This window comes from Streptococcus sp. (genome assembly GCF_041802885.1).
Lineage (GTDB): Bacteria > Bacillota > Bacilli > Lactobacillales > Streptococcaceae > Streptococcus.
In genome coordinates this window covers 1-56,921 of the sequence record NZ_JBHCHN010000018.1, presented here as the reverse complement: position 1 = coordinate 56,921, position 56,921 = coordinate 1, and the positions used below count along the sequence as shown (strand labels likewise).

54 protein-coding genes, 2 tRNA genes and 1 pseudogene (1 of these 57 running past the window's edge) are annotated in these 56,921 nt (G+C 45.8%); 21 read left to right on the top strand and 36 right to left on the bottom strand.

The features are described from left to right. On the bottom strand, window positions 1–325 hold the 5' portion of the coding sequence (locus tag ACEYCN_RS02345) for a hypothetical protein (protein ID WP_373712698.1). It extends 110 nt beyond the left edge of the window; only the first 325 of its 435 coding nucleotides appear in the window; it begins with the start codon at window positions 323–325; its stop codon lies beyond the left edge, outside the window. Window positions 326–467: 142 nt separating this feature from the next. After that, the gene (locus ACEYCN_RS02340; RefSeq protein ID WP_373712697.1) at window positions 468–1,184 is read right to left on the bottom strand and encodes a YebC/PmpR family DNA-binding transcriptional regulator; all 717 of its coding nucleotides are present in this window, start codon (window positions 1,182–1,184) and stop codon (window positions 468–470) included. Between the two features lie 153 nt (window positions 1,185–1,337). On the opposite strand from ACEYCN_RS02340, the gene ACEYCN_RS02335 reads away from it, so the two are divergent. The 3 genes from ACEYCN_RS02335 to ACEYCN_RS02325 all read left to right on the top strand — a co-directional run bounded on the left by ACEYCN_RS02335 (window position 1,338) and on the right by ACEYCN_RS02325 (window position 3,014). Beyond that, on the top strand, window positions 1,338–1,649 hold the full coding sequence (locus ACEYCN_RS02335) for a PadR family transcriptional regulator (RefSeq protein WP_373712696.1): 312 nt from the start codon (window positions 1,338–1,340) through the stop codon (window positions 1,647–1,649). A 12-nt stretch (window positions 1,650–1,661) separates the two neighbouring features. Continuing rightward, window positions 1,662–2,279, top strand: a complete 618-nt coding sequence (locus ACEYCN_RS02330) for a DUF2812 domain-containing protein (RefSeq protein WP_373712695.1) — start codon at window positions 1,662–1,664, stop codon at window positions 2,277–2,279. An 81-nt stretch (window positions 2,280–2,360) separates the two neighbouring features. Further along, entirely contained in the window at window positions 2,361–3,014 is a 654-nt protein-coding gene (locus ACEYCN_RS02325) for a lysostaphin resistance A-like protein (protein ID WP_373712694.1), read from the top strand. An 86-nt stretch (window positions 3,015–3,100) separates the two neighbouring features. Here the strand turns inward: ACEYCN_RS02325 and ACEYCN_RS02320 are convergent, their stop codons facing one another. The 3 genes from ACEYCN_RS02320 to malQ are packed head-to-tail and all read right to left on the bottom strand — an operon-like array spanning window position 3,101 to window position 7,600. Then, entirely contained in the window at window positions 3,101–5,269 is a 2,169-nt protein-coding gene (locus tag ACEYCN_RS02320; RefSeq protein WP_373712693.1) for a PTS transporter subunit IIBC, read from the bottom strand. A gap of 10 nt (window positions 5,270–5,279) precedes the next feature. Then, the gene (locus ACEYCN_RS02315) at window positions 5,280–6,071 is read right to left on the bottom strand and encodes an endonuclease/exonuclease/phosphatase family protein (protein WP_373712692.1); all 792 of its coding nucleotides are present in this window, start codon (window positions 6,069–6,071) and stop codon (window positions 5,280–5,282) included. A gap of 20 nt (window positions 6,072–6,091) precedes the next feature. Beyond that, on the bottom strand, window positions 6,092–7,600 hold the full coding sequence (gene malQ / locus ACEYCN_RS02310) for a 4-alpha-glucanotransferase (protein WP_373712691.1): 1,509 nt from the start codon (window positions 7,598–7,600) through the stop codon (window positions 6,092–6,094). A 204-nt stretch (window positions 7,601–7,804) separates the two neighbouring features. Here malQ and ACEYCN_RS02305 point away from each other — a divergent pair, with 204 nt between their 5' ends. Beyond that, window positions 7,805–8,512: a GntR family transcriptional regulator gene (locus tag ACEYCN_RS02305; protein ID WP_373712690.1), complete on the top strand. Its 708-nt coding sequence runs from the start codon at window positions 7,805–7,807 to the stop codon at window positions 8,510–8,512. Between the two features lie 32 nt (window positions 8,513–8,544). Here the strand turns inward: ACEYCN_RS02305 and ACEYCN_RS02300 are convergent, their stop codons facing one another. The 3 genes from ACEYCN_RS02300 to ACEYCN_RS02290 all read right to left on the bottom strand — a co-directional run bounded on the left by ACEYCN_RS02300 (window position 8,545) and on the right by ACEYCN_RS02290 (window position 14,735). Next, complete coding sequence (locus tag ACEYCN_RS02300) at window positions 8,545–8,955, bottom strand: peptide deformylase (protein ID WP_373712689.1); 411 nt, start codon at window positions 8,953–8,955, stop codon at window positions 8,545–8,547. A gap of 12 nt (window positions 8,956–8,967) precedes the next feature. Then, complete coding sequence (locus tag ACEYCN_RS02295; protein WP_373712688.1) at window positions 8,968–12,501, bottom strand: pullulanase; 3,534 nt, start codon at window positions 12,499–12,501, stop codon at window positions 8,968–8,970. A 143-nt stretch (window positions 12,502–12,644) separates the two neighbouring features. Beyond that, complete coding sequence (locus ACEYCN_RS02290; protein ID WP_373712687.1) at window positions 12,645–14,735, bottom strand: AAA family ATPase; 2,091 nt, start codon at window positions 14,733–14,735, stop codon at window positions 12,645–12,647. Window positions 14,736–15,102: 367 nt separating this feature from the next. On the opposite strand from ACEYCN_RS02290, the gene ACEYCN_RS02285 reads away from it, so the two are divergent. After that, window positions 15,103–15,621, top strand: a complete 519-nt coding sequence (locus tag ACEYCN_RS02285) for a hypothetical protein (protein WP_373712686.1) — start codon at window positions 15,103–15,105, stop codon at window positions 15,619–15,621. A 74-nt stretch (window positions 15,622–15,695) separates the two neighbouring features. Further along, complete coding sequence (gene trpB, locus ACEYCN_RS02280) at window positions 15,696–16,883, top strand: tryptophan synthase subunit beta (protein WP_373712685.1); 1,188 nt, start codon at window positions 15,696–15,698, stop codon at window positions 16,881–16,883. Window positions 16,884–17,067: 184 nt separating this feature from the next. On the opposite strand, the gene ACEYCN_RS02275 is transcribed toward trpB, so the two are convergent. From ACEYCN_RS02275 to ACEYCN_RS02245, 7 genes are read right to left on the bottom strand one after another with little or no spacing between them, the layout of a single operon-like run. Further along, window positions 17,068–18,153, bottom strand: coding sequence for a nucleotidyltransferase (locus ACEYCN_RS02275; protein ID WP_373712684.1), 1,086 nt, complete (start codon window positions 18,151–18,153; stop codon window positions 17,068–17,070). A gap of 15 nt (window positions 18,154–18,168) precedes the next feature. Further along, on the bottom strand, window positions 18,169–18,840 hold the full coding sequence (locus tag ACEYCN_RS02270; protein ID WP_373712683.1) for a hypothetical protein: 672 nt from the start codon (window positions 18,838–18,840) through the stop codon (window positions 18,169–18,171). A gap of 13 nt (window positions 18,841–18,853) precedes the next feature. Next, window positions 18,854–19,591: a class I SAM-dependent methyltransferase gene (locus ACEYCN_RS02265; protein ID WP_373712682.1), complete on the bottom strand. Its 738-nt coding sequence runs from the start codon at window positions 19,589–19,591 to the stop codon at window positions 18,854–18,856. A gap of 46 nt (window positions 19,592–19,637) precedes the next feature. Further along, window positions 19,638–19,991, bottom strand: coding sequence for a ribosome silencing factor (gene rsfS, locus ACEYCN_RS02260; RefSeq protein ID WP_373712681.1), 354 nt, complete (start codon window positions 19,989–19,991; stop codon window positions 19,638–19,640). 7 nt (window positions 19,992–19,998) lie between these two features. Then, window positions 19,999–20,502 carry a cysteine hydrolase family protein gene (locus ACEYCN_RS02255; protein WP_373712680.1) on the bottom strand — a complete coding sequence of 168 codons (504 nt, stop codon included), beginning with the start codon at window positions 20,500–20,502 and terminating at the stop codon, window positions 19,999–20,001. Next, window positions 20,499–21,095, bottom strand: a complete 597-nt coding sequence (gene yqeK / locus ACEYCN_RS02250; protein WP_373712679.1) for a bis(5'-nucleosyl)-tetraphosphatase (symmetrical) YqeK — start codon at window positions 21,093–21,095, stop codon at window positions 20,499–20,501. The genes ACEYCN_RS02255 and yqeK overlap by 4 nt, the downstream gene beginning before the upstream one ends. Further along, window positions 21,092–21,724 (bottom strand): nicotinate-nucleotide adenylyltransferase, encoded by a 633-nt coding sequence (locus ACEYCN_RS02245; RefSeq protein WP_373712678.1) that lies wholly within the window; start codon window positions 21,722–21,724, stop codon window positions 21,092–21,094. Before ACEYCN_RS02245 ends, yqeK begins: the two co-directional genes overlap by 4 nt. A gap of 222 nt (window positions 21,725–21,946) precedes the next feature. On the opposite strand from ACEYCN_RS02245, the gene ACEYCN_RS02240 reads away from it, so the two are divergent. The 3 genes from ACEYCN_RS02240 to ACEYCN_RS02230 are packed head-to-tail and all read left to right on the top strand — an operon-like array spanning window position 21,947 to window position 24,052. Next, window positions 21,947–22,420 (top strand): DUF2975 domain-containing protein, encoded by a 474-nt coding sequence (locus ACEYCN_RS02240; RefSeq protein ID WP_373712677.1) that lies wholly within the window; start codon window positions 21,947–21,949, stop codon window positions 22,418–22,420. 10 nt (window positions 22,421–22,430) lie between these two features. Then, the gene (locus ACEYCN_RS02235; RefSeq protein ID WP_373712676.1) at window positions 22,431–22,649 is read left to right on the top strand and encodes a helix-turn-helix domain-containing protein; all 219 of its coding nucleotides are present in this window, start codon (window positions 22,431–22,433) and stop codon (window positions 22,647–22,649) included. 2 nt (window positions 22,650–22,651) lie between these two features. Continuing rightward, window positions 22,652–24,052 (top strand): DUF4153 domain-containing protein, encoded by a 1,401-nt coding sequence (locus tag ACEYCN_RS02230; protein WP_373712675.1) that lies wholly within the window; start codon window positions 22,652–22,654, stop codon window positions 24,050–24,052. 31 nt (window positions 24,053–24,083) lie between these two features. Here the strand turns inward: ACEYCN_RS02230 and yhbY are convergent, their stop codons facing one another. From yhbY to ACEYCN_RS02195, 7 genes are all read right to left on the bottom strand, one after another. After that, window positions 24,084–24,392 (bottom strand): ribosome assembly RNA-binding protein YhbY, encoded by a 309-nt coding sequence (gene yhbY, locus ACEYCN_RS02225; RefSeq protein ID WP_373712674.1) that lies wholly within the window; start codon window positions 24,390–24,392, stop codon window positions 24,084–24,086. Window positions 24,393–24,585: 193 nt separating this feature from the next. Next, complete coding sequence (gene yqeH / locus ACEYCN_RS02220) at window positions 24,586–25,692, bottom strand: ribosome biogenesis GTPase YqeH (protein ID WP_373712673.1); 1,107 nt, start codon at window positions 25,690–25,692, stop codon at window positions 24,586–24,588. Continuing rightward, window positions 25,692–26,219 (bottom strand): YqeG family HAD IIIA-type phosphatase, encoded by a 528-nt coding sequence (locus ACEYCN_RS02215; RefSeq protein ID WP_373712672.1) that lies wholly within the window; start codon window positions 26,217–26,219, stop codon window positions 25,692–25,694. Before ACEYCN_RS02215 ends, yqeH begins: the two co-directional genes overlap by 1 nt. A gap of 179 nt (window positions 26,220–26,398) precedes the next feature. Beyond that, window positions 26,399–27,316 carry a DMT family transporter gene (locus tag ACEYCN_RS02210; RefSeq protein ID WP_373712671.1) on the bottom strand — a complete coding sequence of 306 codons (918 nt, stop codon included), beginning with the start codon at window positions 27,314–27,316 and terminating at the stop codon, window positions 26,399–26,401. A gap of 117 nt (window positions 27,317–27,433) precedes the next feature. Then, window positions 27,434–27,955, bottom strand: a complete 522-nt coding sequence (locus tag ACEYCN_RS02205) for a hypothetical protein (RefSeq protein WP_373712670.1) — start codon at window positions 27,953–27,955, stop codon at window positions 27,434–27,436. A gap of 88 nt (window positions 27,956–28,043) precedes the next feature. Then, the gene (gene galT / locus ACEYCN_RS02200) at window positions 28,044–29,513 is read right to left on the bottom strand and encodes a UDP-glucose--hexose-1-phosphate uridylyltransferase (protein ID WP_373712669.1); all 1,470 of its coding nucleotides are present in this window, start codon (window positions 29,511–29,513) and stop codon (window positions 28,044–28,046) included. Window positions 29,514–29,528: 15 nt separating this feature from the next. Next, on the bottom strand, window positions 29,529–30,701 hold the full coding sequence (locus ACEYCN_RS02195) for a galactokinase (RefSeq protein ID WP_373712668.1): 1,173 nt from the start codon (window positions 30,699–30,701) through the stop codon (window positions 29,529–29,531). A gap of 128 nt (window positions 30,702–30,829) precedes the next feature. Between ACEYCN_RS02195 and ACEYCN_RS02190 the strand changes: the two genes are divergently transcribed. Then, window positions 30,830–31,831 carry a LacI family DNA-binding transcriptional regulator gene (locus ACEYCN_RS02190; protein ID WP_373712667.1) on the top strand — a complete coding sequence of 334 codons (1,002 nt, stop codon included), beginning with the start codon at window positions 30,830–30,832 and terminating at the stop codon, window positions 31,829–31,831. A 44-nt stretch (window positions 31,832–31,875) separates the two neighbouring features. On the opposite strand, the gene ACEYCN_RS02185 is transcribed toward ACEYCN_RS02190, so the two are convergent. Beyond that, complete coding sequence (locus tag ACEYCN_RS02185) at window positions 31,876–32,553, bottom strand: phosphoribosylaminoimidazolesuccinocarboxamide synthase (RefSeq protein WP_373712666.1); 678 nt, start codon at window positions 32,551–32,553, stop codon at window positions 31,876–31,878. Window positions 32,554–32,792: 239 nt separating this feature from the next. On the opposite strand from ACEYCN_RS02185, the gene ACEYCN_RS02180 reads away from it, so the two are divergent. Genes ACEYCN_RS02180 through ACEYCN_RS02150 form a run of 7 tightly spaced genes read left to right on the top strand, consistent with a single transcriptional unit; the run spans window position 32,793 to window position 41,626 of the window. Next, on the top strand, window positions 32,793–33,365 hold the full coding sequence (locus ACEYCN_RS02180) for a CDP-archaeol synthase (RefSeq protein ID WP_373712665.1): 573 nt from the start codon (window positions 32,793–32,795) through the stop codon (window positions 33,363–33,365). Window positions 33,366–33,368: 3 nt separating this feature from the next. Then, window positions 33,369–35,759 (top strand): PEP/pyruvate-binding domain-containing protein, encoded by a 2,391-nt coding sequence (locus ACEYCN_RS02175; RefSeq protein ID WP_373712664.1) that lies wholly within the window; start codon window positions 33,369–33,371, stop codon window positions 35,757–35,759. Next, window positions 35,756–36,370 (top strand): phosphatidylcholine/phosphatidylserine synthase, encoded by a 615-nt coding sequence (locus ACEYCN_RS02170; protein WP_373712663.1) that lies wholly within the window; start codon window positions 35,756–35,758, stop codon window positions 36,368–36,370. Before ACEYCN_RS02175 ends, ACEYCN_RS02170 begins: the two co-directional genes overlap by 4 nt. After that, the gene (locus ACEYCN_RS02165; protein WP_373712662.1) at window positions 36,364–37,224 is read left to right on the top strand and encodes a phosphatidylserine decarboxylase; all 861 of its coding nucleotides are present in this window, start codon (window positions 36,364–36,366) and stop codon (window positions 37,222–37,224) included. The genes ACEYCN_RS02170 and ACEYCN_RS02165 overlap by 7 nt, the downstream gene beginning before the upstream one ends. Further along, on the top strand, window positions 37,217–38,119 hold the full coding sequence (locus ACEYCN_RS02160) for a prenyltransferase (protein ID WP_373712661.1): 903 nt from the start codon (window positions 37,217–37,219) through the stop codon (window positions 38,117–38,119). Before ACEYCN_RS02165 ends, ACEYCN_RS02160 begins: the two co-directional genes overlap by 8 nt. Continuing rightward, the gene (locus ACEYCN_RS02155) at window positions 38,116–40,572 is read left to right on the top strand and encodes a phosphoenolpyruvate synthase (protein ID WP_373712660.1); all 2,457 of its coding nucleotides are present in this window, start codon (window positions 38,116–38,118) and stop codon (window positions 40,570–40,572) included. The genes ACEYCN_RS02160 and ACEYCN_RS02155 overlap by 4 nt, the downstream gene beginning before the upstream one ends. After that, entirely contained in the window at window positions 40,559–41,626 is a 1,068-nt protein-coding gene (locus ACEYCN_RS02150) for a hypothetical protein (protein ID WP_373712659.1), read from the top strand. The genes ACEYCN_RS02155 and ACEYCN_RS02150 overlap by 14 nt, the downstream gene beginning before the upstream one ends. 285 nt (window positions 41,627–41,911) lie before the next feature. On the opposite strand, the gene gatB is transcribed toward ACEYCN_RS02150, so the two are convergent. The 6 genes from gatB to ACEYCN_RS02120 form a co-directional block, all read right to left on the bottom strand. Beyond that, window positions 41,912–43,351: an Asp-tRNA(Asn)/Glu-tRNA(Gln) amidotransferase subunit GatB gene (gene gatB, locus ACEYCN_RS02145; protein ID WP_373712658.1), complete on the bottom strand. Its 1,440-nt coding sequence runs from the start codon at window positions 43,349–43,351 to the stop codon at window positions 41,912–41,914. After that, complete coding sequence (gatA, locus tag ACEYCN_RS02140; RefSeq protein ID WP_373712657.1) at window positions 43,351–44,817, bottom strand: Asp-tRNA(Asn)/Glu-tRNA(Gln) amidotransferase subunit GatA; 1,467 nt, start codon at window positions 44,815–44,817, stop codon at window positions 43,351–43,353. Before gatA ends, gatB begins: the two co-directional genes overlap by 1 nt. After that, window positions 44,817–45,119, bottom strand: a complete 303-nt coding sequence (gatC, locus tag ACEYCN_RS02135; RefSeq protein ID WP_373712656.1) for an Asp-tRNA(Asn)/Glu-tRNA(Gln) amidotransferase subunit GatC — start codon at window positions 45,117–45,119, stop codon at window positions 44,817–44,819. Before gatC ends, gatA begins: the two co-directional genes overlap by 1 nt. Before the next feature lie 134 nt (window positions 45,120–45,253). After that, window positions 45,254–45,550, bottom strand: a complete 297-nt coding sequence (locus ACEYCN_RS02130; protein ID WP_373712655.1) for a rhodanese-like domain-containing protein — start codon at window positions 45,548–45,550, stop codon at window positions 45,254–45,256. Then, window positions 45,537–47,195, bottom strand: coding sequence for an FAD-dependent oxidoreductase (locus ACEYCN_RS02125; protein ID WP_373712654.1), 1,659 nt, complete (start codon window positions 47,193–47,195; stop codon window positions 45,537–45,539). The genes ACEYCN_RS02130 and ACEYCN_RS02125 overlap by 14 nt, the downstream gene beginning before the upstream one ends. 1 nt (window position 47,196) lies before the next feature. After that, window positions 47,197–47,529 (bottom strand): rhodanese-like domain-containing protein, encoded by a 333-nt coding sequence (locus ACEYCN_RS02120; RefSeq protein WP_373712653.1) that lies wholly within the window; start codon window positions 47,527–47,529, stop codon window positions 47,197–47,199. A 146-nt stretch (window positions 47,530–47,675) separates the two neighbouring features. On the opposite strand from ACEYCN_RS02120, the gene ACEYCN_RS02115 reads away from it, so the two are divergent. Next, window positions 47,676–47,936, top strand: a complete 261-nt coding sequence (locus ACEYCN_RS02115) for a metal-sensitive transcriptional regulator (RefSeq protein ID WP_373712652.1) — start codon at window positions 47,676–47,678, stop codon at window positions 47,934–47,936. A gap of 31 nt (window positions 47,937–47,967) precedes the next feature. Here ACEYCN_RS02115 and ACEYCN_RS02110 read toward each other — a convergent pair whose 3' ends face one another. The 3 genes from ACEYCN_RS02110 to ACEYCN_RS02100 form a co-directional block, all read right to left on the bottom strand. Beyond that, the gene (locus ACEYCN_RS02110; RefSeq protein ID WP_373712651.1) at window positions 47,968–48,522 is read right to left on the bottom strand and encodes a cysteine hydrolase family protein; all 555 of its coding nucleotides are present in this window, start codon (window positions 48,520–48,522) and stop codon (window positions 47,968–47,970) included. Between the two features lies 1 nt (window position 48,523). After that, window positions 48,524–49,312 carry a GTP-sensing pleiotropic transcriptional regulator CodY gene (gene codY, locus ACEYCN_RS02105; protein ID WP_373712650.1) on the bottom strand — a complete coding sequence of 263 codons (789 nt, stop codon included), beginning with the start codon at window positions 49,310–49,312 and terminating at the stop codon, window positions 48,524–48,526. Between the two features lie 143 nt (window positions 49,313–49,455). After that, window positions 49,456–50,670 carry a pyridoxal phosphate-dependent aminotransferase gene (locus ACEYCN_RS02100; RefSeq protein ID WP_373712649.1) on the bottom strand — a complete coding sequence of 405 codons (1,215 nt, stop codon included), beginning with the start codon at window positions 50,668–50,670 and terminating at the stop codon, window positions 49,456–49,458. Window positions 50,671–50,856: 186 nt separating this feature from the next. Here ACEYCN_RS02100 and ACEYCN_RS02095 point away from each other — a divergent pair, with 186 nt between their 5' ends. Further along, window positions 50,857–51,309 (top strand): universal stress protein, encoded by a 453-nt coding sequence (locus ACEYCN_RS02095; RefSeq protein ID WP_373712648.1) that lies wholly within the window; start codon window positions 50,857–50,859, stop codon window positions 51,307–51,309. Between the two features lie 32 nt (window positions 51,310–51,341). On the opposite strand, the pseudogene ACEYCN_RS02090 reads toward ACEYCN_RS02095, so the two are convergent. After that, window positions 51,342–52,710: pseudogene (locus tag ACEYCN_RS02090) on the bottom strand (HAD hydrolase family protein). 69 nt (window positions 52,711–52,779) lie between these two features. Here ACEYCN_RS02090 and ACEYCN_RS02085 point away from each other — a divergent pair. Next, window positions 52,780–53,736 carry an asparaginase gene (locus tag ACEYCN_RS02085; protein ID WP_373712647.1) on the top strand — a complete coding sequence of 319 codons (957 nt, stop codon included), beginning with the start codon at window positions 52,780–52,782 and terminating at the stop codon, window positions 53,734–53,736. A gap of 33 nt (window positions 53,737–53,769) precedes the next feature. On the opposite strand, the gene recG is transcribed toward ACEYCN_RS02085, so the two are convergent. Further along, entirely contained in the window at window positions 53,770–55,788 is a 2,019-nt protein-coding gene (gene recG / locus ACEYCN_RS02080; RefSeq protein ID WP_373712646.1) for an ATP-dependent DNA helicase RecG, read from the bottom strand. Window positions 55,789–55,990: 202 nt separating this feature from the next. Here recG and ACEYCN_RS02075 point away from each other — a divergent pair, with 202 nt between their 5' ends. Further along, entirely contained in the window at window positions 55,991–56,434 is a 444-nt protein-coding gene (locus ACEYCN_RS02075) for a DUF1772 domain-containing protein (RefSeq protein ID WP_373712645.1), read from the top strand. Window positions 56,435–56,643: 209 nt separating this feature from the next. On the opposite strand, the gene ACEYCN_RS02070 is transcribed toward ACEYCN_RS02075, so the two are convergent. Together ACEYCN_RS02070 and ACEYCN_RS02065 are read right to left on the bottom strand one after the other, a co-directional pair. Next, window positions 56,644–56,717 (bottom strand) — tRNA-Pro (locus tag ACEYCN_RS02070). Window positions 56,718–56,775: 58 nt separating this feature from the next. After that, window positions 56,776–56,849 (bottom strand) — tRNA-Arg (locus tag ACEYCN_RS02065). Between the last annotated feature and the right edge of the window lie 72 nt (window positions 56,850–56,921).

The window sequence follows — 56,921 nt, the reverse complement described above, 5'->3', positions numbered from 1 at the left end:
TAAACTCTGTATTTGCAAGATTATTAAACATCCCTTTTAATGAAAGATTATATCCTGGATTTTTCGCCAACCCAGCATTTAATTCTACTACTTCCATGCTATCCCAATCAATCTGCACCGACTCGATTTTAGGATTTTGAGCTTTCACAAAATCAATAATCTCCTGCTCATGTTCCTTGAGATAAGCCAATTGCTTTTCTTCCTTGGTTGGTTTCTTGACAAACACCTCATCTCCAAAGCCAAACACCAGTTCCTTCATCGCATACCCTCCTATTGCCAAAGTCAGCACTGCAGCTCCAATGAGCCATTTTGTTTTTGTCTTCATAAACGCCTCCTTTCTGACCGCTTTACAACTTCATTATACTAAAAACCAACATGACTTTCCACACATAAAGAAAACCGCCTGCCGGCGGTTCCTATCTCCAACCTTCTTGAAAAAATAACTGTCCCCCCGGACAGTTATTTTTTTAGAAGCCATCTACATTCGTATAGATTTTTTGGACGTCTTCGTCGTCTTCGAGGGCGTCGTAGAGTTTTTCAAAGGTTGCCAGGTCATCTCCTTCAAGCGTTACTTCTGATTGAGGAATCATCTCCAGTTCGGTTACTTGGAAGGTGGTGATACCTGATTCTTGTAGGGCTACAATGGCCTTGTGGAGGTCAGTTGGTGCGGTGTAGACAGTGATGGTGCCCTCTTCTGCTTCCACATCGTCCACTTCTACATCTGCTTCCAGCAGCAATTCAAAGATACTGTCTGCGTCATCACCTGCAAATACCACTACGCCCTTGTTATCAAACAGGTAGGAAACAGAGCCAGACGCTCCCATGTTTCCACCGTTTTTACCAAAGGCAGAGCGGACATTGGCAGCCGTACGGTTGACATTTGAGGTCAAGGTATCCACGATGAGCATGGAGCCATTTGGTCCAAAGCCTTCGTAACGACCTTCTACGAAGGTCTCGTCTGTGTTTCCTTTGGCCTTGTCAATGGCCTTGTCGATGATGTGTTTTGGTACTTGTGCCTGCTTGGCCCGGTCGATAACGAATTTCAGGGCTGAGTTGGTTTCTGGATCTGGATCACCCTTCTTCGCTGCTACATAAATCTCAACACCAAACTTGGCGTAAACTTTCGAATTGGCACCGTCTTTAGCGGTTTTCTTGGCTACAATATTGGCCCATTTACGTCCCATGGGGAACCTCCTACATTTTTTAAAATCGTTTCATTATACCATATTTGGCACAGATTGAGAAGAATTTTTCAAATGCAACCGATATACAGTTGACTTATACAGTCAAACAATATATAATGTGAATATACAGTTTGACGATATATAGGAGAAACCATGAGACGTAATAAGCATTTACCCTTAACAGAAACCACTTATTACATTTTGCTGGCCTTGCTCGAGCCTGCCCATGGATACAGCATTATGCAAACCGTGGAAGAAATGAGTGACGGAGATGTCCGCATCGCAGCTGGTACTATGTACGGCGCCATCGAAAACCTGTTGAAACTGCAATGGATTGTTGCTCTTCCCAGCACAGACAAGCGCCGAAAGGTCTATCAGCTAACAGCTGCTGGAAGGGAAATATTGACGCTTGAAACCGAGCGCATCCGCAAATTAGTGTTGCTTGCTAACTCTCGCCATCTATAAGGAGGTTTAGTTATGAAAAAATGGAAATTGTTTGCTAGCATAAAGGACGAAGAAAACCACATTCAATCTCAAGGTTATCGCCTGACCAAGGTCAATCCTTGGCTTGGCATCTACCAGTTTGAAGAACATCAAGGAAGTCCGCCCTTAGTGAGATTGGATTTTCACGAGCATATTAAAAGCCAAGACTATCTTGAATACCTGACTTTATTTCAGGAATCCGGTTGGAACTGTCTGGAGGGGAGCAAACGAAGCGGTATGCACTATTTCCAGCAAGCGACCAATTCTTCTAGTACTGAAATTTTCTCCGACCGAGAATCCTTGGTTGCTGTTCATAAACGCTATCAAAAATTTGCGCTGACCAACTTCTCTATCTTTCTAATCTACTTCTTTATCTTTTACCAAAGTAATATCAACAACGGTTTTTACCCTTGGAACCCCCAATCCTGGTTTCTGACCCCTGGCCTTTGGGAGCGTAACGGCTTTTCCTTCTGGTTCGGTTTTTTGTTTGAAATGCCGTTTGCCCTATTTCGAAGTGGCTTGATTTCCCTCGTTTTTATCGGTTTTTCCATTTATTTTCTTTTTATCTCTGAAAAAGTAAAAAAAGAAATCCAGCATATAAAAGATTTTTAAACAATCCTTTCAACCCTGCCTTGCCATTTTTTTCTGAAAATCCTATAATCAATATAGGTATTCTTAGAAAGAAGGTTATTTATGAAAACATTTCTCAAGGTCCTCTGGCTACTCCTGCTCTTTATGACATCTCAAATCTGGGCCTTTGTCATGGGCTTTACCATGGTCCCAAGTGTCTTAACGAACACGCCCTATGACCCCAATCTGTTGATGGAACTCATCATTACCGCTAGTGCTATCGCCTCGATTTACCTGACTTGGCTCATTGCAAAAACGGCTCAAATTCCCCTACCCAAACTCAAGGGTTGGACAACAAAAGATTTTGCCTTTGTCATTGGGATGACCGTCCTGACTCGCCTTTTGGCCCACGCAGGAATCTTTTTGCTCCAAAATATGGGCATTGACAGCACCGCCAATGATGCAGTTTTGGCAGAAATGTTCGCCAACTTCAGCTTCCCCCTCCTCTTTATTATCGTAGCCATTTGCGGTCCGATTTTGGAAGAATGGACCTTTCGGGCTGGAATTATCGGCTACCTCTTTGAAAAATACCCTTTGATTGGTGTTGTCATCAGTAGCCTGATTTTTGGGGCCATGCACATGCCAACTGATTGGATTAGTTGGGGCATTTACGGAGGTATCGGCCTGGTCTACTCTCTGGTTTACTACAAGACCAAGCGCCTGGAACTCGTCATGGCCATGCATATTCTCCACAATGCCGCTGCTTTTTGGCTTTAAGACCTTTTCATCACCCTCTTAGACTATATCTAGGAGGGTTTTCTTTTGCAAAAAGAGGAAGCCTTGCTTCCTCCGTGTTTATTCTATTAGAGTTCGACTTGGGCAACCTGGCTATCTTTGGTGACTTGGCCTAGGTTTTCAAGTGTTACTGATTTGATTTCTGCAGTGTTGGTAAAGGCCACTACAGTTGTGGTTTCCCGTCCTGCTGAACGGATAGCTTCTAGATCGGCTACTAGGAGCAAATCCCCAGCTGCTACGCGCTGACCATCCGCTACTTTGGCAGAGAATGGTGCACCATTAAGGGCCACTGTATCGAGACCAACGTGGACCAGAACTTCCAAGCCCTTGTCAGACAAGATGCCAACCGCATGTTTAGTCGGGAAGACACTGGTGACGACCCCTGTTACTGGCGCATAAATGCTGCCATTGGCAGGCTCAATTGCGTAACCATCACCCATCATCTTTTGAGCAAAGACTGGGTCTTTGACTTCTGTGATGGAAATAGCTTGACCATCTGCTACGGATTGAACGTTTTCGGTCAAACCTTTAAATTGTACTTCCTGAGCAACCACTTCTGTCGAAGCTGGAGCTGATGTTGGAATGACAGCACCAGATTCCAACAGGTCTTGAATGTCTGATTTGAGAATATCGGCTTTTGGACCGTAAACAGCCTGCACACCAGAATCCTTGACAATCAAGCCCATGGCTCCTGCAGCTTTCCAGTCAGCTTCGCCTCCAACCTGATTTACATCCTTGACGCTGACGCGAAGACGCGTCATACAAGCATCCACATCTTCAATATTGTCACGACCGCCGAGGAGGTTGATAATTTTTACTACCTGAGAGTTGGCATCTGCAGTTCCTGCTTCACCTTCTGGAGCCGCATCGATCGTATCTGTGTCATAGTTACCATTGCGTCCAGCAGTTGCCAGGTTGAATTTTTTAATCATGAAGTTGGCGATGAAGTACATGATGACCGCAAAGAGGGCTGTTACCCAGACAAAGTTGATCAAGTCCATGGTAAGACCTGCTTTCAGGGCCATTGGAGTACGGGTCAAAAATTCGATGTTACCAAAAGAGTGCATCCGCAGATCCACAATATCTGCCATCGCAAAGGCAGCACCTTGTACCAGGGCATAGACAATGTAGAGAGGCATAGCTGCGAACATAAACATGAACTCGATTGGTTCTGTCACCCCTGTCAAAAAGACCGCTAGGGCTGAGGAAATAAACATCCCTTTATACTTGTGTTTTTTATCTGCATCAACATTGCGGTACATAGCATAGGTCAAGCCCATGAGAATACCGGAGGAACCAATCATTTGACCAACCTTGAAACGAGCTGGTGTGACACTAGCCAAAAGATCGTTGTATTGGCTCATATCGCCAGCATCTTTGAGGTTAATCAAGTCCGTAATCCAAGCCAACCAGAGCGGGTCCTGTCCAAATACTTGTGTTCCAGCCTGAGCTCCAGTCAAGATGTCATAGGTACCACCCAGTGAAGTATAGTTCATAGGGATGGTCAGCATATGGTGAAGACCAAATGGCAAGAGCAGACGCTCCAAAGTACCATAAACAAATGGAGCAAGGACGGGCGCTGTATCCTGTGAAGTCGCAATCCATTTACCAAAACTGTTGATTCCGGTCTGAACCAGAGGCCAGAAAACAGCCAAACAAAGAGCTACTAGGACCGAGCGGTAAATAACAACAAAAGGCACAAAGCGTTTGCCGTTAAAGAAGGTCAAGACATCGGGCAACTTGCGGTAGTTGTAGTACTTATTGAAGGCAGTCGCTCCAACAAAACCAGCGATAATCCCGATGAAGACACCCATATTGAGGGCTGGCTGACCCAGGATATTGACAAAGTAGCCAGAAACTGGAATCTGTGTACCGAAGACTGTGCTGACCGTCGCTTCTGGATCTGCCAACATGTCAGTGGTGACCCCAAAGAAGTTCCCTGTAATCAAGTTCATCAAGATAAAGGCTAGACCTGCAGAAAAAGCACCGCCCGCCCGTTCCTTGGCCCAGCTACCACCGATGGCCAAAGCAAAGAGCAGATGGAGATTCCCGATAATCCCCCAACCAATTTGGGCGACGATATTCCCGATACGAACTAAGAGGTCTGAATCAGGATTCATGAGGGGAATGGAATTCCCGATACTGACCATGAGACCGGCTGCAGGCATGACTGCGATGACGACCATCAAACATTTTCCGAATTTTTGCCAAAACTCGAAGCTCAACAATTTTTTCATGATATTTCTCCTAAAGTTTTAGTGACATCTCCACACCAAAGTGATCTGAGATAGGTGATTTGTTACTTCCGTTAAAAATAACCCGACTGGCTAGAACCCTCCTTTCCTCGTTTAAAAAAATGTAGTCCAGACGTTTCTCTTGGCTGTGGCCGCTCCAGCCATCAATGGCTTTTTCGACCGTAATCCCAGAGTCCTTTTCCTCCGCTAATTCATACCCATCGAAGAGACCAAGTCCCTTTATCGCCTCATAGGCTGGCTGGTCAGAAAAAGCATCGGTGTTAAAATCACCCAACAATAGTTTCAGGCGATGATTATCCGTCCGATTTACTATCCTTTTGATGTTTTCCAGCTGATCTTCGCCTGGACAATCCGGTAGATTGATATGGCAGGAATAGCAGTCAATCAGCTGACCTTGGTAGGAAAGGGTTACGCCCAGAATCTTACGCGATAAGATAGAATCAAGTTTTTGATGGCGACTGCAATAAAAGGCATCCACTTCATAGACAGGAAGTTTGGTCAGGATGGCAATCCCTTCATCATAGCGGTCATAACCGATGTGTGAATTGCTCCAAAAATAGGAATAACGCGGACCAACCAAGCTCTCCAGATGTTCCAAAACTTTGAGGCCATAATTGTCAGCCTTGAGTTCTCGGCTGATATAGGGAGCTGTGATGGTCTGGTTGACTTCTTGGAGGGCGACCAGATCATAATCTTTTTCCGCAATGGTTCTGGCTAGTTCTGCAATTTTTTCTTCCTGCCTATCTTCCAGCCAGCCATGAACATTGATGGTGAGTAGTTTCATATTTTTCTCCCATCTATTTCTTAAGCATTTAGCTCATTGCCACGCTGGTAGAGAAGGGTAATCCGGGTCAAAAAGTCCTTATGGGCTTGGGTCAAATCATCTTCCTTCATCCGCCACTGCCAGTTACCTCCGATGGTAGAAGGGAAATTCATTCGGCTCTCGGCTCCCAAGTTGAGGATATCCTGCATGCTAGCGATGGCTGTATTACTGACCGTTCCAAAGAGGACCCGCAACATGGCTTGATGAATCGGCTCAATCGGCTTACGGTTACTGTAAGCATCCACATACTCTTGCTGCTCAGGGCTAAGATGTTGGTACCAGCCATTGACCACCTCATTGTCATGGGTTCCCATGTAGGCGATAGAGTTTGGAATACAACGATGAACTGCATCGATGCTCTTACCAGTGACATCGCTGAGCCCAAATTCCAGAATTTTCATGCCTGGATAACCGCAATCGTTGAGCAATTTACGGGCCTTGGCATCGATATTGCCCAAATCTTCTGCGATAATCGGTAGATCTCCTAACGTTTCCTTGACAACCTTGAAGAGACTATAGCCCGGACCAGGTTCCCAAGTTCCGTCTTTTGCGACAGTCGCCTTGCCATCTACCTGCCAATAATCCGAAAATCCTTTAAAATGGTCAATCCGAAGTAGATCATAGATTTTAAAACTTTCGTGTATGCGGTAAATCCACCAGCTAAAGCCTGTCTTTTCATGTTCTTCCCAGTCATAGAGGGGATTGCCCCAGAGCTGCCCATCTGCGCTAAATTGGTCCGCTGGTACTCCTGCCACAAAGGTCGGCTTGCGTTCGCTGTCTAGCTTGAAGAGTTGAGGCTTGGTCCAAACTTCCACACTATCTGCTGAGACATAGATAGGCATGTCGCCGATAATCTTGATGTGATGCTCATTAGCATAGGTCTTGAGTGCCTTCCATTGACCGAAGAAGAAGTATTGGCAAACCTTGAAATAATCGATCTGGTCCGCCAACTCGATGCGGTACTTGGCCAGAGCTTCCTCATTGCGAGCCAAAACTGCCTTGTCTTCCCACTCTTGCAGAGCTCGATTATCAAACTTTTCCTTGATAGCCATGAATTCAGCATAGTCGTTGAGCCAAGTGCTGTTGGCTTTTTCAAAGGCTGCTAAGAGGGCCTTGTTGCGGTCATTGGATAGAAAACGCCGAACAGCCTTCTCTAAAATGGGACGGCGTACCTGATAAATCAGAGCATAGTCGACCAAATCTGGCTGTTCTCCAAAGTTGACTCCGTCAACATCAGCCTCCTCCAGCAAACCATCCTCTATCAAGAGGTCAAAGTCAATCAAATGAGGATTGCCGGCAATAGCTGAAAAGGATTGGTAGGGAGAATCTCCATAACTGGTTGTTGTCAGTGGCAAAATCTGCCAGTAAGTCTGCTTGGTTTCTACTAAAAAATCCACAAAGTCATAGGCTGACTGACCAAAGCTTCCAATTCCATATTTTCCTGGAAGGGAGCTGATGTGCATCAGTACACCACTGTTTCGCTGTGTCATAAAGCGCTTTCCTTTCTGAGAATATAAGAACATTGTAACGGAAACGTTTTCTTTTGTCAAGGATTTTTCCGTAACAATTAAATGTTTTACGTAAAACTTGCACCTATTAACTATCAACTCATCATTTCTCCCTCTTTTCTATATTTTTATCGTCATTTATGGTAGACTTAAATCAAATGTAAATCCCTTTAGAAAGCATCGTTTATGAGCAAATACAAAAAAGTTTATGCCGATATCAAAGATAAGATTGAGCAAAATATCTGGAAGGCACAAGATGAACTACCAACCGAAAATGAACTGATGGAGGCCTACTCCTATTCCAAAGACACCATCCGCAAGGCACTGTCCATGCTGGAATTGGATGGCTATATCCAAAAGCGCCAAGGTAGAAACTCTGTCGTCCTGGATCACCACCACATGAAAAAACAATACCTGTCTGAACTCCGGACAGCTGGTGAATTGAACCGACTAGCTCTCCACCAGATTGAAACGGAGCTGACAGACCTCTATATTGTTCAGGGGCAGGCTGACCTGATGACAATCTTTGAAGTAGATGAGACGGTTGATTTTTACCGGGTGGGCCGGGTTCGGACCATTGATGGCGAGCGTTTGGAGTATGAGGTGTCCTATTTTGACCGGCGCATCGTTCCCTTTCTCAACCGTGAAATTGCTGAAGGTTCGATTTATCACTATCTAGAAGATGAACTTGGCTTGAAGATTTCCCATTCCCGTCGCGAAATTTCCTTCCGATATGCCAATGAAGAAGAAAAACGCCTTATGGACTTGGGCGACTACGAGATGGTGGTGGTCGTGGAGAGCACTGCTTACCTGGCCAACGGGCAACTTTTCCAATCGGACAGTATCAGTTACCGGCCAGATAAGGTAACCTTCCTGTCCATCGCCAAACGTTAAAAAGCAGGGTTTCCCCCTGCTTTTTATCTATCTTAAATAATAATACCTTCCAAATGATCCAGTTCATGCTGGATAATTTGGGCTGTAAAACCTGTGAAGGGCGTGGTCTCCTCCTGCCAATCCTGATTGCGGTAGCGAACCATAATTTCCTCATAACGGGTAGTCGGCCTGCTGCCAATCAAGGACAGGCAGGACTCCTCTGTTTGGTAGGGTTTGGCCTTGCTGATGAGGACGGGATTATACATGACCAAGTGACCAAAGCCCAGGCTGACAATGATGACCCGCTTTTGAACCCCAATCATATTAGCCGCCAGACCAACGCAGGCGTCCTGATGAGCTAGCAGGGTGTCCTGCAAATCTTTCCCAATGGACAAGTCTGCCTGACTGGCCTCTTGCGATTGTTGTTGGAGAAAGAGGATATCTTTCATAATGGGTTTAATCATAATCACTCTTTTCTAGATTTCTTTTTTACTGACTTTGATTCCCAGAAAGGCCAGCAAAATCGTCAGAAGACTTCCACCAGCAATGATAAATATTGGGGAAGTTTGGCTACCTGTTGACGGTAGCTTCGATTTATTTTTGCCTGACTGGCTCTTTGTAGTTGGTGTTTCAGAAGCCTGCGTGGTCGTTGCAGTGCCTGGCTCACTGGTTGTTGTGGTCGTTGGTTGTGGAGTTGGTTGATTTTCTTTTTTCGCCACTTTCAATACCAGGGCTGTCAATGGTTCTACGCTTAGCTGATTTTCCGTAAGGGTGAGGCCTTTTGGATCTACAATAGCCTCTGTTCCAGCCCGCTCTGCATCTACCAATACCTGAGCATCAGCCCATTTGGTTTGTTCTGCGGAGAGGTCGAGCTGACGAACCTTAGTATCTGCATTGATAATGACAGCATAGATATCACCATTTGAAGCAACAGTTTGATAAGCAATAAAAAGGTCTTTTTCTTCAACTCCTGCAGATTCTGTCTGAGTTTTTGGCACTGATAAAAGCGTCACATCGCGGTCAATATCTGCCTTGTTGGTTTTTCTAAAGGCATCCGTGGACCGACGCAGGGCGATAAGACCTGTTGTATATTTCTGGGTCTTAACATTGATCGGATAGGTAGCTTCATTGGTTGCCTTTTCCCAATCAAAATGATTGACGGCGTCGGATGAATCATAAGAATCATGAATAAAATAAGGATATTCTGTCACCGCATCTATCAGTGTTGACTTGTACGGAGCAGCACTTTCAGCAACCTTACCAATGTAAGCTGGATTGAGAAATTGTTTGGTTCGACCGTATTCTTGACCGGAGTGGATAAATGGAGTACCCTGAGCGGTCAAAATCATGGTATTGCCCAGGCGCAGACGCTTATGAATCTCTTCTTCGGCCACTTTTGGATCCTTGTTGATAGACTTCGCAATGACATCATGCAAGGTCAGATTGTCATGGGCGGCAATATATTGGACCACATCACCCGGTGAATCTGCCTCAAAGTTGCCCGGTTGAGCCTTGATATTCTTGAAAAGCGCCTCAATATCACGGGCACCACCCGTAATAAAGGCAGCTTCTCCTTCGTTTGGAAAACCTGATTTGAGAGAATTGCGGATGTCATCAGAAAACACTCCGACTGTATCGGTTGATTTCATCCAGGTTTGGTCGGCAGGCTGTTGTGGCTTAGCCTCATCTCCATGGTAAGTCTTCCAGCCTTCACCAATCATGATCACATTGGGATTGATAGCCTTAGCTTCGTTAAAGGCTTCCTCAATTGCTTGGGCATCATGGTCTCCCATCATATCAAAGCGGAAGCCATCTACCTTAAATTCACTGGTCAAATACTTAATCGAGTCAACCAGTACGCGGCGACTCATGGCATGTGTTGTTCCAAGACGACCACCACCAAAGCTTTCACGAGGGGTGCCGTCCGCATTCATAAAGTGGTAATAGTTCGGCTCCAAATCTTCAAAAATATAGGTCTTAGCAGTATGATTATAGACTACGTCTAATGTGACTCCCATACCGCGCTTGTGAATCTCATTGACCAGATTCTTAAATTCAGCAATGCGTTGTTCCGGATTCTTGGCATTCTCAGAGTACATGCCCGAAAGTGAAAAATAGTTTTGCGGATCATATCCCCAGTTATAATTATTGTCCTTAGAAGAATAATCGACGGAACGCGTATGGTCTGCCTCATTGACATAGAAATAACTCATAATCGGCATGAGCTGTATATGGGTCACACCCAAACTCTTGAGGTAGTCCAGTTTTTCAACAAAGGCAGAGAAGGTCCCAAAACGACTGTTGAGTTTGCCATCCAAGGTGCTGTCAGAGGTAAAATCACGAACATTTGCTTCATAGATAATGGCATCTTCCCGTCCTTGGAAATTCTCAATTTTAGCAAAATCCAAATCCTGTGGACCAAGTTTACTCGGATTAACAAAGGCAGCCTTGGCTGTTTTGATGTCTCCCTGAACCATATTATTATCCCATTCTGCTAAGGATTTAGCGTATGGGTCTAACACCAACACTTTTTGATTGTCACGTGTAATTTCGTAGTGGTAATAATAGCCTGTGTAGTTGGAAATATTTAGGCCTGACTGGTTATCTAGTGTTGCAGACCAAACTCCCCTTTCTTCCTTGGTCATGTCCACGGTGCCCATCACTTTAGTTTGGTCATCCTTATCGTAAACGATGACCTTGATGCTATCAGCACTTGGAGACCAAAGATGCATCTCTACTTGCGAGCCATCATCATTGAGCTTGGCTCCCAGCTCCCCATCATAGGCAAACAGTTTATCCTTCAACTCCCAAGACATGCGGACCTTTTGCTCTACTCCCGCATAGGAAACGGTCAAAATTCCCTTGCTCTGGTTAAAATCACCTGTGATGGTCAAGACAGGACTGCCATCAGTCAGTGTCATGTCTGTGATGGTGACCTCTTGTCCATCCTTATCCTTGACTGTGAGCCCCTTTTGGAGTTCTTCCTTGGTAACTCCAGCCAAGGTGGAGAAGGTTGCTTTGATTTCTGTCTCGTCTGTCTGCTCTGCTCCTTTCAGCACTACTTGGTCAATATAGTAAGGATTGTTATAGACTTTTGGATCCTTATCATGAACAAAGACCTGTGTATGATGTTCTAAGTCCTGAAACTTATAGTCATTTGGTTGAATCTTCATATCATCCCCAGTTTTGCTTTGATCCAATAGAACAAATCCTAGTAGTTTTGCTGCATCTTTAAGAGGTACATCCCAGTAAGCACCGTATGGTCCGATACCTGTTTTGTTGGCAGCTCCTTTTGGCCAATCCTCTGATGGTTCTTTCACATCGTCAAAGAGCCAGGCTGTCAAGTTATCGTAGTTGTCCTCTGCATTTTGGTAGTTGATACGGACAAGGCCTTTTTCAAGGGGTGGATAAGTGTGGCTGTTAAACGCTTCATCCACCCAAGCCTCATTCATTGCTGGAGCGAGAAGTTCAATATTTCTGTCCCCAGTCAAATTCTGCCCAGACACCTTATCGTTGATTAGCCAGGAAATTTTTTTCTGCTGCTTTTCAGATAATTTGATGTCAATGTAGTAGCCGTAATCGTCTTTTTGGGCATCTTTCAAAGAAAGAGCACCCATTGGCCAATCGGCAGATGGGTGTTCCACATCATCCCATATCCACAGACCAAGATTCGCAATGTCCCCTGCCGGCAGTGTTTTCAAATGAAGACGAAAATAGCCAGCCGCAACAGCAGGGACTTCCGTATTTTCTGCTTGAACCTGAGACAAAGCAGGGGCTTCTTTAGAAGGCGCCTGGCTAGCACTTGTTTCTACTGTTGTAGTAGGCACGGTTGCCTCAACTATAGTTGTTTGGTCTAGACCTGCAACGACAGTCGTATTGATTTCCTCAGCAAAATAGGTCGGACCAGCCAATACCGCAACTGCACCAATCGCCACAGACAATAGGCCAACACTGAGCTTTTTCAGCGTGTACTGTTGCTGCTTCTCATCATTAGAACGATGTTTTTTCATGATAACCTCCTGATTTTTCTTTTATGAGCCTATCTTACCACATGGTGCAAACGTTTGCAAATTGAAACTGTTTCCTGAAACTATCATTTTCTTGCAGTATTTTTACAAAAAAAGCCACCCTTGCGAGTGGCTGTCACTATCTTTTAGGCTTGATGGATAACAATTTCTCCATCTTCTACATCAGCCTTCAGCTGCTTGGCATCGATATGTTCCAAATAGAAGTCAGTCACCTTGTCACGGATTTGACCTTCGATGACGCGGCGCAGAGGACGGGCCCCCATGGCCTTGTCATAACCCAGCTCCATAAGTAAGTCCTTGGCTTCCTTGCTGACTTCCAGATGAATATCCTTCTTGGCCAAGGTCTGGTTGACCTGAGCCAGCATCAAGTCTACGATTTGCAGGAGATCTTCCTTGGTCAAATGCTTGAACTCGATGACAGCGTTGAAACGGTTGAGAAATTCTGGGCGGAAGTATGGGGCAATCCGGTCCATAATGTCCACTTCTTCCTCCTCATCCTGACTACCAAAACCAAAGCCTGTATTGGAAGTGGCAATGATGACGGTATTTTTAAAGTTGACGGTATTGCCTTGACCATCTGTCAGATGCCCGTCATCCAAGACTTGCAGCAGCAGGGTGATGACCTGCGGATCAGCCTTTTCAATTTCATCCAAAAGGACGATAGAATAAGGATTACGGCGGACGCGTTCAGTCAAGGTATGAGAGTTATCATCGTAGCCCACATAGCCCGCTGTTGTCCCAATCAGTTTGGAAACTGCTGTGCGGTCGCTGTATTCGGACATATCCAAACGGATGATGGCATCCTTATTGCCAAACATATCCAGAGCTAATTGCTTGGCCAATTCTGTCTTGCCGACCCCTGTTGGTCCGACAAAGAGGAAGCTGCCGATGGGGCGATTCCCCTCGTCAAAACCAGCCCGATTACGGCGAATGGCCTTGGATACCGCTTCAACTGCGGCATTTTGCCCGATGACCTTGGCTTCTAGGCGCTCCTTCATGCCCTTGAGGCGCTCAATGTCAGAAGCCCCCATTTGCGAAACGGGAATACCCGTCATCCGCTCCACTGCCTGGGCCACATCATTAACGGTGGCCACCGCCTTTTGATCCTCGGTGTGGTTGTCAATCTTCTCCTGCAACTTATCGATGCGGACCTTTTCATTGAGGGCTGTTTCATAGTCCTCTCTATCAGCCGCAGCCTGTTGGAGCTGTTTGGCTTGGGCAATTTCTGCCTCTAGGGCCTTGATGTCTGTCACAGGATGCTGGGCAGCCAAGTGGGCAGCTGTCACATCGACCAAGTCGATGGCCTTGTCTGGCAGGCTTCTTTGTGGAATGTATTGGACAGAATAATCCACCGCAGCCTTGAGCATATCGTCTGGAAGCACAATGTTGTGGTGGGCTTCATAGAGCGGTCTGATACCCTTAAGAATAGCTAGTGTATCTTCTGCAGATGGGGCATTGACCTTGACTTCGTTAAAGCGACGAGCCAAGGCTGCGTTTTTCATGATGGTGTTGCGGTATTCATCCTGGGTGGTCGCCCCGATGACGGTCAAATCACCGCGAGAGAGAGCTGGTTTGAGGATATCCGCTAAGCCTTTGGAGCCCGAATCGCCACCAGTGGAACCTGCTCCCAAAATCTGATGGATTTCGTCAAAGAAGAGGATGACGTTCCCTGCATCTTGGACCTCCTTGACCAGATTTTGAACATTTTCCTCGAAGGCCCCGCGGTACTGGGTACCAGCCTCCAAGCCGGAAATATCGATGGAAATCAGTTCCTTGTTCTTGATGGCAGCTGGCACATCCCCATTGACAATGGCCTGGGCCAAGCCTTCTACTACTGCCGTCTTACCAACCCCAGCATCTCCGACCAGGACAGGATTGTTTTTGGTGCGACGGGCTAGGATTTCAGCTGTTTCCTGAATTTCCTTGTTACGGCCAATGACCGGATCCAGCTTGCCTTGGCGGGCCTGTTCTGTCAGGTTGGTACCCAATTTGGCCAAGATTCCGTCCTGCTGAACAGAACCTGCCTGACCTTGGGGAGCCGCAGTTTGGGCTTCTGGCCCAGCAGGCAACTGACCAGTCTGCCGATAATAGGCAAATTCTTCCGGTGTCACCTCGCGGCCATTGATGGAATAGCGTCGGCGTTCTGTGTTAAAACCACCCATATTGCCCATGAGTTGGTTGAAAATATCATCCATGTTGTTAAAGTTGTTGTTCATATGTCTACCTCTTTTCTTACTGATGTTCTGGTCTTTTCTTGACCAAAACTGACCTTTTCTTTAAAAAATAAATGCTATCGGACTTTCAAGATGGGCTCCGGTTTAGACCTGGGAATCTGACCATCTTTGACCAATTTGCTAAAAAAATAAATCATCTGTCATCCTCCTTAGTCTGACCATTCAAGGGTTTTTGATTCCCTATGTCAGTATTATACACTATTGGTCAGTAAAGGTCAATGGTTTATTCTCGATTTTTTTAATTTTTTTCTCATTTTTTCGCCTTGAATCGTTGAAATTTTCTGTCATTTTCCTGTTTTCGTTAGATTTTCCACTTATTTTCTGGTATCCTATAAAAAAGGAGATTGTTATGTCATTTTCTTATAAAAATCGTGTTGCGCTTTACCTTCCCTTCATCATGATTGCGGCCCTTTTTCTGACCATTAGCCTCAGTGGCTTCGTCCTATTTTCCCTATTCAGCCTCTTTTTGGATACAGTGACAGGGAGCGGCTTTCCCCCTTTCCTGGGTATCATCTGGTTCGCTTTTGTTGGAATCGCCGTGTTTTGCCTTCTTTCAGCCCTCTACTTTCGGAGTCGGCCTTTCCTCCTTGGAGATGAAGCAGGACTGACTGTCCGCAAGGGTTGGCGAACCCACCGCTTCTCCTGGCAAGATATCCAGTCTATTACCCATGTAATGAAAAAGGAACACCCGCTGATCCGACGCCGAGGCCTTTTTGACAAATCCTACTTCGAATATTTGTTAATCAACTCATCAGACCAAAAAAATCTCTCCCTGGAAATCACCTATATTGAGGGGGGAAGCGGGCCCTTGTTGCAGGTGCTGGGCACGCGCATTAAAAACATCGAAACAGACGACCGGACAAAATAAGAGCCTGTTCATTTACCGTATTTAGTCAACCATCATAAACCTTTCACATCACCAATAGAAACTGGAGAAACAAGATGACAGCAGAAAAAGGATATTTCGGCCAATTTGGCGGCAGCTTTGTACCCGAACCCATTCAAGCCTTGCTGGATGAGCTGGAAGCCACCTTTGAACAATACCGCCAGGACCCTGACTTTATCAAGGAACTTCGATTTTATTTGGAAGATTATTCTGGCCGTCCAACCCCTCTCTATTATGCAGAAAGTTTGACCAAACACTTGGGCGGAGCCAAGATTTACCTCAAAAGAGAGGACCTCAACCACCTAGGCTCACATAAGCTGAATAATGTTTTGGGGCAAATCCTCTTGGCCAAACGCATGGGCAAAACCCGTGTCATCGCTGAAACGGGAGCTGGCCAACACGGTGTCGCCACAGCCGCTGCTGCAGCCAAGTTCGGTATGGAATGCGATGTCTACATGGGGGCCGAAGATGTCAAACGCCAGCGTCTCAATGTCTTTCGTATGGAGATGATGGGGGCCAGAGTGCATGCAGTTACAGAAGGAACAGCTACTCTAAAAGAGGCGGTCGAGGCCGCCTTTGGTGCCTGGATGAATGACCTGGATGCCTTTTATGTTCTGGGGTCAGCTGTTGGCCCCCACCCTTATCCAACTATCGTCCACGAATTTCAAAAGATTATCAGTCAAGAATCCCGCCAACAAATCCTTGACAAGGAAGGGCGACTGCCTGATGCTGTGATCGCCTGTGTGGGCGGAGGCTCCAATGCCATCGGTGCCTTTTCTCAATATATTGCAGATGAGGAGGTTGCCCTGATTGGGGTTGAGGCTGCTGGACACGGCGTGGATACGGACAAACACGCTGCTACTATGACCAAGGGAACAGTCGGTGTGGTTGATGGCATGAAAACCATCGCCCTCTTTGAAGAGGATGGTCGGGTTTCTCCGGTCTACTCCATCTCGGCAGGACTAGATTACCCAGGGGTAGGTCCAGAACATGCCTTTCTCAAGGACTCTGGTCGAGTGACCTATGTCGCCGCTACAGACGACGAGGCTGTCCAAGCCCTCCTTCTCCTCTCCAAAACTGAAGGCATCATCCCAGCCATCGAAAGTTCCCATGCCATCGCTCAGGCTATCAAGCTAGCCCCAGAAATGGACGAGGACCAAGTCATCCTCATTAACCTTTCAGGTCGAGGAGACAAGGACGTTGCCGCCATCGCCGCTTATCTAGGAGAAGATGTAACGGAATAAAGCAAAAGTCTCAAAGACACTGCTATTAGTAAATGAATAAAAGAAAAAGCTAGAGTAAAACCGCACTTCTGACCCTAATTGGAATGAAATGCGGTTTTTTATTATCCTTCAAATCTGCCCAACGGTGGATAATCACAGCTTTTTTACATCTCTTGAAAGCATTACAGACAAAATCAAGAAAGCTTCACCTCAGCGGCACGCGCCCATAGGTCTGCTCTCGCATCTGTTCATTTCCCAACTGATACACCGCATCCGCCTGCTGGGTCAGCTCATCCCAAGGCTCAGAACCGATGCGGCTGACTAGGTTCACCGAATGTTTGAGGGTCTTGAGATAGCCCTGCCCCCTCTGGCTGAAACCAAGGATATGGATGCCCTCTGGCAATGGTTGTTCGACAGCCTGCACCAAAATATAGGTCAGTATACGGCGGACCCGGGCCTTGGTATAGCGCTTAGTCGCTACCTTTTCCACCAAGTCATCCAGGGACTGGGCGCTTTTGACAGCTTCTTTGAGTCGGCTGGCCAGTTCCTCATTGACTTGGAAAATCCCTGTCAAGTCAGAATTTGTCAGGATTTGGTAGCGGAGCAAGGGCCAATAATTCTCCCAAGAAACCTGGGGAGAGGATAAGAGTAACTGAGATTGGGGCATGGCCTTCTCCACAAAATCTCGATCATCAATATGCTTTCGAATGGCTGTGGCCGAAGCGATGGTTTCCAGCTTACTAGCCGAATGATATCCCGCTCCCAATCGTTGAATAGGAGTCAATTTGATTCCCCGTCCCGCGCAGGCCTTGGCGTAGGCCAGGCCCAAAATATGATTGGGGGTCTCCCCTGAAAATTTTATGCCAGTAAATTGCTCCCACATTTTCTGGGTTTTTTGAGGATAGGTCAAGTTTTCGGGTAATTGAGCCAAATATGTCGTCATCTCAGAAGATTTTTGACTATAAATATCCGCCAAACGTTGGTAGTCCAGTACCTCCTCTGTCCCAAAGGCCAAGTGCTGGATGCCCAGTTTGGCCAAAATATCGACTGCCCCCTGGGCAAAATAATCGGCAGACTGGACCGCCACCAAGAAGGGCAATTCAACCACCAAATCAGCCCCACTTTCCAAGGCCATCTGCGCCCTGGTCCACTTGTCAATGATAGCCGGCTCTCCCCTTTGGACAAAATTGCCCGACATGGCCACAATTTTCAATCCCTCAAGCTGGTCCAACAGATATCTGTGCCCATTGTGAAAAGGATTAAATTCCGCGATAATTCCTGTGATGGTCATGAGATTTCCTCCATTTTAGCCTAGAAGCCAGGTCCCTGAAAACCAGTAGACAATCAAATCCGCTACAAATATGAATACTGAGAAGAAGATAAGTCCAGTCACTGTACAGTTAATAGACTGTTTGTATTTTTTATAATAAGTGTTGAATTTATGAATAAATACATGATGTTTATTAAACATAATTGCTAAAAGGAGAAGAAAAAGTGGCGCTTGACTAATGAAAACCCACAAGAGGTTATACAGAACGGATAAGAGCAGATGATTGACTTGGCCGGATAAAGCGAGAACCGCTAGGAAAGTCGGATCAGTCAGAGCTGTAAAAATCATAAAAGCTGCCGCCCCATAAACACCTTTACTGCTCTCTTGACCACTTTCTTTTTCCGTCTGCTCCTTAACTAACAAGCGTTTAAATCCCCAGACAGTCAAGATAAGGATAAACGCTAGATTAATCCAAACCCAGACGGTATTAGAAAAATTATCAATTGAACTGGCTAAGTCGGATAAGCCTCTTCCAAGCAAACTTGATAGAATACAGCCTAAAATGGCTGTACCAAAGAGAACCAAGCCCCCGTAGAGAAAAGCCTTTTTCTTGGACAAGCCAGCAATCTGCATAGTGATAAGCAACATCATACCGACAGGATCAATTCCAGCAAACCCCAAGCTAACGATAAAAGCTAAATTATTCATAAGCTATTCCTCTTTACTTTTCACAAACAAAAAACCATCGTTGACTTGTATCATTTGGCTCCTTATCCTCAAAATCCGCATAGACCTTGAAGGACTTGAAACCAGCCTGTTCCAGAAGGATATCGTAGGTCAGGATATCATAGGTCCGCTCCTCGTGGACTTCGTCAAAGCGAGTAAAGCGTCCATCCTCGTCTTGGATGAAAAAGGTTAATTCATGAACCACGGAATGGGGCGCCTCATCGGCATAGGAATCCCAGACCATGGCAAAGTCTTCTGCATTTTCATGGTAGGAATAGCCTGGAAAAACTTCATCCGTCTGATAGGTCGAGTGGACATCAAAGATGAATACCCCACCTTCCTTGAGGTGGTCATAGACCTGCTTGAAGACATCCCCTACCTCGACCTCATCCTGCATATAGCAGATAGAGTCCGAATAACAGGTCACATAATCAAAGGTCCCAACTGCCGACAAATCCAGCATATTGGCCTGGATAAAGGGTAGGTCAAATCCGGCCTCCTGAGACCGCTTCTTGGCAATTTTTAACATATCGCCACTCAAATCAAGCCCCGTCACATCAAAGCCAGCCTCTTTAAAATGAAGGGACTGAATCCCCGTCCCGCAGGCCAGCTCCAAGAGTTTGGCATTTTTCTTTTTTGGCAAGTAGTGTAAGCTAAAGTCCGTCCATTTATCATAGAGCGAGTCATCCATGATGGCATCGTAGACCCTGGCAAAGGTTTCGTAAGTTTCCATATTTTCTTCCTTCTTTTCGATGAAAAAACAGTCTTACGACTGTCCCTTACGCTAAATATCCCGACACATCCACAAGCCCTGCTTCGTGCCAGAGTTTTTCAAGGTTGTAGTGGATTCTTTCCTCTTCTGAGAAGGCGTGGACGATGACATCCCCCAGATCAATCAGGATCCAGCCACTGTTGGCATCTCCCTCGATATGGGCTGCCCGCTGGCCTGCCTCCGCTACTTTTTCGCGAATATTTTCCGCAATGGCATCCAGTTGACGGACATTGCTGGCGTTCAAAATGACAAAATAATCGGTCAGACTGGTCAAGCCTTGCAAGTCTAATATCACAATATCCTCGGCCCGTTTCTCATCTGCGGCCTTGACAACTAATTCTACTATTTCAAGTTCTTTCATTTGTTCCTCATAAAATATTTTCTAGTGTATCCACCTGGGCAAAACTCCAGGACCAGATGGTCTCATACTGGTCAATCAAGTCTTTTGCTGGAAGGTCTGCCGTGTAAGGGGTGGTGGTTCCATCTTTGAGGACCGCCAAGGTGTAGCCCAATTCAAAGGCCACCTTGATGGTCGTATCAATACAGAAATTGGTCGACATGCCCATGATAATCAATCGCTCAATCCCTTGCTCATCAAGATAGGCTTTCAAGTCCGTACCCTTGAAGGCAGAACTGTACCGCTTATCAACAATCTTCTCGTCAGCCAAAGGAGCTACTGATGGATGAATTTCCCAGCCAGGACTGCCTGGGGCAAATTCATCGTCATTTTGGCGGACATAGACAATCTCTATCCCTGCTTGACGAGCTTTAGCGATGCTATCTTGCCAGAGGGCTAAGCGCTCCTCAATGGCAAAAGGTTGTTCCTCAACGAGGAGGTTTTGCATGTCAATGGCTAAAAGGGCTGTTTTCATTTGTTCTCCTTCAAAAAATGAATATGACCATTATAGGTTTCCAGGGTTTGGGGATGAATGGGAATGCCCTTCTTGGCTAGGTGAGCAATGGTTTGGGCTGTTTCAAAGGCCACTGCCTGGTCCAGTGACTGGCTGGCGATGATTCTGGCTTCTGTCACTCCTGGGAAATCCCGGCCAGGCTCAATATAATCCGCTACATAGAGAACCTTGTCCAGCAAGCTCATCTGGCCTGCTCCAACTGTATGGCGCTGGATGGCCTGCAAAATTTCTTGGTCCACAAGTCCGAAGTCAGCCGCAATCAGGTGGGCACCGACCAGGCCATGCCAGATATTGTTGCCCCATTTTTTCAGGTCTGGGTCCAAGTCTTTCTGGTCAATGAGGGCTAGAAAGACCTCGTCCGCAACCTCCTTGGCATAATCATGCAGAAGGGCAGCTAGGCTGGCCTTGGTGGCGTCGCAGCCATAACGTTCAGCCAGGTCAAGAGCAGCTTGCTCCACTCCCAAGACATGGCGAAATCGCTTTTCAGACATGGCGGCAGCCACTTTTTCCAAAAGCTCCTCCCGAGAGAGGTCTATGTAGTCTCGGTAGTTCATAGGTAGAGTCCCTTTTCTTCGATGTAGTCCAGAACTTCATGGGGAAGCAGGAAGTTGGGCGTCCGGCCCTGCTTGATAAAATCGCGGACCATGCTGGAGGAAATATCCATGAGGGGCACATCCACCCAGATAATAGGATAGGAAGTCCCTGCCTTATAACGGGGGCGCTGAACTCCGACAAACTGAATCATCTGGACCAGCTCATCAATCTTGTACCACTTGGGCAAATAATCCACCATATCTCCACCGATGATGAAGAAATAGTCCGTATCCGGATTTTTCTCCTTCAAGAGTTTCATGGTGTCATAGGTATAGCTGACCCCACGCCGCTCCAACTCAATGGTCTCAATCCCCAGCCCCTCAATGCCGGCAATGGCCATCTTGAGCATATTGAGGCGGTGAAATTCATCAATGGTTTCCTTCTTATCCACATGGGGCGGTAAAAATTCGGGCATCAGCAAGACTTCATCAAGATTGAGCTGCTGGCGGACCTGATCAGCCACAATCAGATGAGCATTGTGAACAGGGTTAAAGTTTCCACCCAAAATCCCCACCTGTCTGCGGTCAGTTTTTTCTTCTAAAGGTTCTAATTCCACCTTGGTAAAGGGGGTTAAGAGTTCAATGGCCATGGGCTTCTCCTCGCATAATGTTACCTTCCATTATAGCATAAATAAGGGAAAAGAAAAAGCTAGCAAGGAGAGGCTTTCATCTTTCACATAATCGAAACCAAACATTATTTTTGCCTATTTTCAATAAATTTTTATCGTTTTTTAATATTTTTTTATTGACTATCGATAAATTTTCTGTTATTCTTATGGCAACTATCATCTACCAAACTTCTGGAGGAATCTATGACAAAGAAACATTTTACTGCTGAAGATGTCAGCATCAAACTAACCAAAATCAGTCTGATCATCCTATTTTTAGCTTCGATTGGCCTCTTGTGCACTGGAAGCTGGGTGGTGCGATTGGTGATGGAATTTCCCTCTCCCCTCTTTCAGGGAGAAACTCGTTTCTGGTTCTTGCTTGGTTTTGGCTACATTCTTGGATTCTTAGCCCTGGCCTGTATTATCCATCTCTATCAGCTCTTGACCTACATTGGTGAAAATCAGGTCTTTATTGAGCAAAATGTTCAATACTTGCGCTTTCTAGGCTGGGAAGTTGGAGCGGTTGCCCTCATTTCACTTCTTATGGGTTTAACTGCCTACCTCCCCATGCTGATGATTGCGGTGTCTTGCAGTCTCTTGACCTTGATTATTCGCGTTGTCCGAAACGCCTTTGGAAAGGCTGTTGAATTGCAAGAGCAAGTTGATTACACCATTTAAGGAGGAGCTTATGATTCAGATAAATTTAGACCTTGTCATGGCTCAAAAAAAGATCAGTGCTGGTCACCTGGCAGAACTGATTGACTTGACTCCCGCCAACCTCTCCATTTTAAAAAATAACAAGGCCAAGGCCATTCGCTTCTCCACGCTCAATGCCCTTTGCCGTGAATTAGGATGTCAACCCGGCGACATCCTCGAATATATCCCCGATGAAAGCGAGGACAACTAGTGATGGAAATCATGACACAGGAACATCTCACTTCAACAGTAGAAGAAGACATTCCTATTTTGAAAGAAAGTATCTTTTCATCTTTGGATGATGGGGTCTTAAAATCGTTTCAATGGGGAGCGCTCTTCCTTTATCTTTTATCCTATTTTTATGCCAGCTCACTGCTAGAATTTCAGACTGTCTACCTGTTTCCTATGGCCATAGGGCTGATTCTCTTCGTCGAATATTTGGCCAATAAATTAGCCCATCCCTTTTTTCAGATGAAGGGGCCGGGCGGAAATCTGATCGAAACAAGACTCTTTCTCACCATGACCCTCTTACAAAGTCTAGCACTGAGTATTTGGGGCTTTCATCCTCAGATGGAATTTTTTCAATTTGTCGTCCTTCATGCCAGCTTTGTCTTCTATGTTCTAGCCCGCACAGGCAGGCTAACTCAAGGCCGCTTAGGTATCATGGTTTGGTTCGACAGCATTCAAGCCTTTCTTATCCTGCCCTTTCAGAATTTCCTGACAGGAGTTCTGGTTTTTCTGCAAAAAAGTTCTTCTACCGCCCATAAAACCAGTGATAAGAAGATTCCCTCAAACATCAAACATCTTGGAACCATCTCTCTGTCCATATTGGTCGCAGGAATGTTGGTATTCTTTGTCTGGACCCAACTGAGTCAGGTTTCAGAGAATTTCTTCTCGCTGACGAGCGGTATTGGAACTCAGATTCAGCTCTTCTTCAGTCAGATTTTTTCCAGCATCCAAGACCCTCTTCTTCTGCCCAAAACCTTGTTCGCTCTCCCAGTCAGTCTGTATCTCTATGGCCTCATTTCAGGCAGTTTGTTAGGAAAAAAAGACAAGTTTCTGACCTACAAAAAATTTCAGAAATCCATACGCCCCCTTCAGGTCTCACCAACCTATACAGCCTATATCGTTCTGGGCAGCCTGTGTGCCATCTACGCCCTCTTCTTCCTGACCGGACTATCCGAACTCAATCAGCTTCTGGGTTCAGGCAACATCGCTGCTTATGCTGCCTCTAGTGTTGCTGTTGCAGGGTTTTGGCAGTTAGTGCGGGTTTCTCTGCTCAACTTTGCGGTTCTCGCAGCCTTTTACCTCATCGCCAAAAAGCCACTTTGGGACCAAAAAGGCACCCGCCTGATGACCACTCTCCTCTTTATCTTTGCCAGCCTTCTCGCTCTTCTAGCTGGCTGGAAACTCTTTGGTATCTATATTTTTCTTTATGGACCAACGCCGCTGCGCTTGCTGTCAGCTTGGTTTGTTTTGGTCTTACTCATCTGGTGCATGCTGACCCTGATTCGTCTCTACAAACCTATCCAAGCCATTCGAATCGGGCTTCTCTATGCCCTAATCAGCTTCACCTTCCTTTGCTACCTCTACCCCTTATTGCTGAATAGATAAGAAGAACGGCCCTGATTTCAGGACCGTTCTTTTATATCTCCCTCACCTTTGCAGAGAGCTTGCGGTTTTCTTTTTTGCTGGAAACCTTGTAGAGAATGAGGATGCGGCCGATTTTTTGAACCGTATCGACCCCGATTTCTTCCTCCAGGATTTCTGCGACTTCGTGGATATTCTCATCCGTGTTTTGCAGAAGGGTCACCTTGATGAGCTCACGCGCATCCAGAGCTTGACGAACAGAGGTTTTGATTTGGTCATTGAGACCATTTTTCCCAATCTGAATAATAGGCTTCAGTGAATGGGCCTGACTATTGAGAAAAGCCCGTTGTTTTGATGTTAGCATAGTTAATGATACCGAGGGCGTCAAGGACAGGGTGGAAACAGGAAAGCAACAGAGAATTCTGCTGGTCTGTCTAGTTCACACCGTCCCAAGCCCCTGTTCAAATCAGGATTTTCCTGACCTGAACTTCCTTTCTTGCGTATATAAAAATTATTTGTAGAAAATCTTGTCTAGCGAAAGAGTAATAATGTCCGTCTTAAATAATGGCCTTGCGGATGACCACATCCACTCCCTTGGGTGCCCAGGCAGCGATTTTGGCCTTTTCATTGACACGAATCCATCCCAGGCCAGAGAAGACAATATCGGTCTTTTCCTTGATGGAAAATTCATGGCGGACCAGTTTTGGAAAATCAGCCAGCTCCTGACTGGTTGGCGGCACCAAGAGCGTGCCTGCGTGTTTCTGGTAAAAGTCATCGGCTCCAGCCAACTTGGTGCGGTGCAGGTCCAAGGTATTTTCAAAAAAGGCTGTAAATCCTTGGCGCTCACCTGAAATGAAATCAAAGCGGCCAAGACCCGCTAAAAAGAGGGTTTGTTCAGGATTGAGCTGGTAGGTTTTGGGCTTGATTTCCTTCTTAGGACTGATATACTTGAGGTTTTTAGCCGTCAGGTAGTGAGCCATCTGGTGGCGGTGGATGATTCCTGGTGTGTCAAAGAGATAGGAACCGTCATCCAGCGGAATCTCAATCTTATCTAAGGTCGTACCAGGAAAGCGCGAGGTCGTAATGATGTCCTTATCTCCCGTGATTTCCTGGATAATGGCATTGATGAGGGTGGACTTGCCTACATTGGTCACGCCGACCACATAGACATCACGGCCCTTGCGATGGCTTTCGATTTTCTCCATCAGCTCCTTGATGGCCTGCTTATTTTGGGCAGAAGTCAGGACCACATCGACAGGCCGCAGCCCCACTTCATGGGCCCTTTCTGTCAGCCATTGAGTCACCTTGCCGTCCTTGACGGATTTGGGTAAAATATCCTTCTTATTGCCCACCAAAAGGACATCATTGCCAGAAACAAAGCGGGAAAGGCCTGGAATGACAGAGCCATTGAAGTCAAAAATATCGATGACATTGACCACCAGAGCATCACTCTCCCCCACTTCGTGGAGGAGCTTGATGAAGTCATCATCTGAGATATTGACATCTGAAATTTCATTATAGTGGCGCAGTCTAAAGCAGCGCTGACAATAAATCTGGCCTGTCTCTAATCCTTTTTCAAGGGCAGATGAGGGCGTGAAGCCTGCCTGTTCTTTATCTGTCGTCTGGATGGCTGCCCCACAGCCGATACAAAACAATTCTTCCATTAGATTTCCTTTTTGTAGTCAATAGGCCCGTATTTGGCCTCAATTTTTTTCAGCATCCGGCGTTCCCGCCAGCGGTTAAACTGGGTTTCCCAGGCGTCGGACTGAACCATGGGCTTGACCAGGACAGAGCGAATGCCTGTCCGGTGGGCTGCCCGAATGTCGGTCATGAGCTGGTCTCCAATCATGATGACCTCATTTTTTTGGATCCCAAAGCGTTTCAAGGCCCGTTTAATTCCCAGAGTAAATGGCTTCATAGAGCGGGATTCGTAGTCGATTCCGAACTTTTCCACCGCCCGCTTAACCCGGTCATGGCTGTTATTGGACACAACCACGACTCGGATACCTGCATCCCGCAAGTCATGCAGCCACTGGCGCATCTCAGGTGTGCCATCAGGGTTGTTCCAGGCAATCAGGGTATTATCCAAATCCACAAAGACAGCCTTGATCTTCTCTTTTTGCAAAGAAGCAAGGGTCACATCATAAGCTCTTTCCACCGCAAAATCCGGCATATACTGTTCAATGGCCACGTTTTTCTCCAAAATCTGTAATCAGTTTATTCTAACACAAAAGCCCACAAAATACTATTTCCACCGCTGACAAAGAAAACACCCACTTCAGGATGAAGCAGGTGCTCTCAGGAGATAATATGAAAAAGAATAAATAAATTATAGCCAGGTACCCTTAAAGAAAGCTTAAGGAAAAAATATTATTTCTCCCCCAAGTGGGCCTTCTGGCTGGCCAGCAAATCCCGCAGGGAGATGAGAAGAACGGCTGCGATAATCAGGACCATGCCGATAAAGTCGGTCAGGTAAAATTGGGTCCCCATAACCAGGACGGTCAGGAGAACACTGGCAACGGGTTCAACAGAGGCCAAAAGACTGCCCTTGACGGCACCGACGATGCTGACACCATGCAAAAAGACTGTGTAGGCAAAGATGGTTCCAATGCCCACGATGCCAAAGAGGGCTAGCAAGTTTTCGCCTGTCATATCAAAAGAGTAGGTCCAGGCCTGACTAACGAGGGGAAAAAGGATGCCACCCAGGAGCATACTAAGACTGATGACATGGAGGCTGCCATAGGTTCGGATAAGCTGAACTGGCAGCAAGAGATAGGCTGCATAGGTAAATGCCGAAAGAATGCCCCAAAAGAGACCCGCAGGGGTGATGGCCAGCTCACTTGGATTGCCATGGGTCGCCATGATGAAAACCCCACCGATGGCCAGGACAATGGCCACCACCTCCGTCAGGCTTGGCCAAATCCGATTGCGCAGGCAGGTATAGAGCAAAACCAAGACAGGCGTCGCATACTGAAGAACGGTCGCTGTCCCCGCATTGGTATGATGTATGGCGCTCAAATAGGCATATTGATTGAGTACCAGACCAAAGAGGGTAAAGAGGATGATTCCCAAAATATTTTTCTTGGAGGACAGTAAGACAGCCAGAGTTTTCTTATCCCGATAATAGGCCAAAATCGTCAGAAATATACCCGCAATCAGCAAGCGTATACTGGTTAAAAGATTGACATGGACTCCATTGGCCATTAAATATTCCCCTGATATGCCTGAGATCCCCCAGGAAAAGCCTGCTATCAAGGTTAATATGGTTCCTTTTTTTGTCTGATTCATTTTTCTCTCTTCAACTCTTTTCTACTCCTATCAGTATACCAAAAAAGGATCTATTGTGACCAAATTCTTGGATTTTCTCCACCAAAAAACCGCCACAAGGGCGGATAAAATTTGAGCTTATTGATTCAACAAATCTTGAGCCTGTTTATAAATGCTCTCCATCGTTGATTTTAGCATGTCTCTGGAACTTTTCAGGGTTGAAATGAGGGTATCACGTGATTCCGCTGGAATTGGGGTATCATCAGTGGCACCTACAGCAGCAAATTGATCTTCAAGGGCTTTGTATTGTTGCTCAATGGTTGTGACCATCTGATCTCTTTGTGGTGCAATGGTATTTTGAGCCACCTTAGGCAACTGAGCAATGAGACTGTCGAAGTCCTTCACATAAGTGTCCATCAAGGATTTGAACAAGCGTTTATAGTCTCCTGCTGTTTGAATTCCCTCAATTTCTGCATCTGTGAGGTAAGTGACACCTGAAGCCTTAATTTCTTGTACTTCTGTTGTTTCGGTTACCTCAACAGTTGTTTGAGTGGTTTTCTCCTTGCTCTCAGAAGTCTTAGTTTCCTTATTCCCTGTAGAACAAGCCACAAGGGTAAGGACGGACAATAGGGTAAGACCAGATAACATTACTTTTTTCATATTTTCCTCCTCATAATTTTACTTCTTCTATTATACCACAAACTGGCTAATTTTGTTAAATTAACCAGTTTTTCCTTGTCTTCTGATCCTATCCCAAACTATCCACGAAGCGCATAAAGGCTGTTTGCCCCTGTGGAGTCCGTTTGTAGACACCGGCATCTTCCAGCACTCGGCTAAAGACTTGACCGACAGCTTCTTGGACCACTTGGGTCACATTTTCAGGCGAGACTTCCTTGTCAGCTTTTAGCTGGTCAGCCCATTCCTGATGATAGTCGGCCACTCGGTCCACTTTCCCGAGCAGAAAATCTTCGACAACCTTCAGCTCGTCCTTGAGCCGTGGCGGCAAAATAGCCAGACCCATGACTTCTATGAGGCCAATATTTTCCTTCTTGATGTGCTGAACATCAGGGTGGGGATGGTAGATGCCATCTGGAAATTCCTCCGAAGTCTGATTGTCACGCAGAACCAAATCCAGCTCAAAGAGACCTTCTTTTTTGCGGGCAATAGGTGTGATGGTATGGTGAGCTTGGCCATTTGAGGAAGCCAAAATCCCCACTTCTGGGTCTGAATAGCCCTGCCATTTCTCCAAAATCGTGTCAGCTAAATCGACCAAACGCTCTTTTTCTGGGCCAGCAATCCGAATGACTGACATGGGCCACTTGACGATGCCAGCCTGCACATCCTCAAAGCCTGCGATGGTAAAGACCTGCTCCAGCGGAGCTTTTTCCATGGCAAAGGTATGGCGACCGCCCTGGTAATGTTCATGGGTCAAGATGGAGCCGCCCACGATGGGCAAATCAGCATTGGAGCCGGCAAAGTAACCAGGAAAGAGGTCCACGATGCTGAGGAGACGCTCAAAGGTCAGGCGGCTGATTTTCATGGGTTCATGCTGGCCATAAAAGAAGATACAGTGCTCGTTGAAATAGGCATAGGGCGAATACTGAAAGCCCCAGATTTGTCCTTCCATCTCATAGCGAATAACCCGATGATTGGCCCGTGCTGGGTGGTTGATGCGGCCCTGGTATCCTTCATTTTCCATGCAGAGTTGGCAGAGTGGATAACCAGAAGACTTGACCAACTTAGCAGCCGCGATGGCCTTGGGGTCCTTTTCTGGCTTGGACAGATTGATAGTGATTTCCAAATCGCCATACTCAGTCGGACTTTGGTAGTAGACATTTTTGGCGATAGCCTTGTTTTTGACATAGTCATTGGCCTGACTGAGCTGGTAAAAGTCCGCAATAGCCTGCTCGGGATCTCTTGCATAGGTCTGCCAAAAGCGAGCATTGACCTGGCTAGGGGCTGGCGTGATGAAGTCCATGAGCTGGGCACCTATGATGTCCTGCTCCTCGAGGAGTTCTCCACAGAGGCCATTTCTCACAGCCAGAGCGACCAATTCATCCTTCAGATCAATGAGGTTTGTGGCGGTTGTTTCAGCCTCCACCCCTTCTTCTCCAACCAGAGCCATGACCCGATTGGAGAGGTAGGTGCGGTCCAATTCCTGGTAGAAACTAGAGGCGATGACTTGGCTGACAAAGCGTTCAAGTAAGGTTTCTGTCATGTGAATTTTCCAATCTTATTTGCGGGAAAGGACGCGGCTGCCGCCAGCAATTTCTGCAAGGTAGAAACTTGGTGGATAGCCGATTTTTTCAGTATAGATCCGGCCGACAGTCTCAGTAAAGGCCTCCACCTTGTCCTTGGCTACGATAGCAATGCCGCAGCCACCAAAACCTGCCCCCGTCATGCGGGCACCGAGAACTCCTTCTTGTTCCCAGGCAGTATGGGCTAGGGTATCCAGCTCGAGTCCTGTCACTTCATAATCATGTTCCAAGGAGACATGAGAGGCATTGACCAGTCGGCCAAAACGCTCCAAATCCCCTGCCACCAAGGCAGCCTTGGCTTTCAAGGTCCGCTGATTTTCAGAAACAGCATGGCGGGCCCGTTTGAGACGATTGGCATCCTTGATTAGGTAGGCATACTCATCAAAGGTCGCTTCATCCAATTGGCCCAAGGTCTCGATGTTCAAAGCAGCCTGCAATTCTTCCACCGCTTTTTCACATTCCGCCCGGCGCTCATTGTACTTGGAATCCGCCAATTCCCTACGCTTGTTGGTGTTCATGATGACAATCACATGATCCCCCAAATCAAGGGGCACTAATTCGTATTCTAAAGTATTGGTATCCAGATAGATGGCCCTTTGATCTGCCCCCATACCGATGGCAAATTGGTCCATGATACCAGAATTGACTCCGATAAATTCATTTTCCGTTTTCTTGCCGATTTTCACCAAATCCAGACGATCCAACTTCAAGGCAAAAAGTTCTTCTGCGATGATACCAATCAAGAGTTCCAGAGAAGCAGATGATGACAGGCCTGAACCATTTGGGATATTGCCAAAGACATAGACATCCATCCCCGCATCGATGACATGGCCCGCTTCCTGCAAGAATTTGAGAACTCCCTTTGGATAATTGGTCCAACTGTCCTCTTTCTTGAAAACTAGGTCTGCCAAGTCCACTTCAATGACACCCAAATCCTCAAAGTTGCCTGAATAGAAACGAAGTTTCTGGTCATCTCGCTTGCGGGCAGCCCCATAAGTTCCCAGTGTAATGGCCGCTGGAAAAACATGGCCACCATTATAATCTGTATGCTCCCCAATCAGGTTGATACGGCCTGGTGAAAAGAAGGTGGCATCTGGTTCTTGACCAAAAATGGCTGAAAAGGCTTGAATCAATTCTGCTGTATTCATCTCAAAAGCTCCTTTGTAAGCGTTTTTCTTTTATTCTAATCAAATTTTACCCCTTTGTCAATATTTTTACTAAACTTTTACTAAATATTGTGTTATAATAAAGGAACAACTGATGGAGGAGGTGCCTCATGGCCACCATAAAAGATATTGCCCAGCTCGTGTCCCTATCCCAGGCCACGGTTTCCAGGGTCCTCAAGGGAGATAAAAGTTTATCTGTCAGCCCAGAAACCAGGCAGGCTATTTTTGAGGCCGCCCAACAGCTGGATTACACCAAACACCTGAAAAAAATCCAGTCAACCAACAGCCACTCAACCCTGGCTATCGTCCAGTGGTACAGTGAGAAGGAGGAACTGGATGACCTCTACTACTATTCCATTCGAATCAGTGTCGAACAGCGCGCCATGGAGTTGGGTTATAGCCTGGTTCGCTCCTTCAATGACCTGGACCACCCTCTCTTGGATGAGGTGGATGCTATCATTGCTATTGGCAAATTCAGCCAGGCCCAGATTCAAAAATTAGCTGCCATTCAGCCCAACCTGGTCTTCGTAGACAGCGATACCCTCAATGACGGTTTTTCCTGTGTAACGACCGACTTCAATCGCTCGGTTATCCGGGTCATTGATCATTTCCTTAGAGCAGGCATTTCCGACATCGGCCTCATTGCCGGCGAGGAGGAGACAGCTGATCATGAGACAGCCCTCATTGACCCTCGTTTTCGGACCTTTAAGCAGTACATGACCGATCTCAAGCTTTACCAAGCCAAGTCTGTCTACATTGGGTCCTTTACCAGCCAATCAGGCTATGAACTGATGAAGGCTGCCATTACTGAGCTGGGCGACCAGCTGCCCCAGGCCTTCTTTGTGGCCAGCGATGCCATGGCCATCGGGGCCCTACGGGCCCTTCAAGAAGCTCAGATTCCGGTACCTGGCCGAGTTCAACTCATCTCCTTTAACGGGGCCGCCATCACCAAGCAAGTCTATCCGAGCCTGTCCAGCATCAGCGTTTTTACAGAAGAAATGGGGATTCAGGCTGTCGACCTCATGGACCAGATGAGACAAAATACCCGCCCCTTCCATCCTCGAATGATTAAATTAGGGACGGAGTTGACCATCCGGGAGTCTAGCTTGTAAACACAAAAAAAGTTGCGCAATCCTAATGACTGCGCGACTTTTGTTTATCCCAATAAAATCTTTTCCAATTCCAATGGCAGGATGTATTCATCCCCCTTGTAGGCCCGCATATTGCCGCCAGAAATCTCGTCGATTAAAGCAACCTTTCCATCAATGAGCCCAAATTCAAACTTGATATCGTAGAGGTCCAGCCCCTTCTTGGCCAACTCGTCCTTGACCACATCACCGATTTTCTTGGCCAAGTCAGCCAGCTCTTCATAGCTTTCTTCAGACATGATGCCCAAAAGAGCCAGAGCATCCTTGGTGATTAGAGGATCTCCCTTGACATCATCCTTGAGGGTCACTTCCACATAGGTTGGAATGGCTGTACCAGATTCGATATAATCCCCATAGCGACGGATGAAAGAACCGACTGCCCGGTAACGAACAATGACTTCTGCCCCCTTGCCAAAGACCGTCGCCTTTTTGACAACCGCCTCATTCCTGTCCAAATCAGCAGACACAAAGTGAGTGTTGAGACCAAGCGCATTCAACTTTTCATAGAAGAATTGAGTCATGGCCAGGGCAGCCCGACCTGCGCCCTCAATTTGAAGACCAACCTGGTTCTCACCCGGATCAAAAACTCCGTCTTTACCTGTCACATCATCCTTAAACTTGAGCAGGACAGTTTTGTCATCCAATTCATAGACATCCTTGGTTTTTCCAGTATAGATTTTTTGCATATGAGCTCCTTTATTTTCGGAATGTTTTTCCTTATTTCAGTTCTATTATATATTTTTTTGAATCAGACTTTTACTATTTTTATAAAAAACAGATTGTTTTTACGTTTTTTACGAACGTTTTTGGATGTTTTGGGTTTGTTGACCAGTTTATTATGAATCTTTCAGAGTTTTCGATGGTCAAAATAAAATCTGGTGATGGAGATACATTGTGGTATAATATATTAGAATTAGGAGTTTTCATGTTCACAATTGTAAAAATGTATGTGACCTTGATGCCACTGATTTTGGCTGGCATTACGAATATGGTCTTTTGTAAATCAACAGTACTGAGCTGGTGCAATCATCCCATTGATGGGGGCAAGATTTTAGCTGATGGCCGCCCCCTCTTTGGTGCCAATAAAACTTGGAAGGGTTTCCTAGGAATGATTGTTTTTACCAGTTTTTTCCAGTTTATTTGGTTTAACCTACTTGCTATCCCTACTCTTCACTTTTATCCAAAAGACTATACTATTTGGGCACATGCTGGTATCGGGGCTCTGTTAGGTTTGACCTATGTTACCTGTGAGTTGCCCAATAGTTTTTTAAAAAGACGACTAGCTATCGCACCCGGTAAGGAGGCTCAACATTCTTGGGCTTGGTGCTTTATCTGGATAGATCAGATTGATTCGCTGCTGGGCTGTGTTGCTGTGCTTTCTTTCTTTACACCCATGACCTTGCCTCTTTATATTTCTTATATCCTTTTAGGCGGGCTAACTCACCTCATCATCAATCGTTGCCTTTATGTATTCAAATTAAGAAAGAATCGATATTAAAAAATGAAATTTGTTGCTTTAGAAAAAGCCCAGCCGCATCCCAATTATGGCGGCAAAATCAACGGCTTAATAAACCTTATAGCCTCCGGTTTTGCAGTACCCAAAGGCTTTATCCTCACAAGTCAAGATATCCAGGAACTGGTTTTTCATAAAAATCCTGACTATCTTACAGCTCTTTCCAAGAAAATCGATCCAAATAAGACCTATATAGTTCGCTCTAGCGCCTATTTAGAGGACGGAACCGATGCCTCCTTTGCTGGCCAATACCAATCTGTGGGTAATTGCCGGGGAAGTGAGGCCATCATACAGGCCATCCATACCTGTTTGCAGGCTACAGAAAATTCCACATTAGAGGCCTATCTCTCTGATAGGAAACTAGCTAATGATAACCTGCCCTTTGCCCTTCTGGTGCAGGAACAGGTGGCTGCGGATTTTAGTGGAGTTAGCTTTACCTGTCATCCTTCTCAATCAGATGATCAACTTTGGTTTCTAGAATATGTAGAGGGCCTGGGCGAGCAGTTGGTCAGTGGTCACAAAGTTCCCTATTCATGTTGCTGGAACTGGTTTGAAGAGATTGCAATAGTAGAGAATCAGTTATTATCCAAACAGCAGTTCGAAAAAATTCGCGCTCTCACCTTAGCCATCAGCCAACAGGCTGGTCATCCTATGGATATCGAATTTTGCCTATCGGATCAAAAAATCTATTTCCTACAGGCCAGACCTATGACACGACTTAGCATGATGGCTAAAGATGGTCGTTGGACTACAGCCAACTACCGTGATGGAGGAGTGGCTGCCCAGGCCTGCCCTCATCTGATGTGGAGTCTTTACCGCTACAGTTGGCAAAGTAGCCTGGAGGCATTTCTTCTCCAACATCATTTGGTCAAAAAAGACGAACTAGCCCCTCTCATCAAGCTTTGCTATGCTCGTCCCTACTGGAATTTGGGGATGGTCAAAAAAGCCATGGAACAGATTCCTGGTTATATCGAACAAGAATTTGATGATGAACTTGGTGTTGAAAAAAATTACCAAGGGACAGGTTTCAAAAGTCGCTGGACTCCAAGTTCTGTCAGTCATCTATTACAGGTCGCGTTGTCTCTAAATAAAACGACCAGACAGTGGCAGCGAGATAACAAAGTCAACATGGAGAAGCTGCTAGTTCGATACCATGAGTTGGACAAGCAATTATCAGAAAATCTGTCACCAAAACAAATCGAAAGTATCTGGCTCGAACTCATTACCAAAGATTATCTACAAGCAGAGAAAAGTTATTTCTGGCAGGTTTTTATCAACACTGTTCAGCTCTCTCTAAAAAAGAACCAATTGCTTAAATGGCTAAATATAGAGGAATTTTTAGCCCTTATTGCAGACCTTGGAAATGTTTCTCACCTCAAACCCATGAAGGCATTGCGACAGATTGTTACAATTATCCAGTCAGACCCTGCTTTATTAGCCGAGTGGGTCTCTTCTTCCCCTGAGATTCTTCTGGGACAACTCTCCCAAGCGAGAGAGGATATGAGGGAAATCAGAGCATTTTTAGCCCGATATGGGTACCATTCCGCGCGAGAATTAAATTTACTGGAATCCAGTTTTTCAGAAAATCCCCTCTTTATCATCCAACAATTGCAGCAGATGTTAACACAGTCCTCCCAATCATCTGCTTCCCAAAAGAATTTGACCGTTGAACTCCAAACCAGACTTGGAAATAGAAAATGGAAAAAGGTACAAAAGGAGATTGCCTTTCTGCGAAACTTGCTCTGGTGGCGGGAGGAATGGAAGGATATTTCTACGCGCTACTATCATCTGATTCGTCAGTGGACTTTAAAACTAGCTGATGCCTATCTGGAAGTTGGATGGTTAGAAGAGCGAGAAGACCTCTTCTACTGTCAATGGGAAGAAATAAAAGAATGTATCGAGGAAAAAATAACCCCACAAGAGCTTGAAGAAAAAAACCGAAACAATCGGATTTATTGCCACATTTATCAAGGAACCAACATACCTGGGGACCTGTTTGATAAAGGAGCTGTTCCAGTTGCTAACAAGGGAGAGACGTCAGACTGCCTCTATGGACTTAATGCTAGCAGTGGCTGGGTGCAGGGACCTGTTCGAGTCCTTGAACAGGTGGCAGATTTGCAGGATATTCAAGCCGGAGAGATCCTTGTTACCAGATATACAGATACTGGCTGGACCCCTGTCTTTAGCAAAATCGCAGGTCTCGTCACCGAAACAGGTGGAATTCTCTGTCATGCTTCCATCGTTGCCAGGGAATACGGTATCCCTGCCCTGGTATGCGTAAAAGGAGCAAGGAAACAATTAAAAACTGGCATGATAGTGACACTCAACACCCACGAACAGTGTTTAACCATTGAGAAAAAGGAGAATGAAAACACATGATTATTGGCGAATACAAGGTATCTAATTTGATAACTTATCTAGGTCTTTTCCTATCTCTAACAAGCATAGGATGGATCTTGCACGGTCAGCTAGACCTAGCTATGATGGCCTTTATTTTAAGCGGCATTTGTGACTTATTTGATGGCCGCTTTGCCAATTCCTTCCAGCGGACTGAGGCAGAAAAAGCTTTCGGTCTCGAACTGGACTCGCTCTGTGATGTCATCAATTTTGCAGCCCTTCCGGCTGTTCTCATCATAAAGACCATTCACTTCCAATGGCTGTCTTGGCCTCTGACTCTTATTTTTTGCTTTTCTGCTATCACGCGCCTAGCTTATTTTAACCGCAATGCCAAATCAGAAGACGGACGAGACCCCTATTTTACAGGAGTTCCAGTGACATACAGCGCCCTTGCTTTTCCTGTCTTCTATGTCCTCTGTCAGCTGTTGAATCCTACAGTCTTTTCCATAGGATTGCCACTTTTAGCTATACTTATGGCATTCCTCTTTGTTTGGAATATAAGGATTCCTAAACCAAATAAAGCTGCCTATATGGGCTTTGTTTTGGCTGCCATCCTGACCATTTCCATCCTAGTGAGTTTTCTATTATGGTAAAAATCTATCATCGAAAGACCCAACAAGTTATCGAACAAGCTGGTTATCAGGACGGACTTTTGCAAAAGCTCTATTACAGTTCCTGGGGTAAATTCTTTCTTCCATGGATAACTTTCCCTCTGTTTTCTAGTTTAATTACTATCTGGGATTACAGTCCTTTTTCCAAGAAAAAAATATCTGACTTCGTTCAGAACTACCAAATTGATCTGAATCAGTTTGAAAGGAAAGAATATAACAATTTCGCTCAATTTTTCACCCGAAAATTCAAGGAAAATAGGCGTACCCTGTTTGAAATGAATCAGGTCCTAGCTGTGGCTGATGCCAAGTTACAGATTTTCTCTATCAACCAAGAGCGCACAGTAACCATCAAGGGACAGGACTATACCTTGGCCGATTTACTCCAAGATGCCAACTTAGCTAAAGAATTCGAAGGCGGAACTCTTTGCCTCTATCGCCTGGGTATCGAAGACTATCATCGCTACATCGCTTGCGAAACCGGTGATATTCTATGCAAGAAAAATATTGCCGGTAAACTGCATACTATCCGTCAGCTAGCTCAGGAGATTTATCCTGTTTTCAAGGAAAACAAGCGTTGCCTGACACTCATTAACAGTCAACATGGCAAGGTTGTTCAGATGGAAATTGGTGCCCTTCTCGTTGGTCGCATTTATAATCATCCTCTTGCCAGTTTGGTCAAGGGGCAAGAAAAAGGTTTTTTTGGTCTGGGAGGCTCCAGTATTATTGTCCTTTATCCCAAGGACAGCATTGAGTTGGACCAAGATATTTGGCACTATAGCCAGCAAGATATAGAAATACAAGTTTCATTAGGAGAAAGGATTGGAACCTATGTTTAAACGATTAGCAATTTATTTCAGGGAAATGTACCCCCTACTGCCACGCTTTGGTCTAGCTACCATCATGTTTTTTGAAATATACTTTGTCCTCCTTTTAAATACAGGCGTCAAAACTTTTCAGATTGGCTTTCAAGAATTTATCGGAGTCTTTACTATCTTTATCTTCCTCATGATTTTGCGTATTGCGGACGACTTCAAGGACTATGAAACCGATCGCCGCCTCTTCCCTGAGCGCGCTCTACCATCGGGGCGTGTTTGCAAGAAGGATTTGGCGGTAGCCCTTTCAGTCATCGTCTCCATCTCTGTCCTTCTCAATCTTTTCTTTATGAACAACCAGGGCTGGTTCCTTTTCCTTTATATTTATGGAACACTGATGTCCTTTTGGTTTTTCAAAAAGGATAAGATTCAAAATTCCCTACCTTTGGCCTTAGTCACACACAATCCGGTCATGATGATTCTAAACATCTATACCATCACCTTTGTCTGCTACAAGTACGGACTGCCTCTTCTCTCTCTGCCAACTATTCTTTTAGCCTTTACGATGTACTTCCCTAGCTTAATTTGGGAAATCAGCCGAAAGATTCGCGCGCCGAAAGATGAGACCGAATATGTGACCTACTCCAAACTATTTGGCTACCAACAGGCTACCCGATTTGTACAAGTAATTACACTCTTGGATATCGTTACGAACATCATCCTACTGTGGAAAATTTCTCTATTAGGTGTCCTTGTCCTCGTTGCCAATGTCATTTGGATGACCATCCGCTTCCAGCAGTACATCCAAAACCCTAACCACTTTAATATCAAGGAGCAGGTGGAGCGCTATACCTACATCACCGAAATCACCATGGTGATTTCGCTCGCCCTCTATCTCCTCATAGGAATGCTGACATGAAAATACTCACATCCGGTCAGGCTTCTACCGTCGGTGGCAAGGCTTACCATCTCTTAGAACTTAAAAAAGCTGGCTTTTTGGTACCCAACTTCCAGATTCTGAGCTTTGACTGGTTTCAAACCCAAGAAAGTCTGACCTGGTTACGCCAAAAAAATAAACAACTCTCCAACGGAGAGTTCGAGTCTCTCAGTAGGGAATTGTGCGAAATGGCCCAGTTAGCCCTAAGAAAAGAATTGCATTTAGATTTGTTGACCTCCATTCCGGCAGATAAACTTTATGCCGTACGGTCCTCGGCTACTGTAGAAGATGGACAAGTCCATTCCTTCGCCGGCCGCTTCGAGACCTATCTCAATGTCGCCCACGAAGGCTTATTAGAGGCTATTGAGAATTGTCTACTTTCCCTCTATACGCCTTCTGCTCTCCATTATTTTCTGGAAAAAGAAGTTCCCCTTCAGGATGCCAAAATGGTCGTCATTGTTCAAGAGATGGTTGCCAGCAATCTTTCCGGTATTTATTTTACTGCCAGTCCACTAGGAGCAATCAATGAACACCAAATAGTACTTGGCAATGGTCTTGGTGATGCGGTGGTTGAAGACCGAACACCAACGACTTTGATAACTTATAATCCCCAAGCAGAACTGACCTACATTCAGAATAGCCCCAATAGTCCCGTTGTCACAGAACAGCAAATTAAAAAACTAACTGACTGCGCCCAATCCCTCATCCAGACATTCGGCCCTTATCTAGATATTGAGTTTGCCTTCGCACATGAGAAACTTTACATCCTACAGGTCCGCCCCATCACAACCATCAAAACTGACCAGCTCATCATCTTGGACAACAGCAACATTGTCGAGAGTTATCCAGGACTTTCCAGCCCACTGACTATCAGCTTCGTGAAAGAGGCATACAGCAGCATCTTTCGAAGTTTGGCCAAACGTTTGGTTGGTTCGAACAACAACATACTGGTAGCTTACGAACCTGTTTTTCAAGATATGGTGTCACCCATCAACAGCCGCCTCTACTATCAGATTCAAAACTGGTACCAGCTGCTTCATCTACTTCCATTTTCCAAGCAAATCATTCCTATTTGGCAAGATATGCTTGGAGTCACCGACTTGAGCATCCCAGATTCTAAACAAAAACTAAGCCTACTCGACAAAATCGCTGTGGCCTGGCGCATTCTTCGTGCCTTTCATCGCTCTCCCAAGGCCATGAAAGAACTGGAACAAGAATTCCAAACCGTGGAAGCTTTCTTCCATAGCCACTATCGGCCGGAAAATACGATTGAGCAGCAAAGAAAACTCTATCAAACCTTGCATGAGTCTATCTTAGCTAACTGGGACCTGACTCTCATCAACGATCTCTACGCCTTTGTACATGTCGGCCTCTTAAAAAAAATCACTGGTTCTGAAGTCATTCAGTCTGACATTGCCGGTATCGAAGCTATCGAGAGCATGAAGCCTGCCTTAGCCTTGGAAAAAATCCAAGAAACCTTAAATAATCATCCCGAAACGCAGACGGAACTACGAGAACTCTTGCAACTGACGGAGTCTGAATTGACGGACAGGTTAGCCGAGGCCGATAGTTATCTTACACAAAGCTTAGCAAATTTTATCAATCTCTACGGTGACCGAGCACCTGAGGAATTAAAGCTGGAAACAAAAACATTTCGTAGCCATCCCCGCACCTTATTGAACTACTTGCTACAAGAAAATAGACCTCAGTTAAAGCCCGCAACTGACCAAAACCCTTCCAAACAAAGAAGAATTTCCTTCATCGGTCGCTGGCTAAAAAAGCAAGCTATAATAGGTATTTCCTATCGAGAATCTTCCCGTCTTAACCGCACGCGAATCTATGGCATGGTCCGCCAAATTTTTAGAGGAATTGGTCAAGACTTGGTAACTAAAGGCATCATTGACCAAATAGATGACATTTTTTTCCTGACCAAAGAAGAAATTTTCAGCCATCAGGAGACTCAAGAATTTCGCCAGCTAATTGCAAGCAGAAAGATAAAAATGCTAGAAGATCAGGAAATTATCCTGCCTCGTCGACTGATTTTTAACCAAACCATTGTGGAAAAAAGACCTGGACAAACCAACCATCTTCCTCAGGGAAACTTGGACGAATTACGCGGAATCGGCTGTTCCAAAGGTGTGGTCGAAGGAGAGGTTTTGATTGTTGAGTCAATCCAAGACCTGCCCAACCTTCAAAATAAAATCCTCGTCACTAAGATGACTGATCCAGGTTGGATTTACGCTCTCATGCAGGCCAAGGGAGTCATTGCAGAACAAGGCTCCCTCCTCTCCCACACAGCCATTATTTCCAGAGAACTAGGTATCCCCTCCATCGTCAATGTGCCTCATGTAACCAAATTTCTCCAAACTGGAGAAAGAATCGAGATGGATGGAACAACTGGTATCATTAGGAGACTAAACCATGATAGACATTAGACCTGTAAAGGTGGGAAGTAGGGAAGAAAAAGATTTTCTATCTTTGCCCTCTCTTATCTATTCAAAATCCGAAATCATGCAAAACCTAGAAGAGGAAAGGCAACAAATTGCTGGTTGCCATGTCCTTTCTCACCATTACCAATTTCAAGCTTACGTAGCCTACCAGGACAAAAAAATCAAAGCCCGTTGTGCCCTCATTTATTATCCGCACATCACCGAAGCTTACCTGGGTTATTTTGAGGCCTACGATAATCAATCAGTCATTTCTGAACTATTTGAGCAGATGAAACAGCAAGTCAAAAACAAAGGTAAAAATGCCATCATCGGCCCCATAAATGCTAGTTTTTGGCTTGGTTATCGTATGAAGACTTCCGGCTTTCATGACGTCATTTTTTCAGGTGAACCTCACAATCCCTCCTACTATCCAAAACTTTGGCAAGAAGCAGGTTTTGTTGTGACAGATTGCTACCTCTCCAATTTCTATAATCAGGTGGAACAAGGACAGCAACAGAAAAAAATGGAGAAGCGCTACAAAGAATTTTTGAACAATGGTTACCGCATCTTTTCACCTAAAAGAAAAGAATGGGAACACTACGCTCCCCAAGTTTTCCAACTGCTCAGCCAACTCTACCAAGATTTTCCAACCTATCAAGCTATCAATGGTCAAGAATTTTCCCATATTTTTTCCTCCCTCAAAACAGCTCTTGACTTTTCCATGGTCAAGCTAGCCTATTATCAGGAAGAATTGGTCGGATTTCTCATCTCCCTACCCGACTATGGGAATCGGATATATAAAAAGATGTCCTGGCTAGACATCTTGACATTTTTTAAAGAACGTTATCGTGCCAAGCGCTACATCCTCCTTTACCTCGGTGTCAAACCAGGACACTTGGGACTGGGAAGCGCCCTATCCTTCCCCATATACCAAGCCGTTCAAAAAAGAAGATCCCTGACCATTGGTGCCCTTATTCACCAAGGAAAGGTCACACAAGGCTACGCGCCCGAACTTCAAGAAAAACGTCGGAGCTATGTCCTTTACCGATTGGATTTATAAGAAAAACAGCCCTGCAAAAACAGGGCTGTTTTTTTACTTCATATTCGATTAATAAAAAGAAGGAAAGCAAAAAATATCACTTGCCATATCCATAAATCCATCATCTCTTCAATCCTTCACATTGTATTTCCTGAGAGATAGATGGTACCTAACATTGATATTTCGCCAAGGGCATTGCGAATCACCGTTCCTTTTCGAATATACCAATCTTTTAAAAAAGAACTGCTTAAATCATACCGTATAAGCAGTTCTTTTCATGAGTCCGTTAATGATTTTCGTTTCACCCTAATCCAACAACTTAGCCAATTCCTGTGCCAGTAATTGTTGCGCCACTTGTGGGTTGGCCTGGCCCTTGGTTGCCTTCATCAAGAATCCTGTAAAGGCCTTGTCAGCATTGCGTTTGCCAGACTTGAAGTCCGCCACAGCAGCCTCATTGTCGGCAAAGACTTGGTGGATGATCGGAATCAGGACAGCAGGGTCTGAAATCTGCACCAGTCCAGCCTTTTCAACATAGGCTTTGGCAGAGCCACCTTCCTTGGCCAGATGAACAAAGACCTTCTTGGCAATCTTAGATGAGATGGTACCATCCTCGATGATGGCAATCATTTCGACCAGATTTTCTGGGGTCAGGCTGATTTCTTCAATGGAAGTTCCTTCTGCATTTAGGAACTGAGCTACCTCGCCCTGCAGCCAGTTGGACACCTGCTTGGCATCGCCTCCCAGGGCTACGGCCGCCTCGAAGAAATCAGACAGGGCCTTGGTGGCTGTCAACTGGCTAGCATCGTAGGCTGACAGTCCAAGTTCTGATGTATACCGAGCCCGGCGCTCTGCTGGAAAGGCTGGCAATTCTGAGCGCACTTCCTCAATCCAGGCATCATCAATTTCAAAGAGGGGCAGGTCTGGCTCTGGGAAGTAACGGTAATCCGCAGAACCTTCTTTAACCCGCATCAAAATAGTAGACTTGCTCGCTTCATCATAACGGCGGGTTTCCTGACGGATTTGACCACCGCTGCGCAAGATTTTTGCCTGACGCTCTACCTCGTATTCCAAGCCCTTGCGGACATTGGAGAAGGAGTTGAGGTTTTTCAGCTCCGTCTTGGTACCAAAGGCCTCCTGACCATAGGGACGCAGGGAAATATTGGCATCCACCCGCATGGAACCCTCTTCCATCTTGACATCCGAAATCCCGGTATACTGGATAATTTCCTTGAGGGCTGTCAAATAAGCATAAGCCTCCTCTGGCGAGCGCATATCCGCTTCCGATACAATCTCAATCAAGGGCACACCCTGACGGTTGAGGTCGACATAGGAATAACCATCCGTACCATGGGTATTTTTTCCCGCATCCTCTTCCAAATGAGCCCGCTCAATTCGGATTTTCTTGGTGGAACCATCTTCCAAGGTCACATCAATCCAGCCATCATAGCCGATAGGCTCATCAAATTGGGAAATCTGATAGGCCTTGGGATTGTCAGGGTAGAAATAGTTCTTGCGGTCAAAGTGCATCTTTTGGTGAATACTCATATTCAAGGCCAAAGCAGCCTTGATGCCTGCATCCACAACTCCCTTATTGAGAACCGGCAGGACACCTGGGAAGGACCAGTCAATGATATTGGTGCTGGCATTCTGGTCCTGTCCAAAATGGGCAGCCGATGGGGAGAAAATTTTGGAGTTGGTGTTGAGTTCCACATGGACTTCAATCCCGATAATTGTTTCAAAGTTCATTATTTCTCACCTCCAAAAATGACAGGTTGTTGTTTGTGGTAATCTGTCGTCGCTTCAAAAGCTGCTGCAGCCTGATAAATGGTCTCCTCTGAATATTTTGGACCGATTAACTGCAGACCCACTGGCAAACCTTGGGCAAAGCCAGCAGGAATAGAGATCCCTGGCAGACCAGCCAAATTGACTGGAATGGTCAACAGGTCAGCCAAGTACATAGCCACAGGGTCATGACTGAGAGAGTCCAAATCAAAGGCCACACTTGGTGCTGTTGGCCCCAGAATCAAATCATAATCTGCAAAGACCTTTTCAAAATCTTGAATAATCAAGGTCCGCACCTGGCCGGCCTTCTTGAAGTAGGCATCGTAGTAGCCGGATGACAGGCTGAAAGTCCCCAACATAATCCGGCGCTTCACTTCCTCGCCAAAACCTTCACTACGGGTATTGACATAGATGTCATCCAAGTTATTGAAGTTTTCTGTCCGATAACCATAGCGAATCCCATCGAAGCGCTGCAAGTTGGAAGAGGCTTCAGAGGATGCAATGATGTAATAAACTGCTACCCCATACTTGCTGTGAGGCAGGCTGACTTCCTCAACGGTCGCTCCCAACTTTTCAAAGTGTTTGGCTGCATTGATGATGGTTTCCTTGACCTCAGGGTCAATCCCCTCACCCAAATATTCCTTGGGCAGGGCAATCTTGAGTCCCTTGATATCCTGACCGATTTTACTGGTGTAGTCTGCTACTTGATGCGGCGCAGCAGTCGAATCTTTCCGATCCTCACTGGCAATGACATTGAGTAGCTGGGCATTTTCCTTGACCGTTTGGGAAAAAGGTCCAATTTGATCCAGCGAGCTACCAAAGGCAATCAAGCCAAAACGAGACACCGTGCCATAAGTCGGTTTGAGTCCTACGATACCGCTAAAGGCCGCAGGCTGGCGGATAGAACCACCCGTATCCGAACCCAGAGACAGACGGACCTGACCTGAAGCCACCGCCGAAGCCGAACCGCTGGATGAACCACCTGGCACCTTGGTCTGATCCCAAGCATTTTTTGTCGCACCAAAGTAAGACGTTTCACCAGAACCACCCATGGCAAACTCGTCCATGTTGGTCTTACCGATGATCACCATCTCCTGGCCATAGAGGTTTTCCACCGCCGTCGCATTGAAAATCGGCTCATAATTATAGAGCATTTTGGAGGCAGCTGTCGTCAAAATCCCCTTGGTTGAAATATTATCCTTAACTGCCACAGGAATCCCAGCCATCACCTTATCCACATCCACACCCTTTTCATCTAGGGCGCGGGCCTGAGCTAGGGCAGCTTCTTCTGCAATGGTCACAAAGGAGTTCAAGGCTCCCTCGCGCTCCTGGATATCTGCCAGTGTTGCCTTGGTCAGCTCCGTCACAGAAATTTCTTTTTTTACCAGAAGGTCATGCAACTCATCAATGGTCTTATTGTTAAAGGTCATTAGGCATCTCCTCCATCTTCCAAAATCGCTGGAACCTTGATATAGTAGTTCTCAGACTGGGGTACATTTTTAAACAAGTCATCGCGGTCAGTTGCAGCCTCCACCAGATCCGCCCGAACCACCGTTTTGCGATCTGCCATGGTTGTAGTAATGGGAACACCTGCGGTATCCACTTCCTTCAAGAGCTCCACCATGTCTACAATTTTTGACAAGGTCGTCGCAAATTCTGTCGTTTCCGCATCAGAAAAAGACAACTTTGACAAATTGGCCACATGACGCACTTCTTCTTCAGAAATCTTCATTGCATTTCTCCTCTTCACATCAAGATAATCAATACACTATTATACCACAGATTTTTCTAATCTTTCTGCCAAAAATACCAAATCTGAAAGGAGCAAAATCGAAAAAAGCTGGGAATTTCCCAGCCTTCTTCATCTTATTCCAAATCACCCAGCCAAGCAATGGTTCCGCCAGCTACATTGGTCACATCGTAGCCCTCTTCTTCCAAGAAGGCGCAGGCCTGGGCTGAGCGAGCGCCAGAGCGGCAGATGATATGGTAGGACTTGCCCTTATCCAGTTCCTCATAGCGCTCCAGAAAGTCACTCAAGGGCAGATTGATGGCGCCAGGAAGATGGCCCGATGCAAACTCATCCGCTTCGCGGACATCGATGAGGTTGAGGGTTTTTGCCTCCACTTCAGCAGCCAAATCATTTACGGCTTTACTTTTCATCATGAAGAATCTCCTTTGGTCTAACTGTATTGTATAGGGAATAAGCCCCGTCTAAGTTGGCTACCTTGAAGCCATGTTGCTTGAGAATCCGCTCAGCAATGTAAGAGCGCAAACCGCTATGGCAGCTGACGATGTATTCCTGATTTTTGTCCAATTCTGCCAACCGCTCCCGCAGACTATCAAGTGGAATATGAAGGGCATCTGGGAACCGCCCCGCTAGTACTTCTGCCGGATTGCGGACATCCAGTAAGATTTTGCCTTTTGCCAACTCCTCCTTGAGCTCATACCACTGCACACTATCGCTGAGACCTTGGGCCAAATTGCTGGCCGCATAGCCCAGCATATTAACCGGATCCTTGGCCGAACCAAATGGCGGGGCATAGGTCAGCTCCAGCTCTGGCAAGTCAAAGATGGTCAGACCAGCCTTGATGGCTGTCGCTAAAACATCGATCCGCTTATCCACACCCTTTTGTCCAACCGCCTGAGCTCCATAGATGGCCCCTGTTTTGGGATTGAAGACCAGCTTCAAGCTGATAGGGGTTGCACCTGGGTAGTAACCTGCATGGTCATTGCCCGTCGTATGGACCACAGCCACATCCTCAAAGTTCAGCCGAGCCAGCCGCTCACTGAGACCTGTTGAAGCAGCCACCATATCAAAGGCACGAACGATGGCAGTCCCTAAGCTTCCCTTATTGGCTGAACCATGCCCTGCGATCATATCCGCCACTTGACGACCCTGACGGTTGGCCGGACTGGCCAAGGAAATCAGCGCACCCTGCTCCGTAATCTGATGTTTCACCACAATAGCATCCCCAACCGCATAGATATCGGAAATGCTGGTCTCATAGTTTTTATCTACCAAGATACCCCCACGCAGACCAAGCTCGATACCAGCGGCCTTTGCCAAATCATTCTCTGGCTGCACACCGACAGACAAGATGGTCAAATCTGATGATAATCGACTGCCATCTTCTAAGATGATGGTTTTCCCTTTTTCTTCAAAAGCCTGAGCTGATCCCCCCGTGATAACGGTAATGCCATTTTTTACTAATTCCGCCTCTACAAAGGCAGCCATTTCCTCATCCAAGGGCGGCAAGACATGGGGAGCTTTCTCGATCAAGGTGACCTTCAAACCCTTCTTGACCAAACTCTCTGCCATTTCAAGGCCGATAAAACCAGCCCCAATGACCGTCGCCTGGCCAGCAGACAGACCCGCTAATTTGACCATAATCCGATCCAAATCAGGAATACTGCGCAGGGTAAAGACATTTTCAGCCTCATCCAGCCCATCCATCGGTGGGACAAAGGGCTTGGCACCAGGAGATAGAATCAGCTTGTCATAACTTTCCGTGTAGGTTTTGCCATAGGAGCTGACTGTCACTTCTTTCTTTTCTCCGTCGATGGACAAGACTTCTGTTTCAGTACGCACATCCAGCTCAAAGCGCGACTTCAAACTCTCAGGCGTCTGGACCAAAAGGCTGGAGCGTTCCGCAATTTCTCCTGAAACATGAAAAGGAAGACCGCAGTTGGCAAAGGACACATAGGGCCCCTTGTCAAAAACGATGATTTCCGCATCTTCCATCAGTCGCCGCAAACGGGTCGCAGCTGACATGCCACCCGCTACTCCCCCAATAATGACAATTTTCATTTTACTTTCCTCCAATTGTTTTTCCTTGATAAGCTGCCATGCCACCGCGGACATTGACAACCCTATAACCTTTTTCTTTTAATAGATGAGCGGCACGCTTGCTTCGCATGCCGGATTGACAGATGACATAGACGACCTCCCCCTTTGGCCCTTGATAGGTCCCAATCCGGTCCAAGGGCAGATTTCGCGCCTGCCTGATATGCCCTCCACGGTATTCCTGAGGACTTCGGACATCTAGGAGAGTGATTTCCCCTGCTGACAAAAGGCCTTCCAAGTCACTAGCGGACACAGTCTCCGTCGATTGAGGCAGGATTCGTTTCAAAAATTCAAACATATTTGCTCCTTTTTGTTTATACCCCTACGGGTATATTTGAATAGTAGCACACTCTCGGCTTCCCTGTCAAACATGAAGCCCTAAACAATCCAATTTGACAAATATACCCCACGTCGGTATAATATTGATTAGAAAGTGAGCCAAGTATGAAGACAGAAAAAAAAGATATCCTCAACCGCCTCAAACGGGCCGAAGGCCAACTTCGGGGCATTCAAAAAATGATTGAAGACGAACAGGAGTGCATCGACATCGTCACCCAACTGACTGCTGTCCGCTCCAGTATCAACCGCACCATGGGTCTGGTCATCAGCAACCAAATCACCAGAGCCCTCCAAGATCCAAATCTGGATCTAGCCCAACAGGAAGAAAAACTCCAACAGGCCCTGGACCTGATTGTGAAAAAATAGGAAAGAGAACTTGGACTCCAAGTTCTCTTTCTCATTCTTCCATAATCCTTGCGCCCAAGACATGCTGCAAATGGTTGAGGGCAAAGAGGTGATTTTCTTGAGTCAAACTGGCAACAGCCGAAGCCACAACTTCAATCTCATACCCCAGATTGTAGGCATCAATGGCTGTATGAAGGACACAGATATCGGTCAACACCCCAGTCAAAACGATGGTGTTCACTCGACGTTCTCTGAGACGAATATCCAAATCTGTCCCTGAAAAAGCTGAATAATGTCGTTTGTCCATCCAAAAAACACGCGCATCATCCTTAATCTTCTCATAGACTTGACCCAGTTTTCCGTAAAGATCTCGTCCACTAGTTCCCTTGATATTGTGAGGTGGAAAGAGCTTGGTTTCTGGGTGAAACTCATCTTCCTCATCGTGACCATCAATAGCAAAGAAGATATAGTCTCCCCTATCATAGGCCACTTGAGTAACCTCCGCAATCTTGTCAGCAATAGCCTGGGCGGCTGCACCAGCCGTCAATTTCCCCTCATCGGCCACAAAATCAATCGTATAATCAATCGAAATCAGTGCTTTTGCCATATCAGTAGTCACGCTTCTTAATTTCATCAAAGATGGCAGGAATCAAGACCTTGAGATAGGTTCCCTTCATCCCCAGTGAACGGCTTTCAATAATCCCTGCACTTTCCAACTTGCGAAGAGCATTGACAATGACAGAGCGGGTAATCCCAATCCGATCCGCAATCACTGAAGCTGTCAATTGCCCCTCCAAGCCATTGAGTTCTCCCAAAATGGCAGCAACAGCTTTCATTTCTGAATAAGACAGGGTATTGACGGCCATATTGACTGCTGCACGACGGCGGATATTCTTTTCATCCTCTTCCCTTTGGAAATTGAGGAGCTGAATGCCCACCACTGTTGAGGCAATCTCCACCAAAATCAAGTCCTCATCGTTGAACTGACCATCATTGCGCCAAATAATCAGGGAACCAAAGCGGATTCCTGTCACATGGATTGGAGCCAAAGTCGTTACACTATTTGGATACTCTGCCCGAGACTCCACAGGGATGGCTGTCAAGTCACTGTCAGCTGAAATATTGGCCTGGGTATCATAGACCTGTGCTGCCGCCTTGATATATTCAGATGGGAACTGTTTGGAAGTAAAGAACTCCTCCACCCGGTCATTGTGCAGTTTGTAACGAAGATGGTAACCAAGTACCTCCCCCTCACTGTTGATGATGCAGGCATTGCAGTGAATAATCTCTGCCAAATGTTCTGCAATCGCATTGTAGGGCAGTTCTTCTGCCAACTTTTCTTCGGAACGCTTCAAAATGGAAGTAATGTCCCTTGTTTTTTCTAATAAACTTGTCATAAGACCCTCTTTTAACTGTAATTGCTTTCATTATATCAAATCACAGGTTGTATTTCAACAATTATCAGAAAATTTTCTATTGTTTCATATATTGAAGCAATTTAAGAGAGCCTGAATTCACATTCAGACTCCCTTTTATCTTTTTAGCGCTTATATTGACTCAGAACTCGGGTGATTTTTTCCTGAACATCTCCTAATTCTTCTACTGTTGGCAGGTAAACGATGCGGAAATGATCGGGCTGGTTCCAGTTAAAACCTTTACCAGGCACCAACATAACCTTTTCCTGCTTCAACAGGCGCAGGCAGAATTCCTCATCGTCATCAATACGATACATTTCCTGATCAATTTTTGGAAAAATGTAAAGTCCTGCCTGTGGTTTGACCGCAGACAAGCCAGGAATATCATTGATGGCCTTGTAAATGAAGTTCCTTTGTTCATAAATACGGCCCCCTGGCAAGAGGAGTTTGTCCACTGATTGAATGCCGCCAAGGGAGGTTTGAACTACCTGTTGGGCCAAAACATTGGAGCAAAGGCGCATATTGGACAGCATATTGATGCCCTCGATATAGCCCTTAACATGGGACTTAGGGCCTGAAAGAACCATCCATCCTACCCGAAAACCGGCAATGCGGTGAGACTTGGATAGGCCATTCATAGACACACAGAAAACATCTGGCGCCAGACTGGCTATAGCCACATGTTCTCCCCCATCCATGACCAAACGATCATAGATTTCATCCGCCATGATGATTAAATTATTTTGACGGGCAATCTCTACCATTTCCTCCAGGATTTCTCTTGGGTAAAGGGCTCCTGTTGGATTATTGGGATTGATGATAACCAAAGCTTTGGTGCGGGAGGTAATTTTGGAGCGAATATCATCCAAATCTGGATACCAGTTGGCTGACTCATCACAGACATAATGCACAGCTTTTCCGCCTGACAGACTGACACAGGCCGTCCAGAGTGGATAATCTGGCATGGGTACCAGTACCTCATCGTCATTTTCCAGAAGAGCCTGGAGGGCCATTGGAATCAGCTCCGATACCCCATTTCCGATATAAATATCATTGACATCGACATCCGGAAAACCCTTGAGCTGGCAGTATTGCATAATAGCCTTACGGGCCGAAAAGAGACCCTTACTGTCTACATAGCCTTCCGAATTGCGGGCGTTCATAATCAAATCACGAATGACTTCATCTGGCGCTTCAAAGCCAAAGGCTGCAGGATTTCCAGTATTTAAGCGGAGAATCCTTTCCCCATTAGCAATCATACGGTCTGCTTCATCCAGGATAGGACCGCGAATATCATAAGCCACATGTTCTAGTTTTGAGGATTTATCAAATTGTCTCATGGCATTACCTCGTCTTTCTACTGAACCTATTTTAGCCTAAATTAGAAAAAATCACAAGAAAGAGTTTACTTTTTTCATGAAAAGGCTTACAATATAAATATAGAAGTGATTGACCACGGCCCAAGGAGTGGCAAAATCTTTTGCAAACTCATGTTGCCCTCGTATCTTGTGAAAGGAGTGACTGATATGACTCAATCCTATAAAACCATCCTCGTAGCTGTCGACGGCTCTGCTGGTGCAGAATTGGCCCTCCACAAAGCCATCCATGTGGCCAAACGCAACCAGGCCCGCCTGATTATTGCCCATGTTATCGACACCCGCGCCCTCCACAATGTGGCAGCCTTTGATGCCTCAGTTTACGAATCCCTCGAAAGAGAAGCAACCGAATTACTGAAAGGTTACCAAGAAGAAGCTCAAAGAGAAGGGCTTCCAGATGTCCAGGTCATGATTGAATTTGGCAATCCAAAGACCCTCTTGGCCCATGACATTCCAAAACAAACTGGTGCAGATCTCATGCTACTCGGTGCAACCGGCCTCAATGCCTTTGAGCGCCTTCTCATCGGCTCCTCTTCTGAGTACATCCTTCGTCACGCCACCATTGACCTCCTCATTGTTCGGGAAGAGCAAAAAACTATTTAGCTATAGGAAAAAGGGCCTGTGATTGCAGGTCCTTACTCTTTTCTTGCCCTTATTTGCTTTTGCAGCTCCTTCCGAATGGCTGGTTCTGGAGCGAACTTCTCCTCCCAGTCATCTGGTTTCAAAATCTTATGGGTCACTGGATGGAAATGCGCTTTTCCATCAGGAAAAATTTTTCCCATATTGGCCTCATGCACAATCCGGAAAATTGGTTCTGGATCCACCCCCATTAGGGCAAAGGAACCATAGGTAAAATAGAGCAAATCCACCAAGGCATCCACTTGCCCCACCAAAGGGTCCTGTGGTTGCCCTTTCTTTTTGACCTTTTCAGCAGCCTTGTCCAGGTCCTGATGGAGCTTGTGAATAACCCTATCCCAATCGCTCTCCCGAGTTACCGTCGCCTGTAAAAACTCGACGATTTCTTCTAACTTAAAGTCTGCCCGATGGAGGGCCTCTTCCATCTCATAGGCCCTTGGACTCTCCTGGGTATGACCATCCATCCTAGCATGGAAATCCTTGACCTGATTAAAATAGGGATTTTTACTCTGAAACATCTGAAGTCTCCTCCAACAAGCCAAAATGCAGGGCTGCCTGGTAAATTCCATCCTCATTATTGGAAGCAGTCACATAAGAAGCCACTTCTTTGACCTTTTTTGAACCATTGCCCATGGCCACAGAATAGCGGACTCCTGCCAACATTTCCACATCATTGGTCGAATCCCCAAAGGCCATGACCTGATCAGTCGTGAAACCGTAATATTCCCCTGCCTTCTCAATCCCCTTTAATTTGGACATCCCCTTGCTGATGATATCCACCGAGTAAGGGCTGGATCGAGTGATGCTGAGCTGCGGAAATTCTGCTGCTAATTTTTTGGTTTCTAATTCACTGACAATCATCATCATCTGATAGATGGGTTGCTGAAAAAGGCTGGATAATTCGATTTTTTTCTGGGGTCTTACCCATCGAATCAAGCGGTTAAAAATAAAGATAATGGCATCAACCCAGGCATCCGGAACCATCCGAGAAATCCGATAGCCCAACTGACCAGAACCAGCATTCATTATCCCGCTACCGGACACACCCGCAGCCGTTCCAAAAGATAAGTCCAGCTTATTTTTCTGGGCATAGTTTACCAATCCCTCGATATCCTTCGGAGATAATGGATTGTCAAAAAGAGTCTGTTCACGTGAAATGATATATTGCCCATTATAGACAATGGCCAAATCCAGACTGAGGGAGGCCATGTATTGCAAGACAAAACGAGGTCCACGACCAGTTGCCAGTCCGACTACAATCCCTTTTTTCTTGAGGGTATTGATGACCTGAATGGTGGATTGGCTGACCGACCGCTTATCTGTCAGCAAAGTGCCATCAATATCCAAAAAAACAGCCTTAATAGTCAGAATCATCACCCTCTTTCCATGTTTTATGATAGAATAATTATAGCACAATTTGAAAGATTCTGAAACTTTATGAAAAAAATATTGGTACTCCACACCGGTGGAACAATTTCCATGCAGGCAGATGAACAAGGCCAGGTTACCTCCAGCCAAAAGAACCCCATGACCCAGGTTTCCAGTCCCCTAGACCAGATTCAAGTTACAGCCCTCGATGTCTATAACATTCCCAGTCCCCATGTCACCTTTTCCCATATGCTGGGCCTCTATCAAACTATCCAAGAAAATGCCCAGAGCTATGATGGCTTTGTCATCACCCATGGGACAGATACGTTGGAGGAGACTGCCTATTTTTTAGACACCCTGAACATACCTAAAAAACCTATCGTTCTGACTGGTGCCATGCGCTCTTCCAATGAATTAGGCAGCGATGGCGTTTACAACTACCTCTCTGCCCTCCGTGTCGCAGCTGATGAGAAAGCTGCCGACAAGGGCGTCCTCCTGGTCATGAACGATGAAATCCATGCCGCCAAATTTGTGACCAAGACCCACACTACCAACCTATCCACCTTTCAAACCCCGACACACGGTCCCCTTGGCCTTGTCACCAAGCGAAATATTCTCTTCTTCAATCAGACAGAAAAACGGACCCGCTTCCACCTTGACAGGATTGAGGGAACAGTCCCAATTATCAAGGCTTACGCTGATATGGATAGTATTTTACTCGACTCCCTAAGCCCCGATAAGATTTCAGGCCTTGTCATCGAAGCCCTAGGCGCTGGGAATCTCCCTCCATCTATTCTTCCCAGCCTCCAGCGCCTGACCAAGGAAATTCCTGTCGTGCTCGTTTCCCGCTGTTTCAATGGCATTGCCGAACCCGTCTATGCCTACCAGGGAGGCGGGGTTCAGCTTGAGAAAGAAGGCGTCCTCTTTGTCAAGGAACTTAACAGCCAAAAGGCCCGCATCAAGCTCCTCATCGCCCTCAACGCCGGCTTGACCGGACAAGATTTAGCGGACTATATTCAAGGATAAAGCAAAAGAAGACTGAGCCAGTCTTCTTTTATCTTAGTCTAAACGGTCAGGCCTATTCAGTTCCTTCACCAGCATAGACCATTTAGGATTGGCTTGCCAATCTGGTTCTGAAACAATCTGACTGGCTACCCGTCTCGCCTCCTCTAAAATTGGAAAATCATCAATGATGTTGGCTACTTGAAACTCCGGCAAACCAGACTGTCTGGTACCAAAAACCTCACCCGAACCCCTCATCTGCAAGTCTTTCTCCGCCAAGACAAATCCATCCGTCGTTTCTGTCATGGCCTGCATCCGTTCTTTGCCCGAGTCTGTCTTGGGATTGGCCACTAAAATGGCATAGGATTGTTTGTCGCCCCGACCCACACGGCCCCGCAACTGATGCAGCTGGCTTAATCCAAAACGATCCGCATCCATGATGATCATGACCGTCGCATTGGGCACATTGACTCCTACCTCGATGACAGTTGTTGACACCAGCAGATCTGTTTTTCCAGACTTAAAGTCCTGCATAATAGCCTCTTTTTCCTGGTTTTTCATTTGGCCATGTAGGAGGGCAATCCTAACCCTTTCCCCAAAATAAGCCTGCAATTCTTCTTCTAAAGCAATGGCATTTTTCAAGTCCAGAGCTTCAGACTCCTCAATCAAAGGGGAAACCACATAGACTTGAGCACCTTTTTCAATTTCCTTACCAACCCAATCCCAAACCAGTGGAAGCTGCTCATGCTTGACCCAACGTGTCCTGATTTCCTTACGACCCGCAGGCAGTTGATCAATGATGGAAACATCCATTTCCCCAAAGGCTGTAATGGCCAAAGTCCTCGGAATGGGGGTAGCTGTCATCATCAGGACATCCGGATTCTCCCCTTTTTCGCGAAAAACCCTCCGCTGTTTGACCCCAAAACGGTGCTGCTCATCTGTAATCACCAGACCCAAATGCTGATAATTGACGCCCTCCTGAATCAGGGCATGGGTCCCAATCACCATATCCACTTCTCCAGACTCAATCGCAGCCAGAGCTGTCCGTCTAACTGCAGCCTTCATGCCTCCCGTCAACAAGGCAATGGAAAGTTCAGGAAAAAGCTGACTCAAACTCTCATAATGCTGTTCCGCCAAAATCTCCGTTGGCACCATTAAAGCAGATTGATATCCTGCAGTATAGGCAGCATACATAGCTAAACCAGCAATAACCGTCTTACCAGACCCAACATCTCCCTGCAAAAGCCGGTTCATGTGACCAGAAGAAGCCATATCTGACAAAATCTCCTGCAAACTCCTTTGCTGCGCCTCTGTCAAAACAAAGGGTAATTTCTCGATTTTCTCCCCCAAAGCGCTACTATCAAAAGCAATGGAAATGCCCGCATCCGCCCTGCGATTTTCATATTTCAAACTTTGCAGATTCAGCTGGAAATAAAACAATTCCTCAAATTTAATTCGCCTCAAAGCCTGCCGATACTGGTCAATATCGACAGGAAAGTGCATGGCCCTGATAGCCTCTTGACGATTCAACAATTGATAACGCACCAACAAGTCGACTGGCAAATTTTCCTCTACCAAGTCCAGATAACCCTCGTCAATAGCCGTCTTTATCAATTTGACCAAGCTGGACTGTTTAACACCTTGAACCACATGGTAGACAGGCTGCAAATCCTCCTGTTGTTGACTCAAGACCTTCATACCCGTCAAAGAGGCCTTGGCCTTATCCCATTTTCCCCAAATAGCCAATTGAGCGCCAACTTCTATCTTATCTGCCAGATAGGGCTGATTGAAAAAAGACACTGCTACAATGATCTCCCCATGACGAATGGAAAATCGTAGCCGATTACGCTTGTAGCCATAATATTGGACAGAAGCTGGACTAACAACTTCTCCCAAAATCAAGGCCTTCTCACCATCCATCAAATCCAAAACCGATTTCGTCTGAAAATCCTCATAGCGAAAAGGGTAATACAAAAGCGCATCACCCACCGTTTGCAAATCTAATTTCAAAAATTTTTCGACAGACTTGGGACCAACCCCCCCCAATACTGATAAATTATCATCTAAAGATTTCATAAGGCTATTATATCAAAAATATTCTAGGGAAGAACATAAATAAAAAGAAGGCACGTTGCTTCTCTCCATAAAATCAACTTTTTCAACCAAATAAAGACCCAGCTACAAAGTCCTACATTGAAAACAATAGCAATTTATGCTAATATATACCCTAATGATCAACTAATAAATTTAGGTGCAACCACTACAAAAGGAGGAATGAATGAACATCTTATCATTACTATACTTATTACTACTTGCCCTGTCGTCAGGGCTCTACTTTGTTTTTTCCAACACTATCATGAAGGCTCTAAGTGATTCCAATCAAGATATTGCTACATTTACCATGCGGAAAATTAACAAAGTCATTCAAAACCCTATCTTTCTATTTGTTTTTTTAGGACCACTATTACTCGGTAGCGTCCTTTCATGGTATCACCTCTCAGCAAATGGTAGCTTTTGGATTTTACTCAGTTTTTTAACCTATTTATTAGGAGTCTTTCTCATCACTATTTTAGTCAATGTCCCTATGAACAACCGACTAGATAAGAGTATAGACGAAAGCTATTGGCCCTACTACTTAGTATATTGGACCAGATTCAATACTGTGAGGTACCTGTGTTGTTTGTTGGCTCTCATTTTTCTCTTCTTAGAGCTCACTACTTAAAACATGTCTTGTAATCACTAACATTCTGGCAGACTCTCCCATTTTTGCAATGGAAAAATCTTTGCAAAGATGCAGAGTCTTTTTGAATGCAAAAAAATATCCCTTCTTAAAACTTTAAATATAGCAGGAAAAGACTAAAAATTCCTGTTCAACCTAGAAATATCACTTTCCACTGTAATAAAAAAAGCAACCCATTCGTTGCTTGATGATCGGGAAGACAGGATTCGAACCTGCGACACCTTGGTCCCAAACCAAGTACTCTACCAAGCTGAGCTACTTCCCGACAATGGTTACTCTTACTAAAAAGAAACTCCCCTAATGTCTCCACATTAAGCGAGATATGCACCCTAGAGGAGTCGAACCTCTAACCGCCTGATTCGTAGTCAGGTACTCTATCCAGTTGAGCTAAGGGTGCTCATTTCAATTTTATATCTTTACTATATAGAATTATTTTAAAATTGTCAAGAAAAAGAAAAAAAAGGGCTCT

Coding starts and splice junctions, on each gene's coding strand:
- ACEYCN_RS02340 (WP_373712697.1), bottom strand. CDS start 1,184: ATGGGACGTAAATGGGCCAATATTGTAGCCAAGAAAACCGCTAAAGAC.
- ACEYCN_RS02335 (WP_373712696.1), top strand. CDS start 1,338: ATGAGACGTAATAAGCATTTACCCTTAACAGAAACCACTTATTACATT.
- ACEYCN_RS02330 (WP_373712695.1), top strand. CDS start 1,662: ATGAAAAAATGGAAATTGTTTGCTAGCATAAAGGACGAAGAAAACCAC.
- ACEYCN_RS02325 (WP_373712694.1), top strand. CDS start 2,361: ATGAAAACATTTCTCAAGGTCCTCTGGCTACTCCTGCTCTTTATGACA.
- ACEYCN_RS02320 (WP_373712693.1), bottom strand. CDS start 5,269: ATGAAAAAATTGTTGAGCTTCGAGTTTTGGCAAAAATTCGGAAAATGT.
- ACEYCN_RS02315 (WP_373712692.1), bottom strand. CDS start 6,071: ATGAAACTACTCACCATCAATGTTCATGGCTGGCTGGAAGATAGGCAG.
- malQ (WP_373712691.1), bottom strand. CDS start 7,600: ATGACACAGCGAAACAGTGGTGTACTGATGCACATCAGCTCCCTTCCA.
- ACEYCN_RS02305 (WP_373712690.1), top strand. CDS start 7,805: ATGAGCAAATACAAAAAAGTTTATGCCGATATCAAAGATAAGATTGAG.
- ACEYCN_RS02300 (WP_373712689.1), bottom strand. CDS start 8,955: ATGATTAAACCCATTATGAAAGATATCCTCTTTCTCCAACAACAATCG.
- ACEYCN_RS02295 (WP_373712688.1), bottom strand. CDS start 12,501: ATGAAAAAACATCGTTCTAATGATGAGAAGCAGCAACAGTACACGCTG.
- ACEYCN_RS02290 (WP_373712687.1), bottom strand. CDS start 14,735: ATGAACAACAACTTTAACAACATGGATGATATTTTCAACCAACTCATG.
- ACEYCN_RS02285 (WP_373712686.1), top strand. CDS start 15,103: ATGTCATTTTCTTATAAAAATCGTGTTGCGCTTTACCTTCCCTTCATC.
- trpB (WP_373712685.1), top strand. CDS start 15,696: ATGACAGCAGAAAAAGGATATTTCGGCCAATTTGGCGGCAGCTTTGTA.
- ACEYCN_RS02275 (WP_373712684.1), bottom strand. CDS start 18,153: ATGACCATCACAGGAATTATCGCGGAATTTAATCCTTTTCACAATGGG.
- ACEYCN_RS02270 (WP_373712683.1), bottom strand. CDS start 18,840: ATGAATAATTTAGCTTTTATCGTTAGCTTGGGGTTTGCTGGAATTGAT.
- ACEYCN_RS02265 (WP_373712682.1), bottom strand. CDS start 19,591: ATGGAAACTTACGAAACCTTTGCCAGGGTCTACGATGCCATCATGGAT.
- rsfS (WP_373712681.1), bottom strand. CDS start 19,991: ATGAAAGAACTTGAAATAGTAGAATTAGTTGTCAAGGCCGCAGATGAG.
- ACEYCN_RS02255 (WP_373712680.1), bottom strand. CDS start 20,502: ATGAAAACAGCCCTTTTAGCCATTGACATGCAAAACCTCCTCGTTGAG.
- yqeK (WP_373712679.1), bottom strand. CDS start 21,095: ATGAACTACCGAGACTACATAGACCTCTCTCGGGAGGAGCTTTTGGAA.
- ACEYCN_RS02245 (WP_373712678.1), bottom strand. CDS start 21,724: ATGGCCATTGAACTCTTAACCCCCTTTACCAAGGTGGAATTAGAACCT.
- ACEYCN_RS02240 (WP_373712677.1), top strand. CDS start 21,947: ATGACAAAGAAACATTTTACTGCTGAAGATGTCAGCATCAAACTAACC.
- ACEYCN_RS02235 (WP_373712676.1), top strand. CDS start 22,431: ATGATTCAGATAAATTTAGACCTTGTCATGGCTCAAAAAAAGATCAGT.
- ACEYCN_RS02230 (WP_373712675.1), top strand. CDS start 22,652: ATGGAAATCATGACACAGGAACATCTCACTTCAACAGTAGAAGAAGAC.
- yhbY (WP_373712674.1), bottom strand. CDS start 24,392: ATGCTAACATCAAAACAACGGGCTTTTCTCAATAGTCAGGCCCATTCA.
- yqeH (WP_373712673.1), bottom strand. CDS start 25,692: ATGGAAGAATTGTTTTGTATCGGCTGTGGGGCAGCCATCCAGACGACA.
- ACEYCN_RS02210 (WP_373712671.1), bottom strand. CDS start 27,316: ATGAATCAGACAAAAAAAGGAACCATATTAACCTTGATAGCAGGCTTT.
- ACEYCN_RS02205 (WP_373712670.1), bottom strand. CDS start 27,955: ATGAAAAAAGTAATGTTATCTGGTCTTACCCTATTGTCCGTCCTTACC.
- galT (WP_373712669.1), bottom strand. CDS start 29,513: ATGACAGAAACCTTACTTGAACGCTTTGTCAGCCAAGTCATCGCCTCT.
- ACEYCN_RS02195 (WP_373712668.1), bottom strand. CDS start 30,701: ATGAATACAGCAGAATTGATTCAAGCCTTTTCAGCCATTTTTGGTCAA.
- ACEYCN_RS02190 (WP_373712667.1), top strand. CDS start 30,830: ATGGCCACCATAAAAGATATTGCCCAGCTCGTGTCCCTATCCCAGGCC.
- ACEYCN_RS02185 (WP_373712666.1), bottom strand. CDS start 32,553: ATGCAAAAAATCTATACTGGAAAAACCAAGGATGTCTATGAATTGGAT.
- ACEYCN_RS02180 (WP_373712665.1), top strand. CDS start 32,793: ATGTTCACAATTGTAAAAATGTATGTGACCTTGATGCCACTGATTTTG.
- ACEYCN_RS02175 (WP_373712664.1), top strand. CDS start 33,369: ATGAAATTTGTTGCTTTAGAAAAAGCCCAGCCGCATCCCAATTATGGC.
- ACEYCN_RS02170 (WP_373712663.1), top strand. CDS start 35,756: ATGATTATTGGCGAATACAAGGTATCTAATTTGATAACTTATCTAGGT.
- ACEYCN_RS02165 (WP_373712662.1), top strand. CDS start 36,364: ATGGTAAAAATCTATCATCGAAAGACCCAACAAGTTATCGAACAAGCT.
- ACEYCN_RS02160 (WP_373712661.1), top strand. CDS start 37,217: ATGTTTAAACGATTAGCAATTTATTTCAGGGAAATGTACCCCCTACTG.
- ACEYCN_RS02155 (WP_373712660.1), top strand. CDS start 38,116: ATGAAAATACTCACATCCGGTCAGGCTTCTACCGTCGGTGGCAAGGCT.
- ACEYCN_RS02150 (WP_373712659.1), top strand. CDS start 40,559: ATGATAGACATTAGACCTGTAAAGGTGGGAAGTAGGGAAGAAAAAGAT.
- gatB (WP_373712658.1), bottom strand. CDS start 43,351: ATGAACTTTGAAACAATTATCGGGATTGAAGTCCATGTGGAACTCAAC.
- gatA (WP_373712657.1), bottom strand. CDS start 44,817: ATGACCTTTAACAATAAGACCATTGATGAGTTGCATGACCTTCTGGTA.
- gatC (WP_373712656.1), bottom strand. CDS start 45,119: ATGAAGATTTCTGAAGAAGAAGTGCGTCATGTGGCCAATTTGTCAAAG.
- ACEYCN_RS02130 (WP_373712655.1), bottom strand. CDS start 45,550: ATGATGAAAAGTAAAGCCGTAAATGATTTGGCTGCTGAAGTGGAGGCA.
- ACEYCN_RS02125 (WP_373712654.1), bottom strand. CDS start 47,195: ATGAAAATTGTCATTATTGGGGGAGTAGCGGGTGGCATGTCAGCTGCG.
- ACEYCN_RS02120 (WP_373712653.1), bottom strand. CDS start 47,529: ATGTTTGAATTTTTGAAACGAATCCTGCCTCAATCGACGGAGACTGTG.
- ACEYCN_RS02115 (WP_373712652.1), top strand. CDS start 47,676: ATGAAGACAGAAAAAAAAGATATCCTCAACCGCCTCAAACGGGCCGAA.
- ACEYCN_RS02110 (WP_373712651.1), bottom strand. CDS start 48,522: ATGGCAAAAGCACTGATTTCGATTGATTATACGATTGATTTTGTGGCC.
- codY (WP_373712650.1), bottom strand. CDS start 49,312: ATGACAAGTTTATTAGAAAAAACAAGGGACATTACTTCCATTTTGAAG.
- ACEYCN_RS02100 (WP_373712649.1), bottom strand. CDS start 50,670: ATGAGACAATTTGATAAATCCTCAAAACTAGAACATGTGGCTTATGAT.
- ACEYCN_RS02095 (WP_373712648.1), top strand. CDS start 50,857: ATGACTCAATCCTATAAAACCATCCTCGTAGCTGTCGACGGCTCTGCT.
- ACEYCN_RS02085 (WP_373712647.1), top strand. CDS start 52,780: ATGAAAAAAATATTGGTACTCCACACCGGTGGAACAATTTCCATGCAG.
- recG (WP_373712646.1), bottom strand. CDS start 55,788: ATGAAATCTTTAGATGATAATTTATCAGTATTGGGGGGGGTTGGTCCC.
- ACEYCN_RS02075 (WP_373712645.1), top strand. CDS start 55,991: ATGAACATCTTATCATTACTATACTTATTACTACTTGCCCTGTCGTCA.